A 57,671-nucleotide genomic window follows, 5' to 3' on the forward strand; every position below is an offset into this window, starting at 1 on the left:
CGCGGCGCTTTGCGCGATCACCCGGTCGACCCAGCAGGACTTAAAGGACCAGGCGACGGATGTCCGCCAACAGCTTGCCCAGATGCACGGTGAAGCGACCGGCTTGCGCGCCGTCGATCACGCGGTGATCGAAGGACAGCGACAGCGGGCACATCAGGCGCGGCAGGAATTCCTTGCCGTTCCAGACCGGCTTGATCTGGCTCTTGCAGACGCCGAGGATCGCGACTTCCGGTGCGTTGACGATAGGCGTGAAGCTGGTACCGCCAATGCCGCCGAGCGAGCTGATCGTGAAGGTCGCGCCCTGCATGTCGGTGGGCTTGAGCTTGCCTTCGCGAGCCAGCGCCGACAGATCGGTCAGTTCCTTGGTGATCTGCTTCAGACCCTTCTGGTCGACGTTCTTGATGACCGGAACGACGAGGCCGTTCGGCGTGTCTGCCGCGAAACCGATGTTGTAGTACTGCTTCAGCACCAGGTTGTCGCCGTCGAGCGAGGAATTCATTTCCGGGAAGGCTTTCAGCGCTTCGGCAGCAGCCTTGATGATGAAGGCCAGTGGCGAGAGCTTCAGGCCGGACTTTTCCCATTCCTTGCCGATGCTCTTGCGGAAGTCTTCCATCTCGGTGATGTCGCACTCGTCGTTGAACGTGACGTGCGGGATGACCACCCAGTTGCGGTGCAGGTTCGCGCCGGAAATCTTCTTGATCTTCGACAGCGGCTTGCTTTCGACCGGACCGAACTTGGCGAAATCGACCTTCGGCCACGGCAGCAGATCCAGGCCCGAGCCCGAACCGCCAGTAGCAGCGACGGGGGCCTTCGCTGCGCCAGACATCACCGACTTCACAAAGCCTTGCACATCCTCGTGCAGGATACGGCCCTTGGGGCCGGAGCCGGCAACGCGCGACAGGTCGACGCCCAGATCGCGGGCGAAGCGGCGCACCGACGGGCTGGCGTGGGCTTTCTTGAAACTCGCATCGTCGATCTTCGCGGCCGGAGCGGCAACGGCTGCAGCGGCCGGAGCCGGCGCGGCAACCGGGGCCGGTGCCGGTACTGCAGCTGCCGGGGCTGGTGCCGCAGCAGGAGCCGGTGCTGCGGTGGCCGAACCCTTGACCGTGACGATCAGCGCGCCCTGGGCGACCTTGTCACCGACCTTGATCGCGATCGATTCGACGATGCCGGCAGCGGTCGACGGGACTTCCATCGACGCTTTGTCCGATTCGAGCGTGACGAGGCTGTCTTCAAGCGCAACCGTATCGCCGACCTTGACGCTGATTTCGATCACTTCGACAGCGTCGAAGTTGCCGATATCGGGAACGCGCACTTCGATCGACTGCGCGGCGGCTGCAGGTGCAGCGGCCGGTGCCGGGGCGGCAACCGGTGCAGGCGCAGCGGCTGGTGCCGGCGCCGGAGCAGCGACCGGAGCCGGTGCGGCGGCAGCAGCGGAGACTTCGAGCAGCAGTACAACGCCGCCTTCGGAGATCTTGTCGCCGACCTTGACCTTGACTTCCTTGACGACGCCGGCGGCGGTCGCCGGGACTTCCATCGTCGCCTTGTCGGTTTCCAGTGCAATCAGCGATTGCTCGACTTCGACCGTGTCGCCGACCTTGACGAAGACTTCGATGATGTCGACGTTGTCGTGCCCACCGATATCGGGGACTTTCAGTTCAATGATGTTGCTCATTGTTGTTCCCTGTGAGGGGTTGGGGGCAGGGCGTTGGCCCTGCCTCGGGTCATGCACGTCCGGCCACAAGGGCCGGATGCCTCACTCAATCAAACCGTCCAAGGTGCCGGACGATCCGCCTCGATGCCGTACTTGGCGATCGCTTCAGCCACCTTGTCGGCGCCGATCTTGCCTTCGTCGGCCAGCGCCTTGAGAGCGGCAATGGCAACGTGGTAACGATCGACTTCGAAGAAGCTGCGCAGCGCATCGCGGCTGTCCGAACGGCCGTAGCCGTCGGTGCCGAGTACGACGAAACGATTCGGCACGTATTCGCGGACCTGGTCGGCAAAGGTGCGCTTGTAGTCGGTCGCGGCGATCACCGGACCTTCTGCACCCTTGAGACACTGGGTCACGTACGGCACTTGCTGCTCGGACGTCGGGTGCAGCAGGTTGTAACGGGTGGCGTTCACACCGTCACGACGCAGCTCGTTGAAGCTGGTGGCGGACCAGATGTCGGCATCGACGCCGAAATCGGCCTTCAGCAGATCGGCCGCGGCAATGACTTCGCGGAAGATCGTGCCCGAACCCATCAGCTGCACCTTGAGCTTGCCGGCTTCGCCCTGGCGGAACTTGTACAGACCCTTGAGGATGCCGGCTTCGGCGCCTTCCGGCATCGCCGGGTGCGCGTAGTTCTCGTTCATCACCGTCAGGTAGTAGTAGATGTTTTCCTGATCCTGATACATGCGCTTCATGCCGTCCTGAACGATCACGGCCAGCTCGTACGCGAAGGTCGGGTCGTAGGAGACGCAGTTCGGGATGTATTCGGCGAACAGCTGGGTGTGGCCATCCTGATGCTGCAGGCCTTCGCCGTTCAGCGTGGTCCGGCCGGCGGTACCGCCCAGCAGGAAGCCGCGTGCGCGCAGGTCGCCAGCAGCCCAGGCCAGGTCGCCGATACGCTGGAAGCCGAACATCGAGTAGTAGATGTAGAACGGGATCATCGTCACGCCGTGGTTGGCGTAAGCGGTGGCCGCGGCGATCCAGTCGCTCATCGCGCCGGCTTCGTTGATGCCTTCCTGCAGGATCTGACCGGTGGTCGATTCCTTGTAGAACATCAGCTGGTCAGCGTCTTCCGGCGCGTACAGCTGGCCGACGTGCGACCAGATGCCGAGCTGGCGGAACATGCCTTCCATGCCGAAGGTGCGCGATTCATCCGGCACGATAGGCACGACGCGCTTGCCGATGGTCTTGTCCTTGACCAGGATGCCAAGCAGACGCACAAAGGCCATCGTCGTCGACGATTCACGTTCGCCCGAGGATTCCAGCAGCGCCTTGAATGCATCCAGACCCGGCACTTGCAGCGGCTCGTTCACCGGATTACGCGTCGGCAGATAGCCGCCGAGTTCGGCACGGCGTTCGTGCATGTATTTCAGCTCTGGCGCGTCGGCCGGCGGCGCGTAGAACTTGCACGCCTTGGCTTCTTCGTCGGTGAGCGGAATCTTGAAACGATCGCGCAGATGCAGCAGGTCGTCTTCGGACAGCTTCTTGGTCTGGTGCGCGACGTTCTGCGATTCGCCGGCCGCGCCCATGCCGTAGCCCTTGACGGTCTTCACCAGCAGCAGCGTCGGCTGGCCCTTGTGTTCGACCGCGGATTTGTAGCCGGCGTACACCTTGTGCGGATCGTTACCGCCGCGGGTCAGGCGCCAGATGTCGTCGTCGGACATGGCCGAAACCAGTTCCTTCAGCTCCGGCGTATTGAAGAAGTGCTCGCGCACATAGGCGCCGTCCTTGGATTTGTAGGTCTGGTATTCGCCATCGACCACATCCATCATCCGGCGCTGCAGCAGGCCCTTGGTATCCTTGGCCAGCAGTGCATCCCAGCCCGAACCCCAGACGACCTTGACCACATTCCAGCCCGAGCCGCGGAAATCGCCTTCGAGCTCCTGGATGATCTTGCCGTTGCCGCGCACCGGGCCATCCAGGCGCTGCAGGTTGCAGTTGATCACGAAGATCAGGTTGTCGAGTTTTTCACGACCGGCGAGCGAGATCGCGCCCAGCGATTCCGGTTCGTCCATTTCGCCGTCGCCGCAGAAGCACCAGACCTTGCGATCGCCCTTCTGTTCGAAGCCGCGATCGTCGAGGTACTTCATGAAACGGGCCTGATAGATCGCCATGATGGGCCCGAGGCCCATCGACACGGTCGGGAACTGCCAGAAGTTCGGCATCAGCCACGGGTGCGGATACGACGACAAACCGCCGCCATCGACTTCCTTGCGGAATTTGTCGAGCTGGTCTTCGGTAATCCGGCCTTCGAGGAAGGCGCGCGAGTACATGCCCGGGGCGCAATGGCCCTGGAAGTAAACCAGGTCGCCGCCGTGCTTGTCGCTCGGTGCGTGCCAGAAGTGGTTCCAGCCCACGTCGTACAGCGTCGCTGCCGACGCGAACGAGGTGATGTGGCCACCCGGATCGCCCTTGCCCGGCTTGTTGGCCTTGACGACCATCGCTGCGGCGTTCCAGCGCGTGTACGAGCGGATACGCTCTTCCAGTGCGTGGTTGCCCGGGCTCTTGGCTTCAAGGTGTACCGGCACCGTATTGATATACGCCGTGGTGGCGGTGTAGGGAATGTTCACGCCATCCTGACGGGCGTGATCGACAAGCTGTTCAACGAGAAAATGCGCGCGTTCTGCGCCTTCGTTAGCCAGGACGCCGTCTAGCGCCGCCAGCCATTCCTGCGTTTCCTGTGGATCAAGATCGTGATGCTGCTCTGCCATTTATGTCTCTACCTATTTAACTAAAGAGGTTAGTAGTAGTGGTGAGTCGCGGTTCGGTTCTGCGCCAAAGCTCAGCGCGGAACGTTCCGCTTGTAATAGTTGATCAAACCGTTGGTCGAGGCGTCGTGGCTTGAGGTCAGGCCTGGCGTGACCAGATCGCTTTCGATCTTCTTCGCCAGCTGCTTACCCAGTTCCACGCCCCATTGGTCGTACGAGTTGACGTTCCAGATGGTGCCTTGCACGAATACCTTGTGCTCATACAGCGCAATCAGCGCGCCAAGGCGACGCGGCGTCAGCCGCTGCATCAGGATCGAGTTGGTCGGGCGGTTGCCTTCAAACACCTTGTGGGGTGCCAGTGCATCCTGTGCCTCACCGGTAATGCCGGCGGCGCTGAGTTCGGCGCGAACTTCCGCATCCGTTTTGCCGCGCATGAATGCTTCGGTCTGGGCGAAAAAGTTCGCCATCAGGATGGTGCTGTGCGGCTCCGGAATTTCCGGGTGCTCGATGCTGGCAATAAAGTCGATCGGCACCAGCTGCGAGCCCTGATGCAGCATCTGGTAATAAGCGTGCTGGCCATTGATGCCGGCATCGCCCCATACCACCGGGCCGGTGTGGTAATCGATGCGGTTGCCGTCCAGATCGACCGACTTGCCGTTCGATTCCATATCCAGTTGCTGCAGATAGGCCGGGAAGCGTTGCAGTGCCTGATTGTATGGCGAGATCAGCTGGGTGTTGGCACCGAAGAAGTTGACATACCACACGCCCAGCAGGCCCATGATCGCCGGCAGATTCTGTTCGAGTGGCTTGTTCTTGAAGTGCTCGTCCATGGTGTAGGCACCGTGGAGCAGATCCTGATAGTCGTGCTTGCCAAGGTAGATCGCGATCGGCAGGCCGATGGCGCTCCACAGGCTGTAACGGCCGCCAACCCAGTCCCAGAACTCGAACATGTTGTTGGTGTCGATGCCGAACTCGGCCACGGATTTGACGTTGGTCGATACGGCGACGAAATGCTTGGCAATGTGGCTTTCGTTGCCGACGCGATCGAGGAACCATGCCCGCGCGGTGCGCGCATTGGTCAGCGTTTCCTGCGTGGTGAAGGTCTTGGATGCGACGATGAACAGCGTTGTTTCCGGATTGAGCTTCTTCAGCGTCGAGACGATCTGGTCGCCGTCAACGGTGGAAACAAAGTGCATGGTCAGGCGCTGGTGACCAAAATCCTTCAGCGCGTTACAGACCATCACCGGGCCGAGATCCGAGCCGCCGATACCGATGTTGACGATGTCGGTGAAGGCCTTGCCGGTATAGCCGGTGCGCTCGCCCGAGCGGATCTCGTCGGAGAACTGGAACATCTTCTCCTTGACCGCGTTGACCTTGGGCATCACGTCTTCACCGTCGACGAGGATCGGCGTCTTGTCGAGATTGCGCAGCGCGATATGCAGCACGGCACGGTTTTCGGTGGTGTTGATCTTCTCGCCCGAGAACATCTTCTCGATGCGATCCTTCAAGCCTGACTGCCGGGCGAGGTCGAACAGCAGCGACATCGTCTGCTCGGTAATGCGGTTCTTCGAGTAATCGAAAAACAGGCCGCCTGATTCGAGCGAGAGTTTTTCGAAACGCTGCGGATCCGCGTCAAACAGGTCGCGCATATGCAGCGACGATACATCCTGATAATGCGCTGCGAGTGCCTGCCAGGCCGGCGATTGGGTCAACTTCGACATCGACTCTTTCCTTATCACACGTTTTTCACGGTATTGATGCCACGGTAGGCCGCGGTCTTGGCTGCCACCTTTTCAGTGGTCATGGCTGCGAACCCGTTTTTCTTTCAGGTTGCGCTTCATTTTTTCGAGCTGGTCAATCAATTCAGGGCCGCGCTTGAGCGCAACGCCGACAGCGAGGACGTCGATGATCACTAGGTGAACAATGCGGGTAATCATCGGCGTGTACAGATCCGGGTCTTCCATCGTGTCGGCGTACAGGCAGATATTGCAGCGCTTGGCGAGTGGTGACTTGGAGTGGGTAATGCCGATGACATCGGCGCCGGCATCGCGGGCGATTTCGACCGAACGGAGCAGGTCGAGGGTGCGACCCGAATTGGATACCGCGATGACGGCATCGCCGGGTTTGAGCATCGACGCGCTCATGCCATGCATGTGCGGGTCGGTATACGCGACGGTGGGCACGCCAAGGCGGAAAAATTTGTTCTGTGCGTCAATCGCCACCGCGCCGGATTGGCCCTGACCCCAGACTTCGATCTTGTGGGTGTTGGCCAGCACGCGGATCGCCCGCTCCAGTGCCTCGGTATCCAGCTCGTTACGGCAGCGCAGCAGGTGCGAAATATTGTTGTCGAACAGCTTTTTCGCGAGGTCGTGGGCCGAGTCGTCAGCCGACACCATCGAGTGCACATAAGGCACGCCCGAGACCAGACTGCGGGTCAGTCTGAGCTTGAAGTCCTGCAGACCCGAGCAATTGAGGCTGCGACAAAAGCGGATCACCGTCGGCTGCGAGACATCGGAAAGATTGGCAATTTGCGCGATGGGTGCATTGGCCACCAGATTCGGTTGTGCCAGCACCAGTTCGGCGACTTTGCGCTCGGACTTGCTCAGGGTGTCGATCACTGTCTTGATACGTTCAAGCATGGTCGGTCTCACTCAAACGGCGAAGTCTCAGGCCCGCGTTGCGATTGGCTCGGCTGGGCCGGGAATCCCCCGGGTCTCTGTCAAACATGGTTAAAGCCGCGGGGGGCTCTTGGCCCCGCACGTTGTCTTTGCTACGGCTTTATGCCGTCCAGAACACTGATTTGGTCGCGACAACGCGATCAAGCACGCGCCGGATCGGAAATTGCTGCTGTACTGGTTTGTCTTCAACCAGCGCCGCTTGCAACAAGGCTTTCTTGCCCTCGCCGGTGATATGAACGATCACCTCGCGCGCATTGGCAATGGTCGGTAGCGTGAGCGTGATGCGCTGATGCGGCGCCACTGGCGGCGTGACCGCGGCGAGCATGGCGTCCGAGCGACAGGCGGCTTCAAGTTCGACGGCATCGGGAAACAGCGACGCGGTGTGGCCATCATCGCCCATGCCCAGAATCAGTACATCGATCGGTGATGGGAAAATTGCCAAACGTGCTTCGATGGCCGGCAGTGCTTCATGCGGCGTGGCCGCGCCGTTGACCAGCGAAATGAAATTCGCCTTGGCCGCCAGCCCTTGCAACAGATGCTGACGAACACTTTTTTCGTTGCTGTCGGCGTGGTCGGGCTGAACCCAGCGCTCATCGACCAGCGTAATGTTGACCCGGCGCCAATCAAGTGGCATCTGGGAGAGTGCGGCAAACATGCCGGCGGGCGTACGACCGCCGGATACGGCCAGACTGGCCCCGCCACGCGTTTCGATCGCGGCTTTCAGTTGGCCTGCGATATGCGCGGCAAGCGCGATATCCAGTTGCGCTTTCGAAGCGAATTCATGCCATTGCAGAGACATCTACACCTCGATATTTCAGTGATTGCCGCGATGATCGCGGCAAGAAGCAGCCAGCTGGCCCTTGCGCAGAAGGGGAAGCCGGCAGGGCTGAACAGCCCGTGCCGGTATTGATCCGCGACGATGCCAGCCGTGGTGCTGGGGGTGATTAGCTCTCTTCGTGCCAGCACAGGCCGTCACGCGACAGCAGTGCGGACGATGCGGCTGGGCCCCAGGTGCCAGCGGTATACGCTTTAGGCGCGTCCGGGCTGGATTCCCAGGTGTCGATGATCGGCTCGACCCACTTCCAGGCGGCACGCTGTTCGTCGCGACGCACGAACAGCGACAGATCGCCACGGATCACATCCATCAACAGGCGCTCGTACGCTTCCGGGCTGCGGGTGGTGAAGGTTTCCTTGAAATCGAGGTCAAGGTGGACCGGACGCAAGCGGACCTGGTTGCCCGGTTCTTTGGCCATCAGGTAAAGCCGAACCGACTCATCCGGCTGCAGCTGGATCACCAGACGGTTGGGCGTGCCGGTCTTGCCAAAGATCGAATGCGGCGCTTCACGGAAATTGATGACGATCTCGGCCAGACGTTCCTGCAGGCGTTTGCCGGTGCGCAGGAAGAAGGGCACGCCGGCCCAGCGCCAGGTCTGGATTTCGGCCTTGAGCGCCACGAAGGTTTCAGTCTTGGAGCCGGCCGGGACATCCGGCTCGTCCAGATAGCCCGGCACCGGCTGGCCGTTCACCGCTCCGGCACGGTATTGACCGCGTACGACCTTGGTATGGACATCTTCGGCCGTCAACGGCTTGAGTGCGCGCAGTACCTTGAGTTTTTCGTCGCGGACCGCGTCGGCATCGTACGAAGCCGGCGGCTCCATCGCGACGATGGTCAGCAACTGCAGCAGGTGGTTCTGGATCATGTCGCGCAGCGCGCCGGTCTTGTCGTAGAAATCCGCACGGGTTTCCACGCCGACCTGCTCGGTGACGGTGATCTGTACGTCGCGAATCCATTCACGGCGCCACAGCGGTTCGAGCAGCGTATTGGCGAAGCGCAGTGCGATCAGGTTCAGCACCGGCTCTTTGCCGAGGTAGTGGTCGATCCGGTAGATCTGGTGTTCTTCGAAGTATTCGCCGACTTCGTCGTTGATCTTGTTCGACGACGCGAGGTCATGGCCCAGCGGCTTTTCCAGCACCACGCGGGCATTGCCCTTGGTCAGGCCGACGGCAGCGAGGCTCTTGGAGATCGGTGCGAACAGGTCTGGCGCGGTCGAGAGATAAAACACGCGAGCACGCTTGGAAAATTCGTTCAGCGCATCGGCCAGAACGCCGAACTCTTCCGGCTTGTTGGCATCGATCTTGAGGTACTGGATGCGCTTGGCAAACGAGGCCCAGTCGGCGTCGTTGTAATGCTTGCCGAGGTAACCCTTGGCCAAGGCATGGGCCTTGTCGAGGTAGGCCGCGGTATCGGGCACGCTACGGCCCAGACAGATGATGCGACCTTCGGCGGGCAGGTTGCCGTCCTGATTCTGGTGATACAGCGCCGGCAACAGTTTGCGCATCACGAGGTCGCCGGTGCCGCCAAACAGCACCATGTCGAACGCGTCGATCTGGGTCATAGCATCCTTCCTGAGTTATTCGTTTGAACTCGGCTGCGTGCGCGTCCTGTGGATTAGCCATGCGCCTGGTGGGCGAGGCTGGCGTACGCGCCGAGGTCTGGGCGTAGTAAGACTTCGTAATGTTACTACATGCTTAAAAATCGGCGCAAACGCTTTTGGTTGCCTGCGGGATTTCCCGCATGACGATTGCTGAGAAATCCAGCAAACCCGCGCCGTTGGTCGTGAATTGTGCGTTGCAACGAAGTCGGTTTGTGAGGAGTTATGGTTGAGTTTGGTAGGGGGTTGTAGTAAAACTACGCCGTAATCTTGCGGCATTCACTACTGCGATCCTAAAGATCCATTACAGCAGCGCGCGTCGAGGCGCGGTCAACCGGAGTACGTCATGGCTTTACATCCCCGTCTTACCGAAGTTACGGCCCGCATCGTCGAACGCAGCCGTGAATCGCGTACCCGTTATCTGCAGCGCCTCGAAGCCGCGGCCCAGAAAGAGCCGATCCGCAAGGGACTGGCCTGTACCAACCAGGCGCACGCTTGGGCGGCCGCTCCGGAAAACGACAAGATCATGATGCGCGAAATGCGCCAACCGAACATCGGCATCGTTTCGTCGTTCAATGACATGCTGTCGGCGCATCAGCCGCTGGAAACATTTCCGGCCATCATCAAGCAAGCAGTGCACGATGTCGGCGCAACGGCGCAATTCGCCGGTGGCACGCCAGCGATGTGCGACGGCGTGACCCAGGGGCAGCCGGGCATGGAGCTGAGCCTGTTCAGCCGCGACGTGATTGCCATGTCGCTGGCCGTGGCGATGTCGCACAACGTCTTTGACGGCATGCTTTGCCTCGGCGTTTGCGACAAGATCGTTCCGGGTCTGCTGATCGGTGCATTGCAGTTTGGTCATCTGCCGGCGATTTTCGTTCCGGCCGGCCCGATGACCTCGGGGATTTCCAATAAGGAAAAAGCCAAGGTTCGCCAGCTGTTTGCCGAAGGCAAATGCGGCCGCGATGAATTGCTCGCCTCCGAAGAGGGTAGCTACCACGGCCCGGGCACCTGCACCTTCTTTGGTACTGCCAACTCGAACCAGATGCTGATGGAAGTGATGGGTCTGCACCTGCCGGGCGCTGCCTTCATCAATCCGAATACACCGCTGCGTGATGCGCTGACCGCTGCGGCCGCGCGCCGCGTCGCGCAGATTACCGCGCTGGGCAATGAGTTCATTCCGGTCGGCAAGGTGATCGACGAGAAGTCGATCGTCAACGGCATCGTCGGCCTGCTGGCGACCGGTGGCTCGACCAACCACACGATTCATCTGGTTGCGATTGCCAAGGCGGCCGGGATTGAAATCAACTGGGACGACTTCCACGATTTGTCCGACGTCGTACCGCTGCTGGCTCGTGTCTACCCGAACGGCGCCGCCGACGTAAACCATTTCCACGCCGCCGGTGGCATGGGCTATCTGATTCGCGAATTGATCGATGGCGGCTTCCTGCACGACGACGTGCTGACCTGCGCCGGTCACGGTTTGCGTCGGCACTCGCAAGAGCCTTTCCTGGGCGACGACGGCAAGGCCATCTGGCGCGAGGCACCACTGCAATCGGGCGACGACGCCGTGTTGCGTCCGCACACCAACCCGTTCAGCAAGAACGGCGGTCTCAGAGTGCTCGAAGGCAATCTGGGTCGCGCCGTGATCAAGGTTTCGGCCGTGGCGGAAGAGCACCACGTGGTCGAAGCGCCGGCGATCGTATTTGATGACCAGGACGATGTACTGGCTGCGTTCCAGCGCGGTGAACTTGAAAAAGATTTCATCGTCGTGCTGCGCTTCCAGGGGCCGCGTGCCAATGGCATGCCTGAGCTGCACAAACTGACCCCGGCGCTGGGTGTGTTGCAAGATCGCGGTTTCAAGGTGGCCTTGGTGACCGATGGTCGCATGTCCGGCGCGTCGGGCAAGGTGCCAGCGGCGATTCACCTGACCCCGGAAGTGATTTCGGGTGGGCCGCTGGGCAAGGTTCGCACCGGCGATGTGCTGCGTCTGGATGCGGTTCGCGGCGAGCTGATCGCCAAGGTCGACGCCGCGGAATGGGCTGCGCGTGAATGCGTGACGGCCGATCTGAGCAAGAACGGCCATGGGATGGGCCGTGAGCTCTTTGCCGGTTTCCGTCAGCTGGCGACCGGTGCCGAGGAAGGCGCGTTGAGCCTCGGCCTCGCGCACTAATTGAGTATTACAAACTTGCCGGCCCTGGGGTCGGCATCTACTTATTGGTTAACACATTAGGAATCCTGCCATGCAAATTCGTGAAATCATGCGTTCCTGCTCGGTTATGCCGGTGCTGGTGATCGAGAAGGTCGAACATGCCGTGCCGCTGGCCAGGGCATTGGTCGAGGGCGGTATTCGCGTACTGGAAGTCACTCTGCGCACCGAAGCGGCACTGGAAGCGGTCCGCGCGATTGCCGATAACGTGCCCGATGCCATCGTTGGTGTTGGTACCGTTGTTCGCCCTGAACAATTCGCCCATGCGAAAGCCGCCGGTGCTGTCTTCGCAGTCACCCCGGGCCTGACGCCCAAGCTCGCTGCCGCCGCACGCGAAGCGGATATCCAGTTGCTGCCGGGCGTGATGACGCCGTCCGAAGCGATTGCCGCGCTGGAAGAAGGTTTTGATGCGCTCAAGCTGTTCCCGGCCGAACAGGCGGGCAGCCTGGGTATGCTCAAGGCCATGGGTGGCCCGCTGCCGCAAATCCTGTTCTGCCCGACCGGCGGCGTAACACCGGAATCGGCCGCGAAGCTGCTGGCCTTGTCGAACGTCGGTTGCGTTGGCGGCTCCTGGCTTGCCCCGAAGGACATGGTCGCCGCCGGCGACTGGGCCGGCATTACCAAGCTAGCCCGCGAAGCGGCCTCGCTGCGTCCCTGACCACAGGTCGCCGGGAGGGGGCGTGCTTGGTCTTTCCCCTTCGGCGAGTAAACTGAGGGCTTGCGCAATGATCCATTTGTTTATGACGGTCGCGTAAGTCCCTAATGTACGTACGGTGCTTGTCATGGCACAAAGGCACCTTATGCCGGTGCTTGTATGCTCTGACCGTCCAACTATTCCATCCTTCTGGAGATGATCCATGGCTATCAAAGTAGGTATCAATGGTTTCGGCCGCATCGGCCGCATGGTATTCCGTGCTGCCGTTTACAACTTCGCGGACGACATCGAGATCGTCGGTATCAACGATCTGTTGGAGCCGGACTACCTCGCCTATATGCTCAAGTTCGACTCCGTCCATGGCAAGTTCAAGGGGGACGTGAAGGTCGAAGGCGGCAACCTCGTCGTCAACGGCAAAACCATCCGCCTGACCGCCGTGAAGGATCCGGCTGAGCTGAAGTGGGGCGAAATCGGCGCCGACGTCGTCGTCGAGTCGACCGGGCTGTTCCTGACCAAGGAAACCGCCGAGAAACACATTGCGGCCGGTGCCAAGAAGGTCATCCTGTCGGCGCCGTCGAAAGACGACACCCCGATGTTCGTCTACGGCGTGAACGACAGCACCTACGCCGGCCAGAACATCATTTCCAACGCGTCGTGCACCACCAACTGCCTTGCACCGCTTGCCAAGGTCATCAACGACAACTTCGGCATCAAGCGCGGCCTGATGACCACGGTCCACGCCGCGACTGCGACGCAAAAAACGGTTGACGGCCCATCGAACAAGGACTGGCGCGGTGGTCGCGGCATTCTGGAAAACATCATCCCGTCCAGTACTGGTGCAGCCAAGGCCGTCGGCGTGGTGATTCCGGAAGTGAAGGGCAAGCTGACCGGCATGTCGTTCCGCGTGCCGACTTCCGACGTCTCCGTGGTTGACCTGACCGTCGAGTTGAACAAGGAAGCCAGCTACGAAGAAATTTGCGCCGCCGTGAAGGCCGCGTCGGAAGGCCCGATGAAGGGTGTGCTGGGTTACACCACCGAGAAGGTCGTTTCTACCGACTTCCGTGGCGAAGCCTGCACCTCGACATTCGACGCTGGCGCCGGTATCGCGCTGGACAAGACTTTCGTGAAGCTGGTCGCCTGGTACGACAACGAATGGGGCTATTCCAGCAAGGTGCTGGAGATGGTCCGCGTGATGGCCGGCAAGTAAGCCGTATTCCGCGCCCGACAAAAAACCCGCCTCGGCGGGTTTTTTGTCGCTTGAATGCTGGTAAACGTGCGGTCGTGGCATGGCTGCGGGTGGGGGGTAGCCAGATGTCCGATGGCACCAAGGCACTCCGGAGTGCCATGTAAGCTGCGTTGTTTTATTGAAAAGTCCTTTAAAAACAGCCCTTTACTGGCGGCTTTTTATTTGTTGTGTTGTATGTGGGCAACGGTTTTCCTGAGCGAGTGCAAGCGGGTTTGCCCGTAGCAAGTCGATTCTTTTATCCTGATTCCAGTAGAGCAAGGTTGCGTCAGACGTACCGCAAATCGTGCTGTTACGGCTGGTTCTTCATCTAATTAGAAAGAAACCAACTCTCGTATCTAGGAGACCTATAAATGTTCAAACGTGCTCTGGTTGCTGCTTCCCTCGCAGCTGCTTTCGCGGCTCCGGCTTTCGCCGAAGTCACCATCGGTGGTTCGATCGAAGCCGACATCTATGTTCATGGTTCCAATGCAAACGGCTTCCGTGAGGAAGTTGAACTCGACGTTGAGCCGCGTATCTTTTTCTCGGGCAGCGACAAGCTCGACAACGGCTCCAAGGTAATCTGGAAGATCTGGACTGGTGTTGAAAACTACCGTGAAGCTGGTGCCAAGGGTAGCGATACCAATACCGGTTCGTCGGATCGTGTTTGGGGCAACCGTGAAGCTTGGGGTGGCTGGCAAGGCGACTGGGGTACCGTGCGCTTTGGTAAGGTCTATAGCCCGACCTACCTGAAGCTTGACTGGCCGTACGGCAACCTCGGTGGTGCAATGCACGTTGCAGAACTGGGCCTGATTGCTTACAACCCAGAAAACTCGATCGTTTACGATTCGCCGAACTTCAGCGGTTTCTCGTTCTCGGGTATGTATTCGTTCCGTAGCCAGAACAACCAGATCGAAGGCGTGGACCAAGAATACTTTGTCGACGTGACCGCCGGTTACTCGGGCAATGGCTTCATGATCGACGCTGGCTACACCCAAGGTGAAGATACTGCCGTTAGCTCGACTGGTGTTGTGACTCACTCGGAAGATCCGAGCAAGTTCTGGTTTGTGGCCGGTGGCTACAACTTCGGCGCCTTCACCGTCAAGGCGGGTTACAAGGGCTGGGAAAATTCGTGGGCCGGCCTGTCGGGCGACCAGAACCAGTACTTCGTGCAAGGTATCTACTCGGCCGGTAAGCACACCGTTGGCCTGACGTACAACTACTTCGACGAAGTTGAGCAAAACGGCAAAAAGATCAACGATAGCGATTCGAACGTGATCTACGGTCAGTGGAACTACTCGCTGTCGAACAACACCGTTGCTTACGTTCAAGGTCGTTACTCGATGGCAGGCCAGAACGCTAACATGGGCGCAAACTACGCAACCATGGCCAAGGACAGCGACAGCTACCGTCTGCTGTTCGGTACCTGGACCGGCTTCTAATCGATTCGTTTGATTCGATTTGCTAGTTCAGAAAGGGCGACTTCGGTCGCCCTTTTTTCGTTTCAATCGGCGCCCCAGCGAGGGCGCCGATTCAATTTGTAGTCTAGGTGGTGTCGTCACAAGATGCGCGCCCAGATCGCAATGCAGCGAATCTGGACTGCCGCCAGGAATGACGCCGCATTCTTGGCATAGCGCGTGGCGATGCCTCGCCAGCGTTTGAGCTGCAAAAACGCATTTTCAACCAGATGCCGGTGGCGATACAGCGCCGCATCGTGTTCACGCGGCGCCTTACGGTTGCGGTGCGACGGAATCACCGTTCTCATGCCTTGCGCCGAGGCCTGAGCAACGATGGCGTCGCTGTCATAGCCACGATCAGCCAGCAGGTATTCCGCGCTCAAGCCGTCAATCAACGCGCCGCCCTGGGTGCAGTCCGCCGTCGTGCCCGAGGTCACCAAGACCCGCACCGGCATGCCGTGCGCGTCCACCGCCAAGTGCAGCTTACTGTTTAGCCCCCTTTGGTCACCCCCATTGCCTGATTGCCGCCGCGTGCGCCGGCGGCATGCGGATGCACCTTGGCATGCGGATGCACCTTGGCATGCGTGGCGTCGATCATCAGCCATTCGAAATCCGGATTGGTGATCAGCGCTTCAAGCAGGTGTGCCCAGACGCCCTTGTCACGCCAGCGACAAAAGCGGCGGTGGGTGTTCTTCCAGTCGCCATAATCGGGCGGCAAATCGCGCCATGGGGCGCCGGTACGCAAAATCCAGAACACGGCGTTGAGGAACAGGCGGTTATCTCTGGCCCGGCCGCCCCAGGCGCCGTGGCGACCGGGCAGGAGCGGTTCGAGCAAAAGCCACGTTTGATCAGGAAGGTCGTGGCGGCGGTGTACCAGGCGCTTGGTCGGCGGTGTGCTTGTCATGGCGGCAGCATACACACTCGCCAATCACTCGTGACGACACCATCTAGGGTGTTCGCCCTACATTTCTGCCCTGATCGGCGATCACCTGATATCAGGTGTGACTTATGTTGCCTACGCTTAGCTTGCGAGGTCGCCAAGAGGCGGCCTGTACCGAGGAGAACAGAAGAATGCGAGCTGTGCGTATGTCGATGGGAGCCCTTGCGTTGGCGATGGCGTTTTCGGCTCAGGCTGCCGAGGTCGAGGTCCTGCATTGGTGGACCTCCGGTGGCGAAGCCAAGGCCGCTGGCGAGCTGAAGAGAATGCTTGAAGCCAAAGGCGACAAGTGGAAGGATTTCGCCGTTGCCGGTGGCGCTGGCGAGAACGCGATGACAGCGCTGAAGGCGCGCGTGGTCTCGGGCAACCCGCCTGCTGCGGCGCAGATCAAGGGCCCGGCGATTCAGGAGTGGGGCGCCGAGGGCGTGCTGGCTTCGATCGACGACGTCGCCAAAAAGGACAACTGGGACAAGGTGCTGCCGCCTGCGGTTTCCAGTGTGATGAAGTACAAGGGCCAGTACGTCGCTGCGCCGGTCAATGTTCACCGGGTGAACTGGCTATGGGTGAACCCGCTGTTGTTGAAGAAGGCCAATGTCAAGGTGCCGACGACGTGGGATGAGTTCTTCAAGGCGGCGGATGCGCTGAAGAAGGCTGGTATTCAGCCGGTCGCCTACGGTGGCCAGCCGTGGCAGGATGCCACGGTGTTCGAGACCGTCGCACTGGGTGTCGGTGGTGTCGACTTCTACAAGAAAGCCTTCGTCCAGCTCGATCAGGCTACGCTGAAAGGCCCGACCATGGTCAAGGTGCTGGAAACCTACAAGCGTATCAAGCCGTATACCGACAAGGCCAGCGCCGGGCGGGAGTGGAATCTGGTGACCTCGATGGTCATCAACGGAACCGCTGCGATGCAATTTATGGGCGATTGGGCCAAGGGCGAGTTCCTCGCCGCCGGCAAGGTGCCGGGCAAGGATTTCCTCTGTGTGGCCGCGCCGGGCACCGCCAATGCCTATACGTTCAATATCGACAGTTTCGTGATGTTCAAGTTGCCGAACAAGGATGCGGTGAAGGGGCAGAAGCATCTGGCCGAAACGTTGATGAGCCCGCAGTTTCAGGAACTCTTCAACCTGAACAAGGGCTCGATTCCGGCGCGGCTGGGCATGGACATGGGCAAGTTCGACGATTGCGGCAAGAAGTCGGCCGAGGACTTCAAGATGGATGCCGCCAAGGGTACGTTGTTGCCATCGTTTGCCCACGGCATGGCGATGTACTCGTCCACCCAGGGGGCGATGTACGACGTGATTTCGCAGTTCTGGAATGACGATAGCGCCAGCGCGCAGAAGGCCGCCGAAAAACTCGCTGTCGCCGCCAAGGTGCGTTGATCGTCGAGTCCGGCGTCGCGTTGTGGCATGCCGTAAGCGACGACGGTTTTATATCCGGCCGGGCGTTGATCCGGTCGGGCATCGCCTGCCCTGGAGGTTTACATGTCCGTGATGCCGCGTCCGGCGCACTACGGTTTTGCCGAGCACTGGCTGCCCCGGCTGGTACTGGCGCCGTCCTTTCTGCTAGTACTGATTTTCCTGTACGGATTCATCGCCTGGAACGGCGCCTTGTCGTTCACGGCGTCGCGCTTGCTGCCCAATTTCGAGTGGGCCGGGCTGGCGCAATATGAGGCGCTGTTCGCCAGCGAGCGCTGGTGGGTGGCGGTACAGAACCTGTTCATTTTCGGCGTGCTGTTTATCGGTGGCGCGATGGCGGTCGGCATCGTGCTGGCGATCCTGCTCGACCAGAAAATCAGGCTAGAGGGTGCGCTGCGCACCATCTATTTGTACCCGCTGGCACTGTCATTCATCGTCACCGGTACCGCCTGGGGCTGGATGCTCAATCCGGGCTTGGGGCTGGAAAAGCTGGTGCACGATTGGGGTTATGCCGGTTTCAGTTTCGACTGGCTGGTGAATCCGGATCGCTCGATCTATACGATCGTGATTGCCGGCGTCTGGCAATCGTCCGGTTTCGTGATGGCGCTGTTTCTGGCCGGCCTGCGCGGCATCGACGATGCCATCATCAAGGCCGCGCAGATCGACGGCGCCAGTTTGCCGCGCATCTACTGGCGCATCATCCTGCCGGCGATGCGGCCGGTGTTCTTCTCGACGCTGATGATCTTGGCGCACATTGCGATCAAGAGCTTCGACCTCGTGATGGCGCTGACCGGTGGCGGCCCGGGCTTCTCGTCCGATCTGCCGGCGACCTTCATGTACCAGATGGCGTTTACTCGCGGGCAAATGGGCCTCGGCGCCGCCAGTGCAATGATGATGCTGGTGACCGTGTCGGCGATCGTGGTGCCTTATCTGTATTCCGAGCTGAGGAGGGGGCGCAATGTCTAAGCCCTGGCGTGGCGCGCTCTACGCCGCCCTGATCATCGCAGCGCTTTACTACCTGCTGCCCCTGTACGTGATGCTCACTACCTCGCTGAAGAGCATGGACGAAATCCGTGCCGGCAATCTGCTGTCGCTGCCCGGAACGATCAGTTTCGACGCCTGGCGCAAGGCGTGGGGCAGCGCGTGTACCGGGATCGAATGCTCGGGCTTGTCGGGCTACTTCTGGAACTCGGTGCGGATGGTGATCCCGGCGGTATTGATCTCGACCGCACTGGGCGCACTGAATGGCTATGTGCTGTCGAAATGGCGCTTTCGGGGCTCGGAGTGGGTGTTCGCGATGCTGCTGTTCGGGCTCTATATCCCGTTCCAGGTGCTGCTGCTGCCGATGGCGCAGACGCTCGGCTGGTTCGGGCTGGCGCGCTCGATGTTCGGCCTGGTGTTCGTGCATATCGTCTGCGGGATTGCCGGCACGACGCTGTTCTTCCGCAACTACTACGTCGGCATTCCGGACGAACTGATCAAGGCGGCACGGCTTGATGGTGCGGGCTTCTGGCGCATTTTTCTGCGCATCGTGCTGCCGATGTCCTTGCCGATCCTGATGGTGACGCTGATCTGGCAGTTCACGCAGATCTGGAACGACTTCCTGTTCGGTCTGGTGTTCTCGGCCGGCGATAGCCAGCCGATCACCGTCGGCCTGAATAACCTCGCGAATACCTCGACCTCGGTCAAGGAATACAACGTCAATATGGCGGCGGCGTTGATCGCCGCGCTGCCGACCATCGCCGTCTATGTGCTGGCGGGAAAATACTTCGTGCGCGGCCTCGCTGCCGGCGCGGTCAAGGGATAAGGGGAAAACCGATGGGTGCATTGGCCATCAAGAACGTCACCAAGCAGTTCGGTGACACGCATATTCTCAAAGGCATCGATATTCATATCGATGCGGGCCAGTTCCTGATTCTGGTCGGGCCATCGGGCTGCGGCAAGTCGACGTTGATGAACATCATCGCCGGACTGGAATCGCCGAGTAGCGGCGAAATCCATATCGCCGACCGCATCGTCAACGACGTGGCGCCGAAAGATAGAGACATTGCGATGGTGTTCCAGAGCTATGCGCTGTACCCGACGATGAACGTGCGGCAGAACATCGCCTTTGGCCTGGAAACGCGTGGTGTGCCGAAGAAGGAGCAGGAAGAAGTGATTGCCCGCGTCGCCAAAATGCTGCAGATGGATCATTTGCTCGATCGCAAACCGGCGCAGCTATCCGGTGGTCAGCGTCAGCGCGTGGCGATGGGGCGGGCGCTGGCGCGCAACCCCAAGCTGTTCCTGTTCGACGAGCCGCTCTCCAACCTCGACGCCAAGCTGCGCGTCGAAATGCGTACCGAAATCAAGCAGCTGCATCACCGGTTGAAAACCACCATCGTCTACGTCACACACGACCAGATCGAGGCGATGACGCTCGGCGACAAGATCGCGGTAATGAAGGATGGCGTGATCCAGCAGTTCGGCAGCCCGCAGGATATCTACGACACGCCGGCCAATCTGTTTGTCGCCGGTTTTATCGGTTCGCCGTCGATGAACTTCATTCCGGTGCATCTGGCCCGCGAAGGCGGCGCGATCGGCGTCAGCCTGCAAAGCGACGAAGCCGCATGCTTCGTGCCCTTGGTCGATGGCGGACGTTACGCCGAGCATGTCGGCAAACGGGTGATCGTCGGCATTCGTCCGGAGCAATGGGAGGTGTCCAGCGATGAGGTTGGGTTGGCGTGCAAGGTGCATCTGACCGAGCCGACCGGGCCGGACACCATCGTGTTTACCCAGGTCAATGGCATCGAGGTACAAGCCAGGCTGCACCCGCGCGATGCGCGTGCGCCCGGTGCGGTGCTGCATCTGCGCCCGGACATGAGCAAGGCCGTGCTGTTTGATCCGGAGACCGAAGCGCGGATCGTCTGACGTCCTGCCGGTGTTGCCTTCTGCGGCCATGGGATATCGACAGCCCCGTTTGGAGTGGGGCTGGCCGTGGTCTCAGAGCCCCCGGCGCTCGACCAGCGCTTGTGCCAGCGTGCTCGGGTCGACGTGTTCCAGCTCGCCGCCGACCGGCAGGCCACGGGCGATGCGCGACACCCTGAGGCCGCGCGCGCGCAGCGTTTCGGCCAGATAGTGCGCGGTCGCTTCGCCCTCGACGGTGAAGTTGGTCGCGAGGATGACTTCTTCGATTTCACCGTCGCAGGCGCGTTCGAGCAGACGCTCGAAAGCGATGTCCTTGGTGCCGATGCCATCGAGCGGACTCAGCCTGCCCATCAACACAAAGTACAAGCCCTGATAGGCGAGTGTTTGCTCGATCATCAACAGATCGGTCGGCATCTCGACCACGCAAAGCTGGCGTGTATTGCGCTCGTCGTCCAGGCAGATCTCGCAAACGGCCGCTTCGGTAAAGGTATTGCAATGGCGGCAATGCTTGAGCGTGGCGATCGCGTATTCGATCGCGTGCGCCAGATTGGCGGCGCCGGCCTGATCGCGCTGCAGCAGGTAGTAGGCCATGCGGCTGGCCGATTTCGGCCCGACGCCGGGCAACACCTTGAGTGCCTGGATCAGTTGCTGAAGCGAAGAGGGGACGGTGGACATAGAAGAAGGAATTGAGCAACGATGCATAGAATCTATCGCAGTAGGCGAGCGAGCCAAAGCAGTTTGTTCCCGCCCGAAGCACAGGAACCGGAATGGACATGGGTCCATGAGGATTCCGAGCATCGGACGGGGACAAAATGCGAAGGCGTAGCCGCCTAATCCGATAGATTCTTAGAACGGCAGCTTGAAGCCCGGTGGCAACGGCAGGCCGGCGGTCATGCCGGACATGCGTTCCTGGCTGGTGGCCTCGGCCTTGCGCTGTGCGTCGTTGAACGCGGCGGCGATCAGGTCTTCGAGCATGTCCTTGTCGTCGGACAGCAGTGAATCATCGATGCTCACGCGCTTGACCGTGTGGCTGCAGGTCATGACGATCTTGACCATGCCGGCGCCGGCCTGACCTTCGACTTCAACGTTGGCGAGTTCTTCCTGCGCTTGCTGCATTTTTTCCTGCATCTTCTGCGCTTGTTGCATCAGTTGGCCAATGCCACCCTTGTTGAACATGGTTGTGCTCCTGAGATGAAAATCGACAGCGGGGCTGTCAGAGTGGTTTGATCGAATCGGGCAGGACGGTGGCGTCAAAATCGCGCACCAGCGCCTGTACGAAAGGATCGTTCTGGATTTCGGTTTCGGCTTCGTTCTGGCGCTGTTCTTTCTCGCGCATCATGTGCGCCGCCGGCGTATCGCCGCTGGCTTCGCCCATGGTTACGATCAGCTGGATCGGTTTGTCGAAGTACTGGATCAGCGCTTCGCGCAGTTTGTCCTGAAAGTCACGCGTTGCCACCGCGCGGTGCACATCGGCAACCAGTAGCTCGAAGCGGTCTTCGCTCCAACTGACGAGTTGGGCATTTTGCGCCAGCATGCCGGCAGCGCCGAGTTTGAGCTGGCCGACCAGTGCGCGCCAATCGCCATCGAATGCGGCGGGTGCTTGTTCGACGACAGGTGCCGCATCCGGCTCGGGGAAGGGCTCGCGCGGTGCTGGTTCGTTCGCCGGTGCGGCGTCTTCCCACGGTGGCGTATCGCGTTGTGCCGGTACTTCAACCGGCGCAGGCTGGGCTGGAGTCGGAGTCGGAGTCGGAGTCGGAGTCGGAGTCGGAGTCGGAGTCGGAGTCGGAGTCGGAGTCGGAGTCGGAGTCGGAGTCGGAGTCGGAGTCGGAGCGGCAGGCGCTACGACTGCTACTGCCGCCGGGCGCGGAATTTGCGCCGTTTCGCCACGGCTTGGCAGCCTGGCCAGCGTGCCAGCGTCGCTTGGGGCAAAGGCCAGCATCCGCAGCAGCGTCATGGTGAAGCCGGCGTATTCGTCCGGCGCCAGCGGCAGATCGCGCCGGCCGTGCAGGGCGATCTGGTAATAGAGTTGCGCATCTTCAGGCGTCATCGCCGCAGCCAGCGCCATAATCGCGTCACGCGCAGGCAGATCGTCGGCCAGCGCGCCCGGCACCATTTGGGCGACGGCGATTTGCTGCAGCAGATGCGACAGTTCGCCAAGCGCGGCCTCGAACGACAAGCCACGGCCGGAAATCGCATCGGCGGTCGCCAGCAGTGCCGCGCCGTCACGCGCCAGCAGCGCTTGCAGCAGCTCGAACAGATAGCCCTGATCGACGGCGCCGAGCATGGCCCGAACGCCGGCTTCGTCAACGCGACCGGCCCCATAGGCAATGGCCTGATCGAGCAAGGAAAGCGCGTCGCGCATCGAGCCGTTGGCGGCGTGGCCGAGTATCGGCAGCGCGCCGGGCTCGAACGCAATCTGTTCGGCGTCGAGCACCTTGTGCAGATGGCCGGAGACCTGTTGCGGCGTCATCTGCCGCAAGGAGAACTGCAGGCAACGGCTCAGCACCGTGATCGGCACCTTCTGCGGGTCGGTGGTCGCGAGGATGAATTTGACGTGGCCCGGCGGCTCTTCCAGCGTTTTCAGCATCGCGTTGAAGGCGCTCTTGGAGAGCATGTGCACTTCATCGATGATGTACACTTTGAACCGCCCGGCGGTCGGCGCGTACTGTGCGTTGTCGAGCACTTCGCGGATGTTGTCGATGCCGGTGTTGGACGCCGCGTCGATCTCCAAGAGGTCGACAAAACGCCCCGCGTCGATCTGCGTACACGCGCCGCACACGCCACACGGCTCGGACGTGATGCCGGTCTCGCAATTGAGCGCCTTGGCCATGATTCGCGCGATGGTCGTCTTGCCGACGCCGCGCGTGCCGGTGAGCAGATAGGCGTGATGCAGGCGCCCGTTCGCGAAGGCGTTCGCGAGTGCCTTGATCACATGCTCCTGGCCCACGAGCTGGGCGAAGGTCTTGGGGCGCCACTTGCGGGCGAGAACTTGATAAGCCATGCCCGGATTCTAACAGATGCCCAACCCAGACAATCAGCTCCTGCCCGATTTCCCTCCCGACGATCCACCACCCGAGCCGCCGTTCGAGCCCGCGCTGGAAGAGTGCTGTGGCAGCGGCTGCGAGCCGTGCATTTTCGACACTTATGCCGAGGCGCTGCATGCGTATCGGCGCGCCTATGCGGCGTGGTTGCTGCGCCATCCCGAGTTCAAGGATTTACCCAGCCGATGAAACGCGCCCTGCTGTTCTTGCTGTTGTGTTCCGGCGCCGCGACCGCCGCCTTGCCGGCCGAGGTTGAATCGGCCTTGGCCAAGGCCGGCGTGCCGGCATCGGCCTTGGCGGCGGCGATTCTGCCGGTGGATGGCGGCGCGGCGGTGCTGCTGGAAAACGCCGGCCGGCCGATGAATCCGGCGTCGACGATGAAGCTGGTCACGACCTGGTCGGCGCTGAACCTGCTCGGCCCGGCATACAGCTGGAAAACCCAGCTGCTGTCCGATGCGCCGGCGGTGAATGGCGTGCTCAACGGGCCGCTGTATCTGAAAGGCAGTGGCGACCCGAAACTGACGTTCGAGCGGATGTGGCTCTTGGTGCGCGAACTGCGCGCCGCCGGCATCAGCGATCTGCGCGGTGATCTGGTGCTCGACCGCAGCGCGTTCAGGCTGCCGGCGGCGACGTCGGCGTTTGACGATGACAGCGACGAATCCGGCCAGCCCTATCTGGTGCCGCCCGATGCGCTGACCAGCAATTTCGGCAGTGTGCGCTTGATGTTGCGCAGCGACGCGAACGGCGTGCGCGCAACGCTGGAACCGGCGCTCGACCGGGTTCGGCTCGACAGCAGTATCAAGCTCGGGCCAGGCGCGAATTGCGCGGCGTGGAAGGATGGCGTCCAGCTCAAGATCAACGATGCCGGCCCGCAGGCCAGCGTCAGCATCACCGGGCGTTTTCCGTCGGACTGCGCCGGTGATCGCTACTTTGCCGTGCTTGATGCCAAGTCTTATACCGCCAGCCTGTTCCGCTCGCTATGGCAGGAGCAGGGCGGGCGCTTCAGCGGCCAGGTGCGCGATGGCGTCGCGCCGCTGCAGGCCAGGGTGCTGGCGAGCAGTGTCTCGCCGCCGCTGACCGAGATGGTTCGGGACATCAACAAGTTCAGCAACAACCTGATGGCGCGGCAGTTGTTCCTGACCCTGGGCGCCACCGCGCCGGAAGACGGGCGCGACACCGTGACCGCCGCCGACATGCGCGTGCGCGGCTGGCTGCAGCAACAGGGGCTGGCCATGCCCGAGTTGCGGCTGGAAAACGGTGCCGGTTTGTCCCGGGTCGAGCGCATCAGCGCCGAGCACCTGGGACAGATGCTGGTGTCGGCCTACCGCAGCCCGCTGGCGCCCGAGTTCATCTCATCGCTGCCCATCGTCGGCATCGACGGCACGATGAAAAAGCGCCTCAAGAATGAAGCCGGTGCCGCGCATATCAAGACCGGCACGCTGAAGGACGTGCGCGCGGTGGCCGGCTATGTGCGCGATCAGCAGGGGCGTGACTGGGTCGTGGTCGCGCTGCTGAACCACCCGAAAGCACCCGGCGCAATGCCGGTGCTCGATGCCTTGCTGCGCTGGGTGGCCGCCCGGCAATCCGCCGAGATCGCCGCACTGCGTTCCTGAGCCGCCGCCCCGCGCCTGTTGCGGGGCGGCGGCGCTTTTGGCTTGCTCACCACGCCGAATATGGAACGGGCAACGCATGCAGTCGGCTGGCGCAATCACTTCAAATATCCGGTACAGGTTCGCTGTCCCGGATTAAAGATGCTTTAAAAGCGCCAATGAGCGGCGCGGTCGAACCCCTCGCGCTGGGGGCGGCCTTGCTCGTACTTTCATCACACGCTTATCCAGTATCGATCTGTTGATCGGATCGTGATGACGCCTCTTTATGTTCTTCCAAATCAATGCCTTGTTTGCTTACTTGTCAGCCCGATTCGGTCTTGCCGACGATGGTTCTTTTTCTGTTGTTATTACGAAAATTACTGACAATAGTTCGGTGATTTTTGTTGCTGAATATTTCCAATTACTTTCTGTACGCTGCCGATTTTTTTTAGCGTTAATTGAAAGTTCATATTCGGCGCCGCGCCAGAGCTGGTGCGGCCTTTCCTGTTAATTCTAATATTAGCCAATACTGACTTATTCGTTTGTCATTGTGATGCAACAGATGGCGTGGCATTCTGCGGACCATAAAACCAATAAGCGTAATTATCAAATCAGGCGATTGTAAATTAATCAGTTACTTATATTAGGAGTTTGTCATGAAAGGCATGAAAGTTTTGGCTGCGGCCACCATGTTTTTTGCAGCAAGCCTTAGCCACGCTGCGTTCAGCAAGACCTATGCGCTGGATGCCGGTGCATTTGCGTCGAGCGATGTCTTCGCGGTCGCTGGCCCGTCGAAGCTGACCTTTGATCTGACCCCAACCAGCGCGATCGGCGAATTGGCGAATCTGTTTGCCGTGAATTTCCAGCTCTCGCCGGTTGCCGGCTTGCTGGATCTCAAGAGCGTGGTGTTTAACCCGGGTACACGCAGCTACAGCGGTAGCTTCGATCTGCCAAGCGCGGGCACTTATTCGGCGTTCTTTGCCGTCAACAAGAGCGCGAACTGGCTGGGTACTTTGAAGCTCAACGTGGCATCGGTGGCGGCGCCGGTGCCGGAGCCTGAAACCTATGCCCTGATGGGTGCTGGTTTGCTCGGCGTGCTGCTGTCGCGTCGTCGCAAGCAACGCGCCACTGGCGTTGCTGCCGCTTGATCTCGTACTGATGCAGTGCGGTGCAAGCTTGCGGCAACGCGAGCTTGCACCTTTTCCGGCCAGAAGCCGGAGCAGCTTCAGAGCTGTGTTGGCCGTGGTTTTTACGTCGGGGAGTGATGAGATTTTGCGTGTATCAAGGTTCGGACGCCGGCAACAAGACGTCGTGAACGTTCGGGCAAGCATTCTGATCCTGATCGGCGTGTTTGCGCTGGGGGGCTATGCCCGGGCCGCCGTTGATGACAGCGATTTTATTGTCGCCTACGCCGATGTCTCCACCGTGTTCGACAGCAACGTGTTTCGTTTGGCCGATGCCGTGCCGGCCTCGCAATACGGCGGTAGCAAGTCGGACACGATCATTGATCCACGTATTGGTTTTCGCATGAACTGGCCGCTGTCCCGGCAGCAGCTTGTGCTGGAAGCAGAAGTCTCCCGGCCGAGTTATTTGCAACATCAGCAGCTCGATTACGTCGGCTGGCAAGCGCTGGCCGCTTGGGATTGGCAATTGGGTAGCGATTTATCCGGGCGCCTGAGTTATGGCGACGATCGTTCGCTGTCCGAGTTCGAGGATGTGATGTTGGGCGTGAAGGATTTGGTGAGGCAGCAACGCGGTGATTTATCGGCCGCATACGCGCTGACCTCCAACTGGGCGCTGCTTGCCTCGCTGGGGCTGAGCGAACAGCAGCATGACCGGCGCGACTATCTGGATCTGCGCCAGGAGAACGCCAGTGGCGGCGTGCGTTATCGCAGTGACTTGGGCAGCGAGTTGTCGGTGTCGCTGGATTATCTGCGGGTCGACTATCTCCAGGATTTATGGCTGCTGCCGGCCGATGAGCGTGGTTATCGGCAGTGGATGGCCAAGTTGGGCGGTGTGTGGCCGCTGAGTGCCAAGACGACGCTGCGCGCCAATTATGGCGTCACCAGCTGGAAGTACCGCTTTGATAGCGAATGGCAGCGCAGCCCCACCGGCGGCCTTGGCTTGGCGTGGCAGGCGAGCGAAAAGACGCGTTTGTACGCCGATTTTCAGCGCTCGTTCGAGGCGCCGGGGCAAAACATCGGGCGCAACTTGCTGGAGAACTATCGCGTCGGCGCCAACTGGCAAGCGACTAGCCGGACCGGACTCGAGTTGTCGTGGCGGCGCGAGGATAAACAAGTGCGGCAGGTGCTGGCCTACAGCGATCAGAGCGACTTCTGGCGTCTGGGGCTGAGCTATCGGCCGGATGCGGCGCTGCAAGTGTCTTTGTATGCGCAGTACCAGGCACGTCATTCGCAGCTGCCGGGCAACGACTATCAGGCCTCGCAGCTTGGTATCGATCTCAAGCTGCAGTACTGAGCCGCAATGGTGTGGTGCAGATACAGGAAGTACGGAGTGGGAGGGGTGGGCAAATGAGCCATTTGGATCCGCAATTGCAGCAGGCCGGTTTGGCGGTGTCTGACGATGTCGCAATGCCGCCGCGCCTGTCGCTGCTGAACAACCGTTTCAGTGAGTTCGTCAACGCCGCACCGCTGGTGAGTTTTTTCAAGTCCTTCGTCGACCCGGTCGTTGTCGTTGCGGTGTTGTATCTGCTGTGCTGGCCTTTCCAGATCGCCTTTGACGGCTATACCTGCCTGCTGGCGGCGTTCGGTTTCCTGCTCTCGGCACAGGTGCTCGACGGCCTGTTCCTGTTCGTTCCCGGCCATGAGCGTCCCTGGCTCGGGATGGGGCGCTTTGCGGTGCAATGGTTGTTCATCTGCGTGTCACTGACCTTGCTCGGCTGGGTCAGCGGTTTTGCCGCGTACTTCCATCCGCCCTTCATCCTGACGTGGTTCGTGGCCGCGCCTGCGGCGCTGATTGCGGTGCATGCGCTGTTCAGACCGATTTTTTTCCTGCCGCGCGACACCATGCAGGCGCAGCGCCGGGCGGTGATCGTCGGCGCCAACCGGCCTGGCTGCGCGCTGGCCGATGCGTTGCAGACCGATCCGCTGCACCGGATCAACTGGCTCGGTTACTTCGATGATCGGGAGCTGGGCCGTCTGCCGGAGGTGAAGTCCTCGCGCCTGCTCGGCACCTTGCACGATCTGCCGCGCTACGTGCAATCGCACGGTATCCACAATATCTATATCTCGCTGCCGATGAGTTCGCAGCCGCGGGTGCTGGCCATCCTCGACGCGCTGAGCGATTCGACCGTGTCGATTTACTTCGTCCCCGATCTGTTTGTGTTTGATCTGATCCAGGCGCGCTTTGACCACATCGCCGGCATCCCGGTCGTGGCGGTGTGCGAAAGCCCGTTCATGGGACTGCGCGGCGTGCTCAAGCGCTTCTCCGATATCGTGCTGGCGCTGCTGATCCTGGTGCTGATCTGGCCGGTGATGCTCGCCGTGGCGATCGCGGTGAAGCTGACTTCACCGGGGCCGGTGCTGTTCAGGCAGCGCCGTTACGGCGCCGATGGCGACAGCATCGTCGTGTACAAATTCCGCTCGATGACCGTCATGGAAGACGGCGACAAGGTGGTGCAGGCGACCAAGCAGGATCAACGCTTCACGCCGATCGGCGGTTTTCTGCGCCGCTCCTCGCTCGATGAACTGCCGCAGTTCATCAATGTGCTGCAGGGCCGGATGAGCGTGGTGGGCCCGCGTCCGCACGCCAACGCCCACAACGAGCAATACCGGTCGCTGATCAAGGGCTACATGATGCGCCACAAGGTCAAGCCCGGCATCACCGGCTGGGCCCAGGTCAATGGCTTTCGCGGTGAAACCGACACGCTGGAAAAAATGCAGCGCCGGATCGAGTTCGATCTCGAGTACCTGCGCAACTGGTCGATTTGGCTCGATCTCAAGATCGTCGCCAAAACGGCGTTTTCGATGAGCGGCGATAAAAACGCCTACTGAATCACTGACCGACAGAGACCGATCGATGAGCAATCTATCCAGATACGGACTGGCGCTGGCCGCGCTGGCGCTGACCCTGACCGCGTGCAAGGACGAAGGCGAGAAAAAGTCGCCGAGTCAGGTGCTGGCCCGCGTTGGCGATGCCGAAATCACCGTGCATCAACTCAACTATCTGCTGGCACAGCAGCCCAATTCCGCCGACACCGCCGTCAAGCAGAAGGTGCTCGACGGTCTGGTTGATCAAGAGCTGCTGATCCAGAAGGCGACCGAGTTGAAGCTCGACCGTGATCCGGACATCGTTCAGGCGCTGGAGGCCGCGCGCCGGCAGATTCTGGCGCGTGCGGCGGCGGAGCGCGAGATTGGCAAGCCGGCCGAGCCGAGCCAAGCGCAGGTCGATGCGTTTTACCAGGCACATCCGCAGCTGTTTGCCGAGCGCAAGCTCTATGACTTCTCGATGTTGAGCATTGCCTCGACAGCGCTGAAGCCCGAGCTTGAACACGCGCTGCAACAGTCCAAAACCCCGGCCGATACGATGGAACTGCTCGAGCGGGACGGGATCGCCTACCAGCATACCGAAGTGCAAAAGGCACCAGAGCAGCTGCCGATACCGCTTCTGCCGAAGTTTGGCGCGATGAAGGCCGGCGACATCATCGCCGTGGCCGATGGCGACAAGGTGCTGCTGTTGCAATTGAAGGGAAGCAACCCGGCTGCGCTGCAGGGTGCCGAGGCACAGGCGGCGATCAAGCAGTATCTGCTCGCCAATCAGGCCGACGTGCTGACCGACAACAAGCTGAAGGCCCTGCGTACCACGGCCAAGATCGAGTACGTGCAGCGCTTCGCCGCCGCCGAGCAAGCCGGCAAGGGCACGGACGAATCGGTCAAATCGGGTCTGAAGGGGTTGAAATGATGTTGCGGGCCGTGTTGCTGTGGTGCGCCCTGTTCATCGCCGGCTCGGCGCTGGCCGAGACACGTAACGAGTACCGGCTCGGGCCGGGCGACGTGATCAAGGTATCGGTCTACGACCACGCGGATCTGCAGACCGAGATTCAGCTGACCCAGAACGGCGAACTGAACTTCCCGCTGATCGGCAAGATTCGCGTCGGGGGCAGTTCGTTCACCGAGGCCGAGCAGCTGATCGCGCGCAAGTTGAGCGAGGGCGGTTTCATCAAGAACGCCCAGGTCAATGTGCTGATCGCCCAGTACCGCAGCCAGCGGGTTTCGGTGCTCGGCGAAGTCAGCCGCCCCGGTCGCTATGCGCTCGAGAACGACGCCGACCTGATCGAGATGATCGCCACCGCCGGCGGTGTCGCGGCCAGCGGCGGCGATCGTCTGCTGCTGGTTCGTGGCGACGAGCGCCAGGAGCTGCTGCTGTCGCGGCTGCTGGCGGCGCAGCGCGCCGGCGAGCGTGCGCTCAAGGTGCAAAACGGCGATGTGATCTTCGTACCGCGGATGCAGCAGATTTACGTCTATGGCGAAGTCAACCGGCCGGGCAGCTTCCGTCTCGAAGAACGGATGACGGTGATGCAGGCGATCGCCACCGCCGGCGGCTACAACCCGCGCGCCGCGCGCCGCAGCGTTGAAATCCACCGCCGTCAGCTCGACGGCGCCATCGCCGAGGTCTCGCCGAAACTGACCGATCCGGTGCTCGATAACGACGTGATTTATGTGCAGGAAAGCCTGTTCTGAGATGAGAAACCACCCATGAAATTCGAACAGTTCTGGAATATCCTGCGCGCGCGCAAATGGATCGCGCTGGCGGTATGGCTGGTGGTGGTGGCCTCGGCGCTGGTGATCAGCCTGCTGCTGCCCAAGCAGTACACCGCCGCATCGGTGATCGCCGTCGACATCAAGGCCAACGACCCGGTGACCGGTCAGCCCGTCGCCGGCTATCTGGCGCCGAGCTTCATGGCGACGCAGATCGACATCATCGCCAGTCAGAACACCGCGCTGAAAGTTGTCGATGTGCTCGGTTTCGCCAATCTGCCCGAGGCGCGCAGTCAGTTCCTCGCCGCGACCGGCGGGCACGGCGACGTGCGGCAATGGTTCGCCGAAACGCTGCTGAAAAGCCTGGAGGTCAAGCCGAGCCGCGACAGCAATGTGATCAGCATCGACTATACGGCGACCGACCCGAAATTCGCCGCGGCGCTGGCCAATGCCTTCGTGCAGGCCTACGTCAAGACCACGGTCGAGATCAAAACCGCCGCAGCGCAGCAAAACAACCAGTTTTTCCAGGGGCAGCTCAAGGGCCTGCAGGCCAATCTGGAGAAAACCCAGCAGCGCCTGTCCGACTATCAGCAGCAGCAAGGCCTTGTCGCCGCCGATGAGCGGCTCGATATCGAAACGCAGCGGCTCAACGACATCGGCAGCCAGCTGGTCGGCGCGCAATCGCAGACCTATGACGCGCAATCGCGCGCACGCGGCGGCGCGGCGGCGCCGGACGTGCTGAACAATCCGCTGATCCAGCAGCTGAAAAACCAGCTGGCGCAGCAGGAGGCCAAGCTCAAGGAGCAGGCCGAAAAGAACGGCCCGAACCACCCGCATTACCGCCAGGCGCAGGCCGAGGTTGAAGCCTCGCGCACCCAGCTCGGCCAGCTGCTGGGGCAATACGCCACCGGTTTGTCCGGCGTCGCCGGCAACTCGGCCGCACGGCAGGGGGCGCTGCAACAGGCGCTGGCGGCGCAGAAGACCAGGGTGCTCGAACTCAAATCGCAGCGCTCACGCGCCGAGATCCTGCAGCGCGACGTCGAAAGCGCCCAGCGTGCCTATGAGCAGGCGCTGCAGCGCACCTCGCAGACGATGCTGGAGAGCCGTTCCAATCAGACCAATATCGTGGTGCTGCGCAGCGCGACCGAGCCGGCCAGTGCGTCGCAGCCACGGGTGCTGCTCAATCTGATGCTTGCGCTGCTGATGGGCGGCCTGCTGGCGGTGGTCACCGCGCTGGCGGTCGAGCTGCTCAATCGCAAGATCCGTGCGCGTGCCGATATCGAAGACGCCCTGGGCCTGGACATCCTCGCGGCCATCCCGGCAATGAAATTGCAGTGATCCTGGCGGAGCAGACTATGAACCAAGCGGTACGTTTACCCCTTTCGAACGACAAGGGCATCCAGGGCGGCCTGATCGGACAGATCCTGCTGGCGAAGCAGAAAATCGCCATCTTCGATCTGCCGCGCATCGCCGAATGCCAGCTCGAATACGGACTGCGTTTTGGCGAGGCGGCGCTCAAGCTCGGCCTGTTGACCAGCCAGGATATCCAGACCGCGCTGTCGGAGCAGTTCGATTTCCCGGTGCTGGCCGAGGCCGGGCGCATTCACCGTCAGGTGGTCTGCGCCTACGATCCCTATTCGCCGCAGGCCGAGGCGGTACGCAGCGCGCGCACGCAGCTCTTGCTGCACTGGCTCGACGGCAACCGCAAGCTGGTCGCGATCGTGCCGGCCGACGACGATACCCAGCATGGCGAGCTGTTCTCGGCCAATCTGGCGGTGACGCTGGCACAGGCGTCGCTGCAGGTGCTGGTGATCGACGCCAACCTGCGTCAGCCGACGCAGCATGCCTTGTTCGATGTCGCCCAGGGTCAGGGGCTGGCCGATTGCCTGGCGGCGCGGGCGCGCGTCCCCGAGGTGGTCCGCGCGGTCGAGGGGCTGGACAACCTGCATCTGCTGCAGGGCGGCACCATCGCGCCGAATCCGCAGGAGCTGCTGTCCAAGCCGCTGTTTGCCGAGATCCTGCAGCAGGCGAGTGCACATTACGATGCAGTGATCGTCGTCAGTGCCGCACTGAGCCAGCCGTCGGACATGCATCTGGTAGCGACGCGCGCGCGCGGCGCGATCCTGGTGGCCACGCGCAACCATACGCGGCTGAAACCCTTGCTCGGCGCCAAGGCCAAGCTTCAGTCCTCGGGTGTGCATCTGATCGGAGTCGTGCTCAATGACTGAGCTGCTACGTCGCTTGCCGGCCCGGGTGAACTGGGCGCTGGCCTTACCGCTCCTGCTGGGGGTGTTGCTGCTGTACGTGCCCCTGTACCGCGAGCTGCTGGCGGGGACCTGGCAGACCGAGGATCAGGCCCATGGCCCGTTTATCGTGCTGATCTGCGTCTGGCTGCTCGGCCGCATCGTCTGGAACGGCCCGGTGCCGACCAGCACGCCGCGGCCGTCGAGCGGCTTGCTGCTGTTCGGCACCGGCCTGCTGTTGTACGTGGTCAGCAAGTCGCAGGACATCCAGTTCCTGGCGGTGTTCTCGCAGTTCTTTGTCTTCGCCGGGCTGGCGCTGGCGCTCGGTGGCTGGCGCTGCCTGCGGGTGCTGGCCTTTCCGCTGTTTTTTTTGATGTTCAGCGCGCCGCTGCCCGGCGCGCTGGTCGATGCGCTGACCGGGCCGCTCAAGCATTTCATTTCCGGCATCGCCGAGCAGATGCTTTACGGCGCCGGCCTGCCGGTGACGCGCAGCGGTGTCATCCTCTATGTCGGGCAGTATCAGTTGCTGGTCGCCGACGCCTGCGCCGGCCTGCATTCGCTGTTCTCGCTGGCCGCGCTGACCTGCCTCTATCTCTATCTGCAGCAATACCGCAGCCGCTGGCGCAATCTGGTTCTGCTGGCGCTGGCGATCCCGTTCGCGATCACCGCGAATCTGATCCGCGTGATCATCCTGGTGCTGATCACCTATTACCTTGGCGATGCGGCCGGGCAGGGTTTCATGCACGGCCTGGCCGGCATGGTGATGTTCGGCAGCGCCTTGCTGCTGATTCTGGGCACCGACGGCGTGCTCGGCAGACTGTGGCTTTTCAAGGAGGGACGAGCATGATTCGGCGCCAACTCTGGCTGGCGTGGCTGATGGCCGCGCTGATGATCGCCGCCGCCGTCGCCGCGGCGCAGCTGCGCCCGACCCAGGCGCTGCGCTCGCTGCCGAAACAATGGCTGGCGCAGGCGGTGCCGGCGCAGTTCGGCGACTGGCAGATCGACGCCAGCATCGCACCGGTGGCGCCCGATCCCACCGTTCAGGCCGCGGTCGACAAGATCTATACCGACGTGCTCAGCCGCACCTACGTCAATAGCAGCGGCGAGCGCATGATGCTGCTGATCGCCTACGGCCAGCGGCAAAACGACAGCCTGCGCGTGCACCAGCCGGAAGGCTGCTACGGCGGCCAAGGCTTTGTGCTCGGCCCGCCGCAGTTCACTCAGGTCGACGTCGCCGGCGGCACGCTGCCGGTACGCCGGCTGGTCGCCAGTCAGGGTTTGCGCATCGAACCGATCACCTACTGGATGACCGTCGGCAACGATCTGGTGCTCACCGGCTGGGCCGCCAAGCGCGCGCAACTCAAGTCCGGGCTGCGCGGCTACCTGCCCGACGGGCTGCTGTTCCGGGTGTCGTCGATCGATGCCGACACCGACGCCGCCTACCGGGCGCAGCAGGATTTCCTGAACCAGCTGCTGCGCGCGACACCCCAATCCGCCCGGGCCATCCTTACGGGGCGCGTCGGTGCTTAGGGTCTGGCTGCCGGAGAATCCGCTGCGCGTCGCGCTCTGGTCCGGTGCCGCCGTGCTGGTCGGCTTGCTGGCGCTCTTGCTGGGCGGGGCGATCGCCATCGGCTTCTACACGGTCCCGGCCTTGCTGGTCGCGCTGCTGATCGGCGGGGTGTTTCTGCAGCTGCCAGATCGCCATGCCGTGCTGTTGCTGATGGCCGTGGTGCTGCTGCTGCAGGGGACGGTTGGCTATTACAGCGGTTTTACCAAAATATCCTGGCTGGCCTACGGCCTGGCCGGGCTGTTCGCGGTCAAATTACTTGCGCGCTTATTGGCCGCATCGTCGCAGATCAAATCAGATACGCCTGTCTGGGCCTACCCATTCTTCGCGTTCGCCGTCATCGCCTTGCTTGGTGTGCTGATCAATCGTCCGCAATTGCCGCAGCTGATTGCCGGTTTCAAAAATCAGTTGCCGTTCTGGCTGGTTGCTTTTTATCTGCCGATGGCCAGGCTCGACGATCGGGACTGGTCGAATATCTGGCGCTTTCTATTGGTCGTGCTGGTGTGCCAAGTGCCGCTGGCATTGCACCAGCATTTTTTCATCGCCGCTGCACGGGCGGTCATGGGTTGGGACGCCGTTGTCGGTTCGTTTGGCGGCAATCCGGACGCTGGCGGGCTGAATGCCGTGATGGTGCTTTACGCCGTTGTTGCCGTTCTGCTGGTGATCAGCCTTTACCTGGATAAAAAGATGTCGCTGCGCCACGCCTTGTTTTACGGCGTTTGCGCAATGATGGTTATTCTGCTCGGCGAGGTGAAGGCGGCCTTTGTATGGCTACCGGTTGGCGTGCTGCTGCTGCTGGGGAAACGTCTCGTGCGCAAACCGCTCACCTTGCTTTCGGTGCTGCTGGCGCTGGGGTTATTTGTCGCGGTCGTCGATTTAACCTACGAAAAACTGTATTGGGCCGACGTGCCGCAGAAGGGCTTTTCGGAAAATGCTGCGCACTCGGTGGACTACTTTTTCGACTCGAAACTGATCGACCCAAAAACCGGCGAGGTCAGCCGCGGCGCATCCATTGCCCTTTGGGTTAATGATCGTTCGCTGGATCCGTATGCCCGATTGCTCGGCAACGGCATCGGCTCATCGGTATCTGGCGCGATTTCGATAGGGAGCGCAGCTAAACGATATGCACCACTCGATATCGGCTCTACCGGTGTCGCCGTGCTGCTGTGGGATTATGGCGTCGTTGGTTTTATTTGCTATGTCGGTATTTTTCTGGTGGCTATCATCGGGATATGGCGCTCAAAGGATGCCGCTGTGAGTGCCAGTTCATCGCGCCTGGTCGTCGCGGTGTTATTCCTTTGTTTGTTTACCCTTATTTATAATCGTACGCTGATCGATGAACCTGCAACGCAATTGCTCGTGGCTTTGGCTTTAGGGTACACGGCGAGAAAAAAAGTTCGGGAATCGGGTAATGCTTAAACTCATAAAGCGCCTTGTTTTTAAAATTCAACGGCTCTGGGTGGAGTCCAGTAGTGATCGTTATATTGGATATCTGCGACATAAAGGAGTCAGGGTTGGTCATGGCGTGGTCGTTCATGATCCACGTCGCGTCACGATTGATTTAACCAGACCTTCTCTGGTTAGCATTGGCAATAATGTGCAAATCACGCGCGGTTTCCTGCTGCTGACCCATGGCTATGATTGGTATGTCTTGCGCAACCTGTTTGATGAGGTCTACGCGTCATCGGGGCGCGTGAGTATCGGAAATAATGTGTTCTTCGGGTTTAATGTCACCCTCCTCAAGGGGGTTGAAATCGGTGATAACTGCATTATCGGCACCGGCGCGGTGGTGACTCGAAGCATTCCCGCTAATTCGGTCGCGGCGGGCGTGCCTGCTCGGGTTATTTGCTCGATCAACGAATACCGGAATAAACGTCGGTCCGAATATGTCGCCGAAGCGAAAGATTATGCCCGCAGCCTCGTTGAGGTATACGGTCGTCGCCCCGTGCGCACCGATTTCTGGGAAGAATTTCCAATTTTCCTGAATGGGGACCAATTGGCGGATGGCGTTCCTGTTAAAGACCAGCTTGGTGCCTCATTCAACACTTATCGTCGCCTTCATCGTGCGCCTTATCAGGGCTTTGAAGATTTTTTGCAGGATTGCGATCTTCCTTCGGTGCAACATGAGTCATAGACGATCGCCGGAAGTGAATATTGTCGATTCTGTCGGGGCTGGCCCAGTACACGGCGCATCGGTACGGTTTGTGAACCGGGATCGAAACAAATGAATGACAAGCATCGAATGATCCATGGCGTGAAATGGGCGGCCGCCCGTGCTTGGGGTATGAGGCTGTCAAGCCTGCTTGTGTTTATGGTGTTGACACGCTTGCTGTCGCCTGCGGATATTGGCGCAGTGGCCATGGTCTCGGCAATTCTGGCTATCCTGCTGGCGTTGAGTGAACTGGGTCTGGCCGACTATCTGCTATATGCCGAGGATAGCGAAAAAACAAGAAACCAGATTTTTTTCTTTCAGCTGACAGTTGCTGCGGTACTGGCGTGCGTCACCTTTATTGCGGCACCTCTGATGCTGGATTTTCTTGGGCGACATGATTCGGCGAATGTGATCAAGGTGCTGTGCTGGAGCTTGCCGCTGGCCACGCTGACCATGGTGCACGATGCAGTATTGCGAAAGACGCTCGATTTCAAGACCATTGCCGTTCGTTCGTTGATATCGTCGGTTGCCGGTGCAATGACCGGTATTGCCGCCGCGTTTGCCGGCGCCGGCTTGTGGAGCATCGTTATCAAGCATCTGGTTGAGCTGACGCTGATGGCCGTGCTGATCTGGCGTGCATCGTCTTGGCGGCCTACTTGGCAGATCGATTTTTCCGGTTTCAAATCGATTATTTCTTATGGCGGGCATATTGCCGGTGCTCGAATGCTGGATGTGCTTGCCGCCAATCTGGATGACTTGATAGTCGGTGGTGCCATGGGGCAACGCGAATTGGGTATTTATTCAGTTGGGAAGCGGATCTATCAGATCTGCAATGATCTGATTGGCGCGGTGACCTCCCAAGTGGCGGGGCCGGTATTTGCCCGGGCCCAAGGGGATATCGCGCAGTTGCGTGGTATGTATCTTCAGGCGATGCGGATGTCGGCTTGGCTGGTCATGCCTTTTTATACGACTTTACTGTTGTTTTGCCCGCTGATCGTGCCATTGATATTTGGTGCGCAATGGCAAGATTCGGTCTGGGTTTTGCAGCTGTTTTGTGTGGTCGGTTTTCTGTCGCCGCTCAGCCAGTTCAATTGGGCGGTATTCATGGCTGCGGCACCATCAAGAATCAGTCTGTTCTATTCTGTCCTGCGTAACGGATTTTCGATGGCGGCCTTGCTGGTTGGTGGCCTATTCGGCATGAATGGTATTTTGTTCTCGCAAATAGGCCGGTCTATCATCCTCTTCCTGACGGGTCGCGGGTATTTGTTTCGGTATGTCCAGATTCATCTCCGTAGTTTTCCCGCCGCGCTCGTTCCCGCCCTCATGTCAACGGGCTTGATCGCGCTGGGCGTGTTGCTGGTGCGCATGATGACCACCGGCTTGGTGCCGTGGTTGAGCTGGGGGCTGCAAATGCTTTTGGGGGGGGCTCTTCTTCTGGCCTCTTGTGCATTGCTGTATCGCAGCATCCGATCGCAGCAGATCAGCGCGTAAAGAGCGTGGCGTTCAAGTAATGAACGGGTAAAAAAATTCCATTGAAGCGTGATTGATAATGAAACATATAGAGCTAATTTCCTCTTTGCAGTCCAAACTGGTGGATGTTCTGGATCCATACATCAAGCCAGGCATGCGCGTGGCATTGATCGATTTTCCGCACCATGCCAATGCCGGTGATTCGTATATATGGTTTGGGCAGATCGAGTACCTGCTGCGGAGGGGGGCGAATATCGTCTATGTTTGCTGGAATGGCGCCTATGATCCTGACTGCATCAAGCATGTGCTTGGTCCGCAAGGAGTGGTGCTTTTTCACGGTGGTGGCAATTTTGGCGATCGTTGGTCCGAGCCGCATGCGCTGCGTCTGCGAGTGCTGAATGATCTCAAGGGGCATCGGGTCATTCAATTTCCGCAAACCGTGCGCTTTGACCATGCCGAAAATATCGTGGCCACTCAGGCTGCCGTTGCCGAGCATGGCGATTTTGTTCTGTTTGTCCGCGATCAGGCATCGTATGATTTTTCCACCGCGCATTTTGGGTGCCCGGTTGAATTGAGTCCGGACATGGCTTTCTTTATCGGTGCCCGCAAGCCCGTGTCGGTACTTCGTGACGGTATTGTATTGGCGCGTACCGATATCGAATCGGCGGGTCCCAAGGCGGTGGCGCATCTCGATCTGACAATGCTGCCTGGGGTTTGGCTACGCGATGATTGGCTTGTGCCTGATTGGGCCGAGGCTAAGCTGACCAATTTTCTGTGTCGTTTCAATCGGCGCTGGAACCGGAATGCGCTGGGCCGGGCGTTGATGGTCATTCTGGCGAATCGATTGGCATCCCAACGGCTCAAGCGGGGTATACGGCAATTGTCCAGTGGCCGCTTGGTGGTCACCGATCGCTTGCATGCCCATATCCTGTGCTTGTTGCTGGGCAAGCGGCATATGGTGATGGATAACGATTATGGAAAAATTTCCACCTTCCATCAGGCTTGGACTCGTTCCGCCGAGGATGCCAAGTTTGTTCGTGTGCTCAACGATATTCCGCAACAGTTGCGTGCAATGGCGGATGCCACATGAAAGCCCGGATAGTCATCGCCACATGGTTTTACGAAGGTCAACCGGGTTTTCTGGATTTCAAATACCGGATTGAGGCGTTGGCAAGGCGCTATCAGGTGACGCTGTTGTTGCGGCATGAATGCTTTCGGAGTGAGTTTGCCGACCTTCCCCTGACGATTCAGGTCTTGCACACCAAGGGCACCAGCGTGCGAGAACAATTTGGTTTTTTGCGCCGTTGTGCCCGCACGGTGAAAAACGATAGCGCCGATTTGCTGGTTTTGCTCGGATCGCAACTGGCCCTGTGCGCCTATATGGTCAAATCGGTGCCGACCTTGCTGTACTGGAACGAGCATCCGACGCATTTCTTTTATCCGGATTACCGTAATCCGCTCAAACGGCTGGTTTATCGCAGCCTGTTGCGCGGTAATTATGCGGCTGGCAAGCGGGTGACGCGGGTGATGCCGATCGGCGAGGCGCATCGAGAGGATTTGATCGCCAATGGCGTACCCGCTGCGCGTGCCGAACTGATCTATATGGGTGTCGAAGACCGGTTTGGCTATCTGGCCAAGGTCAACAGCGGCCCGGCTTTGCGTTTGGTTTATACCGGCACCGTCATCAAGGAGCGCGGCCGTGACGTGATGCTCGAAGGCGTGGCATTGGCGCGCCGGCAGGGCCTGGATGTGCGACTGACCATTGTCGGCGCGGGCGAGGATCAGTTGGTTTATTGCCGCGATTACGCGAGTACGCTCGGGATTGCCGATGCCGTCGACATTGTCGGGCGCGTGCCGGGCAGCGCGATTCCGGCTTATCTCGCCGAGGCCGACGTGGGCATCTGCATTTGGGAGGACCGGGTCTGGTGGCGCTTCAATCCGCCGACCAAATTGTTCGAATACCTCGTCGCCGGCTTGCCGGTGATGGCAAGCCGGATCCGCACGCATACCGATTACATCCACGATGGCGCCAATGGCTGGATTTTCGACTACGACGCGGCGGCATTCGCCGAATGTCTGCAGCGGATTCAGGATCAACGCGCTGAATTACCGGCCGTATCGTTACGCGCGCACGGCTCGGGTCAGCGATACCTCTGGTCCCACATCGAACCCCAGTTTCTCGCCGTGGTTGACGACGCGCTGAACCCCGGCCAATCCAGCCGTGTCCCGGCATGAGAATGTTATGCGCATGATTCAGTTTGTCCCCGAAACGCTGCCCACCCATCGTGCCGATGTACAGGCGCTGTTTGCCCGTTATTTACCACGTCTGGGCATCACCAACGATATCGTCGGCTATGCCCGGACACAGCCGTCGTCAGTACCCCTGGAATGGGGCGGTGGCGAGATCGTTGCGGTCGGCGCGGGGCAACGCAAGCTGTTGGCGCATTTCGGTTTTGCCGCGACATTGTTTAATGCAGGCATGCGTCGTGATTATCGCTTGTTGCAGGTGCGCGATATGGTCTGGGCCGGCCTGTTGGGGCTGATTGTCGCCAAATTGACCGGTAAGCGCTTTTGCTACTGGATGTCGTTCCTGATGAGCGAAAGCCGCATGCGCCGGGCACGCGATCGCAGCGAAAGCGTCTCGGCACTGAAACGCCCGCTGCTGTTTGCCAAGGGCTGGCTGGAGTACCAACTGCTGTATCGGCTGATCTTGCCGCAGGCCGATCATGTCTTCACCCAAAGCGCTGCGATGAGCGACTACGTGGCGGGCAAGGGTATTGCGGCGGCCAGGCTGTCGGCGGTGCCGATGGGCGTCGATCTGGAACGCGTTGCCGCGATCACCCCGCAGCGCTGGCCGGCGTGGCCCGATGGCCCGGTGGTGTGCTACCTCGGCGCACTCGACCGTTTGCGCGGGCTCGAAGTGCTGATTGAAGCGATTGCGCAATTGCAGCAAACCCTTCCCGGCGTGCGCCTGCTGCTGATCGGCGATGGCTCGCATCCGCCCGAGCGGGCGTTTCTGGAGCAACGCGCCGCCGAGCTGGGTGTTGGCGACGTGGTGCAGATCACCGGTTGGTTGCCGAGCGAGCAGGCGTGGTCGCTGGTGGCCGCTTGCGATGTGGCGCTGTCCTATGTGCCGCGCGGTTTTCTGTTCGACGTGTCCTCGCCGACCAAACTTGCCGAATATCTGTCGATCGGCATGCCGTCCGTCGCCAACGATTCGCCCGATCAGGCGGTGGTGCTTGGTGACTCGGAGCGTGGCTGGCTGACCGATGGCTCGGCGGACGGGTTTGTCAAGTCAATTACAGTAGCATTACAACAACCTGCCATTGCACGATTGCGCGCAGCGGCAGGGCGTGCCTACATTGAGCAGCATCGAAGCTATGCTCGTCTCGCCGAGGGGGTAGCCGAGACTTATCTTCGACTCGCTGGAGCACAATGATGACACGCTCGTTCCTCAGGGCAGCCTGCCTGCTTGCGGTGGTGCAGTTATTCGGTTGCGGCAAGGGCCAGCCCGATTTCGGCCTGGCCGGCTCGTTCTTGCCGGCGGCGACCGCCAGCGGGCTTTCATCCGGTGCCGACGGCGTATATGGGGCGCCGCAGGACTGGCTGACGCTGACCCGGCCCGAGCTGGCGATCCAGCCCGGCAGCCCGCTGGATTTCAGTGGCCTTTTTCCCGAGCAGCGTATCGACGGGCCGATCCGTATCGATGGCGACGGGCATTTCGTCAACAACGCCGGCCGGGTGCGCTTTAGTTGCGCATCGGCGAGCTTCACGCCGGCTTATGGCGCTTATCCCGATCACGCTACGGCATTGGCTTATGCGCGGCAATTCCGCATGGCCGGCTACAACCTGGTGCGTTTTCATTTCACCGACGCCAATCTGATGAACGGCCGCAAGGTCGATTTTGACTACGATCCGGAACAGCTGGATCGGTTCTTCTTCTTCCAGAAGGCGCTCAAAGACGAGGGCATCTATTGGTTTGTCGATGGGATGACCTCGTGGAACGGCGCCAAGGGCGACGTTCAACCCGATCGCTGGGCCGGCAAGTACAACCTGAAGGTGGACGTGCATGTCGATCCGGCGGCGCGGCAACACTGGCTCTCGCTGGTGCAGACGCTGTATGGCCGGGTGAATCCGTATACGGGGAAGAGCACGCTGGCCGACGATGCCTTGGCCGGGGTGATTCAGGTCAACGAAGGCGGCTTGCACTTTTTATCGATGGTGGCGAGGAAGGTCCCGGCGGCAATCCGGCCCGGACTGCGGGCGTGGCTGACACAACGCTACCCGGATCCGGCGCGGTTCGAGGCGGTCTGGGGCCAGCCATATGGCGCGATCGCCGACGATACCCTGGTGCTGCCGGACCCGGTGAGCAGCACCGCGGCCATGACCGACGTACTTGCCTATTTCAGCGTGCTGGAGCGTGACACCGCCAGCTGGATGAGTGCGCGCCTGCGCGAACTCGGCTACCAGGGGCCGATCACCTCGTACGACAACAATCCATCGATGCAAGGCTGGCAGAGCCGGAATCAGTTCGACTGGGTCGACATGCACGCCTACAAGGGGGAGCCGAGCCAGTTCGTGAGTCCGGGCAGCGTGCTGGCCAACACCAGCTCCTTCGATGGGCGTTTGCGTTATTACCAGTTGCTGGCGCAGAACCGCATCGCCGGCAAGCCGTTCACCGTGACCGAGTACGGCCAGCCGTTCTGGAGCGAGTGGCGCCGCGAAGCCAGTCTGGTGATGCCGGCCTATGCCGCGCTGCAGGATTGGGATGCGTTCTGCCAGCATGGCAACAGCTCGGCGGAGCTGAGCTACGGTCGCAGCAGTGGTTGGCACACCGCGCTGCGGCCGTATGCCGTTGGCTACGATCCGGTCGCCGTGGTCGGCGAACGCCTGATGGCCTTGCTGTATCGGCGCGGCGATCTGCAGGCGGATAGTCCGCGCGTGCGGCTGGTGCTGGGACAGGGCGCGGCCGATGCGGCGACGTTCAAGTACTGGGGGATCACCGATAGCTATGGCGAGATCGGCTTGTTGCGCGGCATCGAATCGGCGCCGGCGCCACTGGATCAGCCGGGGGTGCTGAATGTCACCGTTGAATCGCCATCGACATTCAGCCTGGCCATGGCCGGCCTCGCCCGACGTACCGGGCTGGTACCCGAGACCCCGAAAGGGGGCATGGCCGCTCAGTTACCGGTCAGCGCCCTGAACGAATCACGCCCCGTCGACGGCTACTTCCGCAGCAAGGAGGGGCAGATCGTCGTCGATGCCCGTGCCCGGACCATGACGGTGATGACGCCGCGCACGCAGGCGCTGTTGCTGTCGCAAGCCGGCGAGGCGCAGCCGGCCGGCGTGTTCAAACAACTAACGGTAAACACCCCGATGCTGGTGGCGCTGTCATCGCTCGACCCTCAAGCCTTGTCGCAAAGCCGCAATGCCCTGCTGATGCTGGCCAGCGACGCGCTCAACAGCAATATGGGCTTTGACGATGCCGGGCGGACCACGCTGCGCCGGCTTGGCAGCTTTCCGCTGAAGATGCCGCCGTCGCAGGTCGCACTGGGGCTGGATCTCGGCGCGGTGACCAGCGCCAGCGCGACGGTGCTCAACCTCGACGGCAGCGCCGCGCGCAGCGTGCCGGTGACGCTGCAGAACGGCCTGCTGATGCTTGAACTTGATGACGCGGCGGCCGGTTCGGATCCGACCGTCTACGTGCAGTTGCAACTGACGCGATGAAAGAATGAACACATGACTGGAGAGCAAAGTGCCCACGCTGTTGGCCATCAATAACTACCACTATCGCCGCGGCGGCGCCGACGTCGTTTATCTGGAGCAGTCGCGTTTGCTGCGTGAGCAGGGTTGGCAGGTCGCCGACTTTGCCATGCAGCACCCGCGCAACGAGGCAACCGACTATGGTGAGCATTTCGCCGAGGAGATCGAGCTGGGCCATGCCTATGGCCCCCTGACCAAGGCCAGGCACGCGGCCAAGATCATCTACTCGTTCGAGTCGGCAAAGAAAATCCGCAAGCTGATCGAGCAGGTGAAGCCGGATGTGGTGCACGCGCATAACGTTTACCACCATCTGTCGCCATCGGTGCTCAAGGCCGCACACGATTGCGGCGTGCCGGTGGTGCTGACCGCGCATGATCTGAAGCTGCTCTGCCCGGCGTACAGCATGCTTTCACACGGCAAGGTGTGCGAAGACTGCAATACTCGCGGCCGCAAAGCGCTGCTGGAAAAACGCTGCATGAAAGGCTCGCTGGCGCTGAGCGGGCTGATCTATCTGGAGTCGAGCATTCACGATGCTCTGGGGCTGTATCGCAAGCACATCGACCGGCTGATCTCGCCCAGTCATTTCCTGATGAACAAATTCAGCGAATGGCGCTGGGATGGCGCGCCCTTGAGTCACGTGCCCAATTTTGCCGATGTCGATGCGCTGCAACCGCAGTACGAAGCCGGCAAGCATTTCCTCTATTTTGGCCGTCTGAGCCAGGAAAAGGGTTTGCCGACGCTGATCGATGCCGTGGCCAAGGCCGGCGTCGAATTGTGGGTGGTCGGCACCGGCCCGCTGGAGGCCGAGCTGCAACAGCAGGCCGAAAGCAGCGGCGCCAAGGTGAGATTTTGCGGTTTTCAAAAAGGCGAGGCGCTGTGGCAACTGGTTCGCACTTGCCGTGCCATCGTGCTGGCATCGGAGTGCTATGAAAACGCGCCGCTGACGATCATCGAAGCCTATGCCTGCGGTAAACCGGCCATCGGCGCCCGTATTGGCGGCATCCCCGAGCTGATTCGTCCGGGTGAAACCGGCGCCATCTTTGAAAGCGGCAATAGCGACGATCTGGCGCGTGTGCTGCGCGACTATGTGCGCATGAGCGATGCCGACGTCGCCGAGCAAGGTCGCAAGGCCAGGGCATGGGCGGAGCAGGATTTCACTGTCGAGCGGCACGTTTCCCGACTGATGCAGGTTTATCGCGATGTGGGGGTGAAGGTATGAGTGCTGAAAGCCCTGAACAAGCGCAAGGCACGGCTGGCCTCAAAGTTGCCATCGTCGGCTTGCGCGGCTTTCCCGATGTGCAGGGCGGCGTCGAGCGTCATGTTGAGTCGCTGGCACCGCTTCTGGTGCAACAGGGGGCCAGGGTCACCGTCTACGTGCGCGAACCGTATATGCGCCACTTTGCCGGCGATGTCTGGCAAGGCGTGCGTTTCTGCCGGATCTGGTCGCCGGTCGGCAAATCGTCCGAGGCGCTGGTGCACACCTTGCTCGCCGTGCTGGCGGCGGCATGGCAGCGCAACGAGGTGATCCATTTCCAGGCCATCGGCCCGTCGTTCTTCGCGCCGCTGGCCCGGCTGCTCGGCATGAAGGTGGTGATGACGCATCACAGCCAGAACTACTTGAGCCAGAAATGGGGCAAGGGCGCGCGGCTGTTCCTGCGCACCGCCGAGCGTTTCGGTGTGCTCGGCGCGCATCGCGTGGTGGTGATCTCCCGGCATCTGCAACAGTGGGTTGCGCACGCCTTTGGCAAGGACGCGGTGCTGATTCCGAACGGTGTCACCGTTTTTCCCGCCGGCAGCGGTGACGCCGACCTGCTGCCGGCGATGGGGCTGGCAGGGGCGCGCTACCTGCTCCACGTCGGCCGCCTCGTGCCGGAGAAGCGCCACCATGACCTGATCGATGCCTTTCTGCGCAGACCGCCGCCAGGCTGGAAACTCGCCTTTGCCGGCGCGGCCGATCACGCGGATGCGTACTCGGCGTCGGTGCTGGCGCGGGCCGGCGACAACGTCGTTTTTCTTGGCCGCAAGAACGCAGCCGAACTCGCCAGCCTGTATGCGCATTGCGGCATGTTCGTGCTGCCGTCCTCACTCGAAGGCCTGCCGATCTCCTTGCTCGAAGCGCTGAGCCTGGGCGCGCCGTCCATTGTCAGCGACATCGAACCGCATCTGGAAATGCAGCTGCCGGCGGAGAGCTATTTCCCGCTGGGCGACGTGGATGCACTGGCCGAGCGAATCACCCACTTTGCCCAAATCGGCGCACGCTGGGACGACTGGGCCGAACGGGTGCGTCGCGATTACGACTGGCATGCCGTGGCACGGAACACCCATGCGCTTTACGCCGCTTTGTAAGCGATCCAGCCTTGTTTGGCGGCAATAAAAAAGCCCCATGTGAAATACACATGGGGCTTTTTTGACGTTGTGGCGGAAGCGCAGAGATTCGAACTCTGGGGGGACTCACATCCCCGACGGTTTTCAAGACCGCTGCCTTAAACCACTCAGCCACGCTTCCAAGGCTGCGAATTCTACCAGAGCCCGCGCCATCTGACAGGGTCAGGCTGCGAGTTTCTCCAGTACGGCGAAACGGGCGATGGCGTTGTGCGGGGTTTGCTCGATCGTATTGCCAAGGCGGATGCGATAACGCTTGCTCTGCGCGCCAAGACGGAACTCGCGGTGGTCGGCGTAAAACCCCTGCGGTAGCACCAGAAAACGCCCCTGATTCATCGCCGGGTTTTCGGCGGCGTACAGGCCGGTAAAGCTGCGGTCGCCGAGTAGGGGCGTCAGATCGACCGCAACCGGATTGCTGGCCAGTGTTTCGATGCCCAGATCAACGATGCCATCCGGTTTGCGGGTGATGCGGCGAACGATGCCAAGGCTGAACGGCCGTTTTTCCAGCCCCTGAATGCCGAGCAGTTCACCCACCTGCAGTTTGTCGTCATTTCTGCCGCGATAGCGGATGCCGAAGCCGCTGCTGCTTGCGTCGATCAGCTCCCATTGCCCGGCTTTGCCTCTGCTCTGACCACGCAGCGCCTGGATGGCTTCGTCCAGCCCGCGCCAGATGGAGATGGCCTGTTGGGCCGGGTGGCGCTCGTGCTTGCGGATCGGTGCTGCGCTGTCTCGCGACCAGCGCTCGGCCAGCGTGGCCAGCAGCTCCAGATTGGCCGGATGTCGCGATTCATCCGGCAAACCGTGCGTTGCCGGTTCGTCGCCGGCGTTCAGGGCGCCGAGCACCATGCGGATATGCTGCAACAGCGCTTCGGTACTCCAGTAACGCCAGTTCTCACCCACCATGTCGCGGCGCAGTCGTTTGGGGGCGGTCGAGCCGGCGAGATTGGCTGCGTAGAGTTGCTGCGTGGGCCGGATTTGCGTTTCCAGATCGATCTTGCTGCTCCAGCGCTTGAGCCATTGGCCGACCAGTTCGATTTGTCCCGGCTGCAGCTTTTCCGGTGCGGCCAATGCCAGCATCAGCGCCTGCATGTACTCGCGGCTGGCGTTGGTGATGTCGTCGTTGGGGTAGGGTTGCAGCGGCGCGTGCGTACAGCCAAGGAGCTCGGCGTACTGATACAGCCGGTGCAGCTGACGCCAGCCCTGCGCGTCGACTTCCATATAACGCAGTGCCGTCCATTGGGTTTGCCGGGCGGCATACATCAGTCCGCGCAAGACGTAGTACGGCAGCTCGGGGTTTTTTTGTTGTTTGCTCTGCAGGGCCTGCTTGACGCACAGCCGGTAGGCCTCGGCCATCTCCCGCCAGAAGGCCAGGAGCGTTGGCAGTACCTGATGCGGTGCCGCGGCCTCGTCGATCAGCTTGCCTTGATAAATCTCGACCAGATGGGCTTGCAGCGCGCGGGCCTTTTCATCGAGATAGGGGACGGTTTTCAGGCGCTCTTTCAGGGGGATGCGGGCGTTGCCGTTCAATTGGTGCAGCGCGGTGACGATCTCGATCTGGGCTTGCAGGATGTCGCTCTCGGGCAACTCCTGCATCAGTACGGTCGCAGATTTGTAATCGTATACACCCTGACGCTCACGCCGGCCAAGCAATGCGCCGACCAGCGCCCTGAAATCGAATAGGCTCACCGGTGTTCTCCCTTCATCTAGCAATGCTGTTCACGTCAGTTTTACCAGTAAAGACATGAATCGCGCTAGGGCATGTGCGTGTAGTGCTTACAAAATTCAGCGATCCGGCCACAGGCTTGCGCAAGCCGATCAATAGGCTGACTGTAGGCAAAGCGCAGCATCGTCGGCGCCTGACCAAAGTCGAGCCCCGGCGTTACCGCGACCGCTTCGCTGGCAAGCAGGCGCGCGGCAAAGTCGCTGGCGTCGTGGCTAAAGCGACTGGCATCGACCCACAGGTAGAACGCACCTTCGGCGGGGGTGGCCTGGACAAAGCCAAGCTGGTTCAAACGCCCGGCCAGATAAACGCGACGCGCATCGAATTCCTGACGTCGCGCTTCCAAAATCGCCAGCGTTTGCGGCGCGAATGCCGCCAGCGCCGCGTGCTGTGCCAGCGTCGATGGCGCCAGAAACAGGTTCTGTGCCAGTTTCTCCAGATCGGCGAGCGCCCATTCCGGCGCGACCAGCCAGCCCAGTCGCCAGCCGGTCATCTGGAAGAACTTGGAGAAGCTGTTGACGATGAACACGTCATCGGCCACCGAGAGCGCGGTTTCGTGCGGCCGGCCGTACACCAGCCCTTGATAGATTTCATCGACGATCAGCGCGCCGCCGCGGGCACGGCAGGCATCGGCCAGCGCGGCAACCTCGGCGAGTTCGAGCACGGTGCCGGTTGGATTGGCCGGGCTGGCGACCAGTGCGGCAACGGTTTTCGCCGACCAGTGTGCGGCGATATGTTCGGCCAGCAACTGATAGCGCGTCCTCGGCCCGACCGGCACGTTGATCGCCTTGCCTTCAAACAGCCGCACCAGATGCCGGTTGCACGGGTAGCCCGGATCGGTCAGCAGCACTTCGTCATCGCGATCGACCAGTAGCGCCAGAATCAGTTGCAGCGCGCCTGATGCGCCGGGAGTGACGATGATGCGGCGCGGATCCACCATCACACCAAATCGGCTGGCGTAAAAGCCGGCGATGGCCTCGCGCAGCGCGGGCAGGCCGCAGGCGCCGGTGTAGAAGGTCTGGTGTTTGGAAAGCGCTTTGACGCCGGCGTCGACAATGGGCTGCGGGGTCGGGAAATCGGGTTCGCCGACTTCCAGATGGATCACGTCGCGGCCGGCGGCCTCGAGCGCCTGCGCATCGGCAAGGATGCGCATGACGTGAAAAGGCGCGATCTCGGCAAGGCGGGAAGCAGGGGTCATTTGTGCTAAAATCCGGCGAATTTCGCAAAACGATCAAGTACCTAGCGTGTGCTTGGAATCGTTTTGCCAAGCACTGAATTCTAAATCGCTTCGGCCGCCTTGCGCGCGCCTCGACGGATATTTACGCCCATGATCAGTACCGCAAACATCACCATGCAGTTCGGCGCCAAGCCGCTGTTCGAGAAAGTGAACGTCAAATTCGGCGATGGCAATCGCTATGGCTTGATCGGCGCCAACGGCTGCGGCAAGTCGACCTTCATGAAGATCCTCGGCGGCGACCTCGAGCCGACTGGCGGCAATGTGTCGCTCGAACCGGGCGTGCGCCTCGGTAAACTGAAGCAGGACCAGTTCGCCTTTGAAGACGTGCGCGTGATCGACGTGGTGATGCAAGGCCACGCCGAGCTGTGGGCGGCGATTCACGAACGCGATGCGATCTACGCCAACCTCGAAGCGACCGAGGATGATTACATGCACGCGGCCGAGCTCGAAGGCAAGGTCGCCGAGTACGACGGCTATACCGCCGAAGCACGCGCCGGCGCGCTGCTGCTGGGGGCCGGGATTCCGATCGAGCTGCACACCGGGCCGATGTCCGAGGTGGCGCCGGGCTGGAAGCTGCGGGTGCTGCTGGCGCAGGCGCTGTTCAGCAATCCGGACGTGCTGCTGCTGGATGAGCCGACCAACAACCTGGACATCAACACGATCCGCTGGCTGGAAAACACGCTGAACCAGCGCGATTCGACCATGCTGATCATTTCGCACGATCGCCACTTCCTGAACCAGGTGTGCACCCATGTGGCCGACGTCGACTACGGCGAAATCCGCATTTATCCGGGCAACTACGACGACTACATGCTGGCGAGCACGCAAGCGCGCGAACGGCTGCTGACCGACAACGCCAAGGCCAAGGACAAGGTCATCGAGCTGCAGGCGTTTGCGCAGCGCTTTGCCGCCAACAAGTCCAAGAGCCGTCAGGCCACGTCGCGACTCAAACTCGCCGACAAGATCAAAGACAATATGGTCGAGGTGAAGCCGTCGAGCCGGCAGAACCCGTACATCCGCTTCGATATCGACGACAAGCAGAAGCTGCATCGCCAGGCCTTTGAAGCGGCGAACCTGTCCAAATCGTTCGACAAGCCGCTGATCCAGAGTCTGTCGATGATTTTCGAAGCCGGCCAGAAGCTGGCGGTAATCGGCGGCAACGGCGTCGGCAAATCGACGCTGATGAAGCTCCTGGTCAATGCGCTCAAGCCCGATGCCGGCACGGTGAAGTGGGCCGAGAAGGCGACCATTGGCTACTTTGCGCAGGATCACGAGGAAGACTTCGAAGAAGACATGACCGTGTTCGACTGGCTCAAGCAATGGGGCCAGCCGGGTGACGACGACCAGGTGATCCGCGGCGTGCTCGGCAAGCTGCTGTTCGGCGGCGACGACGTGAAGAAATCGGTCAAGGTGCTCTCCGGTGGCGAGAAGGGCCGGATGCTGTACGGCAAGCTGCTGCTGGAAAAAACCAATGTGCTGGTGATGGATGAACCGACCAACCATATGGACATGGAGTCGATCGAATCCTTGAACCTGGCGCTGGATCTGTACAAGGGCACGCTGGTATTCGTGTCGCACGACCGCGTGTTCGTGTCCTCCTTGGCGACGCAGATCCTCGAACTGAATGGCGATGGCAGCTATACCCATTACCTTGGCGGTTACGAGGAGTATCTGGAAAGCCGCGGCCTGGAGTAAAACCCGCCTCGTTCGGCGGCTGCGCCTGCGCATCTCGCAGCCGTCCGATGCTCGAAATCCTCATGGACTCAATGTCCATTCCGGTTTCTGTGCTTCGGGCGTCAGCGACCTGCTTTGGCTCGCTCGCCGACCGAGACAGGTTTCGCCGCGTTCGCGCCCCACCGACGCCGTTTGCCCAAGGGCGAACGGCGTTTTTTCTGGTCATTCGAGCCTGCGAGCCTGCGGCTTTCCCGACTTGTCCTTTTGAATTTCCCGGTTTAGCGTTTAATCATGCAACGACAAAGCCAGCTGCAATTGCCGGTCTACCGCGCGCCACGATGGCTGCCGGGCGGGCACGCGCAAACGATCTATCCGGCGACGCTGCTGTGGCAGCGGCCGCCGGTTTATCGTCGTGAGACCTGGGTCACGCCCGATCTGGACAGCATCGTCGTCGACTGGGTCGACGGCCGCGCCGGCACGCCGATTCTGGTGTTGTTCCACGGGCTGGAGGGCGGCTCGCGCAGCCATTACGCCATCTCACTGTTCCAGCATTTTTATCCCAAGGGCTGGCGCGGCGTGGTGCCGCATTTCCGTTCCTGCGGCAATGTCACCAACCGGCTGCCGCGTGCCTATCACGCCGGCGATGCCAACGAAATCGACTGGGTGCTACGGCGGATCCGCGCCCGCCATCCGGATGCGCCGATCTATGCGGTGGGTGTGTCACTCGGCGGCAATGCCTTGCTGAAATGGCTGGGCGAGCAGGGCCACGCCGCCAATGATGTGCTGATGTCGGCGGCGGCGGTCTGCGCACCGCTGGATCTGGCCGCCTGTGGCGAGGCGCTGGATAACGGCTTCAACCGGCGCGTCTACACGCGTAATTTCCTGCGCACGCTCAAGAGAAAAACCCTCGCCAAGCTCAAGCTCATCGAGAACCCGTTTATCGACGGCGCCAAGGTGCGCGCGGCGACGACGCTGCGCGAGTTTGACGATCTGGTCACCGCGCCGCTGCACGGTTATCGTAGCGTCAATGACTACTGGACGCGTGCGAGCAGCAAGCCGGGGCTCGTCAATGTGTGTGTGCCGACGCTGGTGATCAATGCCAAGAACGATCCTTTCGTTCCCGCCGCGGCCTTGCCCGGCGAGCAGGATGTCTCGCGCTGGGTGACACTGCTGCAGCCGGACGAAGGCGGCCATGTCGGCTTTCTTTCCGGCCCGCCGCCGGGCCGGCTCGATTGGCTGCCAAACACATTGATGCGTTACTTTCAGTTCTACGCGCAAGACGCGTACTGAGCGAGGTTCTCCATGGCAAGCATCCCCGCCGAGATTTTCAAAGCCTACGATGTGCGTGCGTGCACCGATCTGCTGACACCCGATGCGGCGTATCTGATTGGCCGTGCCCTGGGTGCCGAAGCGCGCGCGCAAGGCCAGAGCCGGATCGTGGTCGGCCGTGATGGCCGTCTATCCAGCCCGGCGCTGGCCGCTGCGCTGATCCGCGGGCTGCGAGCGAGTGGGCTGGACGTGCTCGAGCTTGGCCTTGTCGCGACGCCGATGATGTACTTCGCGGCGATCCGTCACGCCGGCGGTTGTGGCGCGGTGGTCACCGGCAGCCACAGCCCGGCCGATTACAATGGCATCAAAATCATGCTGGCCGGTGTGACCATCGGCGACCGCAAGCTCAAGGGTTTGTACGAGCGCATCGTTGGCGAGGATTTTGTCGCAGGCAAAGGCACGGTGACGCCGCTGGAAATCGACGCGGAATATCGCGATGAGATCGTCCGGACCCAAGCGCTGGCACGACCGCTGAAGGTGGTGATCGATTGCGGCAATGGCGCACCGGGCGCGTTTGCGCCGGCGCTGTATCGTGCGCTGGGCTGCGAAGTGATCGCGCTGTTTTGCGACGTGAACGGGCATTTCCCCAATCATCACCCTGATCCGCAAGTCGAAAAAAACGTCGCCGAACTCAAGCGCGTGGTGCTCGACACCGGTGCCGATGCCGGGCTGGCGTTCGATGGCGACGGCGATCGTGTCGCCGCGATTACGCCTGCTGGCCACTATATCGCCGGCGACAAGATGCTGATGCTGTTTGCCACCGCCGAGCTGGCCAAGCACCCCGGCGGCCACGTGTTGTGCGACGTCAAATCGACGGGCGCACTGGCGAGTTGGGTCAGGGAGCACGGCGGCACGAGCGAGATCATCGCGACCGGCCATACGCATATGAAACGGCGGATGAAGGAAACCGGCGCCGTGGTCGCCGGCGAGTTGTCCGGGCATTTTGCCTTTGGCGCTTGGGGGCTGGACGATGGCCTGTTCGCCGGCGTGAAGCTGCTGCAAATGATTGCCGACGGCCAGAATCTCGACGATGCGTTGTCTAGCCTGCCGACGCGTTTGTCGACCCCGGAGCTGCAACTGCCGATCGCCGGTGATGGCCATGCGGCCGTTGCCCGTATTGTCGCGGCCGCGCGCTTTCCGAGCGCGCTGGACGTCATTTCGGTTGATGGTCTGCGCATCGAATACGCCGACGGTTTCGGCTTGATCCGAGCCTCCAACACCACGCCGGTACTGACCTTGCGGATCGAGGCCGACAACCGTGAGGGCGTCCTGCGGATTCGCGATGAACTGGCCGCCGCGCTGGCACCACTGCCATTCCCGGATTTCACGCTCTGAGCGTGGCTTGAATCGGGGCGCCCGGGTGGCGCCGCCCCGGTTTGCATCGGTACACTGCGGCCAGGGCTGATCCCTTGGCCGCTTGCACGTCTTCCATTTCATTCCATCCATTGCCGCAGGTTTTTCAGCATGCCGATTTCTCCTCCGCCGCTCGACATTATCGCCACCAACGTGAGCACCGCTCTGGCCGAGGATATCGGCGCTTGCGACTGGACCGCGCAACTGATCGCCGCCGAAGCGCCCGGTCGCGCCACGGTGCTGGCGCGCGAGGATGCGGTCGTCTGCGGCATTCCCTGGTTCGATGAAGTGTTCCGCCAGCTTGATCCAAGCGTGAGGGTGAGCTGGCGCGTGGCCGAGGGCGATCGCGTCAGCGCCGATACCTTGCTGTGCGAGCTTGAAGGCCCGGCGCGCAGCCTGCTGACCGGCGAGCGTTCGGCGCTGAACTTCCTGCAGCTGCTGTCGGCCGTGGCGAGCGAGACGCGCCGCTACGCCGATGTGGTCGAAGGCACCACCGCCCGGGTGCTCGATACCCGCAAGACCTTGCCGGGGCTGCGCCGGGCGCAGAAGTACGCGGTACTGGTCGGTGGCGGCGCCAATCAGCGCATCGGCCTGTACGACGGCATCCTGATCAAGGAGAACCACATCATGGCCGCCGGCGGCATTGCCGAGGCCTTGGCTGCGGCGCAGGCGCTGGCGCCGGTCGGCGTGTCGATCCAGATCGAGGTCGAGAGCCTGCTCGAGCTCGACGCGGCACTCGCCGCCGGCGCGGCCAGCGTGCTGCTCGACAACTTCACCCTGCCGCACCTCGCCGATGCGGTCGCGCTCAACGACGGCCGGGCGCTGCTCGAGGCATCGGGCGGCGTCGATTTTGGCACGCTGCGCGCTATCGCCGAAACCGGCGTCGACCGGATCTCGGTCGGCAAGCTGACCAAGGACGTGCGGGCGATCGACTTGTCGATGCGCTTCGTGCTCTGAACCGATGAACCGCTACGCGCTGTGCCTGATCGCGGCGATGCTGATGGTTGGCAGCAATGTCGGCATCGGCAAGGGCATTGTCGCGATCATGCCGGTGCTGCTGTTCGCGCTGCTGCGTTTTGTCGTCGGCGTGACGGTGCTGGCGCCGTTCTACCGGCCGGCACAGATACGCCGGGTCAGTCGGGCCGAGTGGCGCAATCTGTTCCTGCAGGCGCTGTTCGGCACCTTTCTGTTCACGCTGCTGATGCTGTACGGCGTGCAGCGCACCAGCGCGCTCGCCGCCGGGGTGATCACCAGTACGATACCGGCGGTGGTGATTCTGCTGGCGTGGCTGCTGCTGCGCGAGCGACCCAGCCGGCGCGCCTTGCTGGCGGTGGCGCTGGCGATGGGCGGGGTGTTGATCGTCAACGTCGCCCGCAGCAGCGGTGACGATGGTGGTTCGCTGTTCGGCAACCTGCTGGTGCTCGGGGCGGTCTGCTGCGAATCACTGTACGTGATCCTGTCGCGCCGGCTGACGCAGACGCTGCCGGCGATCGAGATCTGCGCCTACACCCATGCGATCGGCTTGCTGCTGATGCTGCCGCTGGGCTTGGGCGCGGCGTGGTCGTTTGATTTTGCCGTGATCGACGCCAAGACCTGGGCGCTGACCGTCTGGTATGGGCTGGCGGCGAGCGTGTTTTCGTTCTGGCTGTGGATGAAGGGCATCCGCCATGTGCCGGGGTCACTGGCCGGGGTGTTTACCGCAGTGCTGCCGATTGCCGCTGCGGCTTACGGTATCGTTTTTCTCGGCGAACGCCCGACGCTGGCGCACGGCATTGCGCTGGCTTGCGTGCTGGCCGGCATCGTCATCGCCAGCATGCAGGCGCCGGCCAAGCCGCTGTTGCCCGAGCGCTGAGCGCGGCGCTCAGGCCGTGGCTTGCGACGTCGCGGCCTGGGCGAACTCCGCGGCTGGCACCGGCCGGCCGAGCAGATAGCCCTGTAGCGAATCGCAGCCGAGCCGGGTCAGGAATTCCTGCTGCGCCTGCGTCTCGACGCCCTCGGCAACGATATTGAGCTTGAGCGTCTGGCCGAGCGCGACGATGGCCGAGACGATGGCGGCGTCGTCGCTGTCGTGCGTCAGTTCGTTGACGAAGCCGCGATCGATCTTCAGTTCGTTCGCCGGCAGCCGCTTCAGATACAGCAGGCTCGAATAGCCGGTGCCGAAATCGTCGATCGAGATATTCACGCCCATATCGGCGAGCTGCCGCAGGATCACCAGGCTGGCCTCGGCATCGCGCATCGCGGTGGTCTCGGTGATTTCCAGCGTCAAGTGCCGCGGCGCCAGGCCGTGGCGCTTCAAGGTGTCACTCACCGTTTGCGGCAAACTGGCGTGCGCGAACTGTTGTGCCGACAGATTGACGGCAACCGACCAGTCGCGGTGGCCTTGATCGTGCCATGCGCGCATTTGCCGGCAAGCCTCGTCGAGCACCCATTCGCCGATCTGCAGCACCAGCCCGCTGCGCTCGGCCAGTTCGAGGAAGGTGTCGGGGCCGATCAGCCCGCGACTCGGGTGCATCCAGCGCAAGAGGGCTTCGGCACCGATGATGGGGCCGTGCGGCGCGCAGAACTTGGGCTGGTAATGCAGCAGCAGTTCGTTCCGGCCCAAGGCCAGCCGCAGGTCCTGCAAGAGCTGCAATTGTTCCTGGGCGTTGGCGTTCATCGACGCCTTGAAGAAGCAATAGCCGTTTCGCCCCGCATCCTTGGCGTGATACATCGCCGCGTCGGCATTGGCCATCAGTTCGCGCGACTCGGCGCCGTCGTCGGGGTAGATCGCGATGCCGATGCTGACCGACACGCCCAAGGCGTGCCGCTGGATGCTGAACGGCTCGTCGATGGCCTTGACCAGCTTGTCGGCAATCGCCGCCGCGTCCTGCGGTTTGGCGAGTTCGAGGATCAGAACGAACTCGTCGCCACCGAGCCGGGCGATCGTGTCCTGCGCCCGGACGCTCTGCTTGATCCGCGCGGCGACGTCGATCAGCAAGTCGTCGCCGACGTGATGCCCGAACGCGTCGTTGACGGCCTTGAAGCCGTCCAGGTCCATGAACATCAGCGCGAAGCGGCTATGATCGCGCTCCGCCTTGTGGACGGCCTGCTCCAGCCGGTCTTCGAGCAGCAAACGGTTCGGCAGCTTGGTCAGGTTGTCGTGCAGCGCCAGATGCATCAGCTCGTGGTTGGCCTCGGCCAGCGATGTGGCAAGCACAGCGGTGCGCGCCGCCATGCGGCTATCGAGTACCGACACGATCAGCGCGATCGCCAGTACCGCCAGCGTGACCACGATCACCAGCAGCGCCAGCCAGTTGGTGGCGATGCCGCTATTGGCCGCGCCGCAGAAGCTGCCGAGCGGAAACTGCGACGCCGCCATGCCGGTGTAGTGCATGCCGACGATGGCGATACCCATGACCACCGCCGCGCCGCTGCGGATCAGCTTGACGCGCGGCGAGCCGAAGCGCAGCCGGAACGCCATCCACAGCGCCGCGCCCGATGCGCCGACGGCGATGAGGATCGACAGCGCGAACAGCGAGGGGATGTAGTGGATGCCCGGCAGCATGCGCATCGCCGCCATGCCGCTGTAATGCATGGAGGCGATGCCGGCGCCCATCAATAAGGCGCCGAGTATCAGCCGGGCCCACGGCAGCGTGTTCTGGCACACCAGCCACAGCGCGAAGGCCGACGCAGCGACCGCGATCAGCAGCGAGAGGAAGGTGATGACCGGATCGTAGCCAAGCGGAATCGGCAGGCTGAAGGCGAGCATGCCGATGAAATGCATCGACCAGATGCCCAGACCCATGGCGAATGCACCGCCGGCCAGCCAGCAGCGTTTGGCTTTGCCTTGAGACGTGGCGACCCGCCCGGCCATGTCCAGCGCGGTATACGACGCCAGGATGGCGACCAATAAGGAAAAAAGAACAAGAACGTGGTTGTAACTGTTGCTTAGCACCGACATTCCCTTGTATGCGACGGACAGTTTTTGTAAGGCATATTCTTACTGCATAAAACGTAATTATTCACAGATCAGGCGAAGGAGACGATATTTATCCGGCATGGTTCCCCGGGGACGCCAATTTGGCGGGCCGACGGGGAGAGTGCAAGCAACCCCGGCCAGCCGCTTG

46 protein-coding genes and 1 tRNA gene are annotated in these 57,671 nt (G+C 61.4%); 33 read left to right on the forward strand and 14 right to left on the reverse strand.

Translation table 11 applies throughout. The features are described from left to right. Positions 1 to 40: 40 nt before the first annotated feature. From aceF to zwf, 6 genes are all read right to left on the reverse strand, one after another. The gene (gene aceF / locus JLC71_RS01950) at positions 41 to 1,675 is read right to left on the reverse strand and encodes a dihydrolipoyllysine-residue acetyltransferase (RefSeq protein WP_200917006.1); all 1,635 of its coding nucleotides are present in this window, start codon (positions 1,673 to 1,675) and stop codon (positions 41 to 43) included. Between the two features lie 89 nt (positions 1,676 to 1,764). Then, on the reverse strand, positions 1,765 to 4,422 hold the full coding sequence (gene aceE / locus JLC71_RS01955) for a pyruvate dehydrogenase (acetyl-transferring), homodimeric type (RefSeq protein ID WP_200917007.1): 2,658 nt from the start codon (positions 4,420 to 4,422) through the stop codon (positions 1,765 to 1,767). 71 nt (positions 4,423 to 4,493) lie between these two features. Continuing rightward, positions 4,494 to 6,140 (reverse strand): glucose-6-phosphate isomerase, encoded by a 1,647-nt coding sequence (pgi, locus tag JLC71_RS01960; RefSeq protein ID WP_200917008.1) that lies wholly within the window; start codon positions 6,138 to 6,140, stop codon positions 4,494 to 4,496. A gap of 72 nt (positions 6,141 to 6,212) precedes the next feature. Beyond that, positions 6,213 to 7,058: a transcriptional regulator HexR gene (hexR, locus tag JLC71_RS01965; RefSeq protein ID WP_200917009.1), complete on the reverse strand. Its 846-nt coding sequence runs from the start codon at positions 7,056 to 7,058 to the stop codon at positions 6,213 to 6,215. 139 nt (positions 7,059 to 7,197) lie between these two features. Next, positions 7,198 to 7,896: a 6-phosphogluconolactonase gene (gene pgl / locus JLC71_RS01970; protein WP_200917010.1), complete on the reverse strand. Its 699-nt coding sequence runs from the start codon at positions 7,894 to 7,896 to the stop codon at positions 7,198 to 7,200. A 145-nt stretch (positions 7,897 to 8,041) separates the two neighbouring features. Beyond that, on the reverse strand, positions 8,042 to 9,493 hold the full coding sequence (gene zwf / locus JLC71_RS01975) for a glucose-6-phosphate dehydrogenase (RefSeq protein WP_200917011.1): 1,452 nt from the start codon (positions 9,491 to 9,493) through the stop codon (positions 8,042 to 8,044). A gap of 382 nt (positions 9,494 to 9,875) precedes the next feature. On the opposite strand from zwf, the gene edd reads away from it, so the two are divergent. From edd to JLC71_RS01995, 4 genes are all read left to right on the forward strand, one after another. Further along, positions 9,876 to 11,702 (forward strand): phosphogluconate dehydratase, encoded by a 1,827-nt coding sequence (gene edd, locus JLC71_RS01980; protein ID WP_200917012.1) that lies wholly within the window; start codon positions 9,876 to 9,878, stop codon positions 11,700 to 11,702. A gap of 70 nt (positions 11,703 to 11,772) precedes the next feature. After that, positions 11,773 to 12,396, forward strand: a complete 624-nt coding sequence (locus tag JLC71_RS01985) for a bifunctional 4-hydroxy-2-oxoglutarate aldolase/2-dehydro-3-deoxy-phosphogluconate aldolase (RefSeq protein ID WP_200917013.1) — start codon at positions 11,773 to 11,775, stop codon at positions 12,394 to 12,396. A gap of 199 nt (positions 12,397 to 12,595) precedes the next feature. Beyond that, positions 12,596 to 13,600 carry a type I glyceraldehyde-3-phosphate dehydrogenase gene (gene gap / locus JLC71_RS01990; RefSeq protein WP_200917014.1) on the forward strand — a complete coding sequence of 335 codons (1,005 nt, stop codon included), beginning with the start codon at positions 12,596 to 12,598 and terminating at the stop codon, positions 13,598 to 13,600. A gap of 389 nt (positions 13,601 to 13,989) precedes the next feature. Then, the gene (locus JLC71_RS01995) at positions 13,990 to 15,057 is read left to right on the forward strand and encodes a porin (RefSeq protein WP_200917015.1); all 1,068 of its coding nucleotides are present in this window, start codon (positions 13,990 to 13,992) and stop codon (positions 15,055 to 15,057) included. A 116-nt stretch (positions 15,058 to 15,173) separates the two neighbouring features. Here the strand turns inward: JLC71_RS01995 and JLC71_RS16690 are convergent. Then, positions 15,174 to 15,976 (reverse strand): IS5 family transposase gene (locus tag JLC71_RS16690; RefSeq protein ID WP_374757613.1). Its coding sequence is split into 2 segments (ribosomal slippage): positions 15,174 to 15,574 and positions 15,574 to 15,976, totalling 804 coding nucleotides; the frame shifts between segments, so codons are not numbered across the junction. 182 nt (positions 15,977 to 16,158) lie between these two features. On the opposite strand from JLC71_RS16690, the gene JLC71_RS02005 reads away from it, so the two are divergent. The 4 genes from JLC71_RS02005 to JLC71_RS02020 all read left to right on the forward strand — a co-directional run bounded on the left by JLC71_RS02005 (position 16,159) and on the right by JLC71_RS02020 (position 20,331). Beyond that, complete coding sequence (locus JLC71_RS02005) at positions 16,159 to 17,388, forward strand: ABC transporter substrate-binding protein (protein ID WP_236250947.1); 1,230 nt, start codon at positions 16,159 to 16,161, stop codon at positions 17,386 to 17,388. A gap of 102 nt (positions 17,389 to 17,490) precedes the next feature. Further along, entirely contained in the window at positions 17,491 to 18,390 is a 900-nt protein-coding gene (locus tag JLC71_RS02010; protein WP_200917018.1) for a carbohydrate ABC transporter permease, read from the forward strand. Further along, a complete protein-coding gene (locus JLC71_RS02015) occupies positions 18,383 to 19,231 on the forward strand; it encodes a carbohydrate ABC transporter permease (protein WP_200917019.1) in 849 nt (282 codons plus the stop codon). The genes JLC71_RS02010 and JLC71_RS02015 overlap by 8 nt, the downstream gene beginning before the upstream one ends. Positions 19,232 to 19,242: 11 nt before the next feature. Then, on the forward strand, positions 19,243 to 20,331 hold the full coding sequence (locus JLC71_RS02020) for an ABC transporter ATP-binding protein (protein WP_200917020.1): 1,089 nt from the start codon (positions 19,243 to 19,245) through the stop codon (positions 20,329 to 20,331). Between the two features lie 72 nt (positions 20,332 to 20,403). Here the strand turns inward: JLC71_RS02020 and recR are convergent, their stop codons facing one another. From recR to dnaX, 3 genes are all read right to left on the reverse strand, one after another. Continuing rightward, positions 20,404 to 21,003, reverse strand: a complete 600-nt coding sequence (gene recR / locus JLC71_RS02025; protein WP_200917021.1) for a recombination mediator RecR — start codon at positions 21,001 to 21,003, stop codon at positions 20,404 to 20,406. Positions 21,004 to 21,174: 171 nt separating this feature from the next. Beyond that, complete coding sequence (locus JLC71_RS02030; RefSeq protein WP_200917022.1) at positions 21,175 to 21,504, reverse strand: YbaB/EbfC family nucleoid-associated protein; 330 nt, start codon at positions 21,502 to 21,504, stop codon at positions 21,175 to 21,177. Positions 21,505 to 21,541: 37 nt separating this feature from the next. Next, on the reverse strand, positions 21,542 to 23,329 hold the full coding sequence (gene dnaX, locus JLC71_RS02035; RefSeq protein ID WP_200917023.1) for a DNA polymerase III subunit gamma/tau: 1,788 nt from the start codon (positions 23,327 to 23,329) through the stop codon (positions 21,542 to 21,544). A gap of 16 nt (positions 23,330 to 23,345) precedes the next feature. On the opposite strand from dnaX, the gene JLC71_RS02040 reads away from it, so the two are divergent. The 20 genes from JLC71_RS02040 (at position 23,346) to JLC71_RS02135 (ending at position 46,216) form a co-directional block, all read left to right on the forward strand. Further along, positions 23,346 to 23,558 carry an oxidoreductase-like domain-containing protein gene (locus tag JLC71_RS02040; protein ID WP_200917024.1) on the forward strand — a complete coding sequence of 71 codons (213 nt, stop codon included), beginning with the start codon at positions 23,346 to 23,348 and terminating at the stop codon, positions 23,556 to 23,558. After that, entirely contained in the window at positions 23,555 to 24,982 is a 1,428-nt protein-coding gene (gene dacB, locus JLC71_RS02045) for a D-alanyl-D-alanine carboxypeptidase/D-alanyl-D-alanine endopeptidase (protein WP_200917025.1), read from the forward strand. Before JLC71_RS02040 ends, dacB begins: the two co-directional genes overlap by 4 nt. Positions 24,983 to 25,614: 632 nt before the next feature. Continuing rightward, positions 25,615 to 26,106 carry a PEP-CTERM sorting domain-containing protein gene (locus JLC71_RS02050; RefSeq protein ID WP_200917026.1) on the forward strand — a complete coding sequence of 164 codons (492 nt, stop codon included), beginning with the start codon at positions 25,615 to 25,617 and terminating at the stop codon, positions 26,104 to 26,106. Positions 26,107 to 26,269: 163 nt separating this feature from the next. Then, positions 26,270 to 27,436, forward strand: coding sequence for a porin family protein (locus tag JLC71_RS02055; protein WP_200917027.1), 1,167 nt, complete (start codon positions 26,270 to 26,272; stop codon positions 27,434 to 27,436). Positions 27,437 to 27,489: 53 nt separating this feature from the next. Beyond that, on the forward strand, positions 27,490 to 28,971 hold the full coding sequence (locus tag JLC71_RS02060; RefSeq protein ID WP_236250948.1) for an undecaprenyl-phosphate glucose phosphotransferase: 1,482 nt from the start codon (positions 27,490 to 27,492) through the stop codon (positions 28,969 to 28,971). Between the two features lie 25 nt (positions 28,972 to 28,996). Next, positions 28,997 to 29,878, forward strand: a complete 882-nt coding sequence (locus JLC71_RS02065; protein WP_200917028.1) for an EpsD family peptidyl-prolyl cis-trans isomerase — start codon at positions 28,997 to 28,999, stop codon at positions 29,876 to 29,878. Beyond that, entirely contained in the window at positions 29,875 to 30,657 is a 783-nt protein-coding gene (locus JLC71_RS02070; protein ID WP_200917029.1) for an SLBB domain-containing protein, read from the forward strand. The genes JLC71_RS02065 and JLC71_RS02070 overlap by 4 nt, the downstream gene beginning before the upstream one ends. Before the next feature lie 15 nt (positions 30,658 to 30,672). Then, positions 30,673 to 32,013 (forward strand): chain length determinant protein EpsF, encoded by a 1,341-nt coding sequence (epsF, locus tag JLC71_RS02075; protein ID WP_200917030.1) that lies wholly within the window; start codon positions 30,673 to 30,675, stop codon positions 32,011 to 32,013. 17 nt (positions 32,014 to 32,030) lie between these two features. Further along, on the forward strand, positions 32,031 to 32,903 hold the full coding sequence (locus JLC71_RS02080; RefSeq protein WP_200917031.1) for a CpsD/CapB family tyrosine-protein kinase: 873 nt from the start codon (positions 32,031 to 32,033) through the stop codon (positions 32,901 to 32,903). Next, entirely contained in the window at positions 32,896 to 33,765 is an 870-nt protein-coding gene (xrtB, locus tag JLC71_RS02085) for an exosortase B (RefSeq protein ID WP_200917032.1), read from the forward strand. Before JLC71_RS02080 ends, xrtB begins: the two co-directional genes overlap by 8 nt. Next, positions 33,762 to 34,448, forward strand: a complete 687-nt coding sequence (gene epsI, locus JLC71_RS02090) for an exosortase-associated protein EpsI, B-type (protein ID WP_200917033.1) — start codon at positions 33,762 to 33,764, stop codon at positions 34,446 to 34,448. Before xrtB ends, epsI begins: the two co-directional genes overlap by 4 nt. Continuing rightward, the gene (locus JLC71_RS02095; RefSeq protein ID WP_200917034.1) at positions 34,441 to 35,904 is read left to right on the forward strand and encodes a hypothetical protein; all 1,464 of its coding nucleotides are present in this window, start codon (positions 34,441 to 34,443) and stop codon (positions 35,902 to 35,904) included. The genes epsI and JLC71_RS02095 overlap by 8 nt, the downstream gene beginning before the upstream one ends. Continuing rightward, a complete protein-coding gene (locus JLC71_RS16605) occupies positions 35,897 to 36,619 on the forward strand; it encodes an acyltransferase (protein ID WP_200917035.1) in 723 nt (240 codons plus the stop codon). Before JLC71_RS02095 ends, JLC71_RS16605 begins: the two co-directional genes overlap by 8 nt. Positions 36,620 to 36,709: 90 nt before the next feature. After that, positions 36,710 to 38,128, forward strand: coding sequence for a lipopolysaccharide biosynthesis protein (locus tag JLC71_RS02105; RefSeq protein ID WP_200917036.1), 1,419 nt, complete (start codon positions 36,710 to 36,712; stop codon positions 38,126 to 38,128). Positions 38,129 to 38,186: 58 nt separating this feature from the next. Then, on the forward strand, positions 38,187 to 39,197 hold the full coding sequence (locus JLC71_RS02110) for a polysaccharide pyruvyl transferase family protein (protein WP_200917037.1): 1,011 nt from the start codon (positions 38,187 to 38,189) through the stop codon (positions 39,195 to 39,197). Next, positions 39,194 to 40,342, forward strand: coding sequence for a glycosyltransferase family 4 protein (locus tag JLC71_RS02115; RefSeq protein WP_200917038.1), 1,149 nt, complete (start codon positions 39,194 to 39,196; stop codon positions 40,340 to 40,342). Before JLC71_RS02110 ends, JLC71_RS02115 begins: the two co-directional genes overlap by 4 nt. A 7-nt stretch (positions 40,343 to 40,349) precedes the next feature. Further along, positions 40,350 to 41,546, forward strand: a complete 1,197-nt coding sequence (locus JLC71_RS02120) for a glycosyltransferase (RefSeq protein WP_200917039.1) — start codon at positions 40,350 to 40,352, stop codon at positions 41,544 to 41,546. Beyond that, positions 41,546 to 43,834, forward strand: coding sequence for a hypothetical protein (locus tag JLC71_RS02125; protein ID WP_200917040.1), 2,289 nt, complete (start codon positions 41,546 to 41,548; stop codon positions 43,832 to 43,834). Before JLC71_RS02120 ends, JLC71_RS02125 begins: the two co-directional genes overlap by 1 nt. Positions 43,835 to 43,862: 28 nt before the next feature. Next, positions 43,863 to 45,089, forward strand: a complete 1,227-nt coding sequence (locus JLC71_RS02130; protein WP_200917041.1) for a glycosyltransferase family 4 protein — start codon at positions 43,863 to 43,865, stop codon at positions 45,087 to 45,089. Beyond that, a complete protein-coding gene (locus JLC71_RS02135; RefSeq protein ID WP_200917042.1) occupies positions 45,086 to 46,216 on the forward strand; it encodes a glycosyltransferase family 4 protein in 1,131 nt (376 codons plus the stop codon). The genes JLC71_RS02130 and JLC71_RS02135 overlap by 4 nt, the downstream gene beginning before the upstream one ends. Before the next feature lie 70 nt (positions 46,217 to 46,286). Here the strand turns inward: JLC71_RS02135 and JLC71_RS02140 are convergent. The 3 genes from JLC71_RS02140 to JLC71_RS02150 form a co-directional block, all read right to left on the reverse strand. Further along, a tRNA-Ser gene (locus tag JLC71_RS02140) sits at positions 46,287 to 46,376 on the reverse strand. 41 nt (positions 46,377 to 46,417) lie between these two features. Continuing rightward, on the reverse strand, positions 46,418 to 47,938 hold the full coding sequence (locus JLC71_RS02145) for a cyclic-di-GMP receptor FimW-related protein (protein ID WP_200917043.1): 1,521 nt from the start codon (positions 47,936 to 47,938) through the stop codon (positions 46,418 to 46,420). A gap of 65 nt (positions 47,939 to 48,003) precedes the next feature. Beyond that, entirely contained in the window at positions 48,004 to 49,170 is a 1,167-nt protein-coding gene (locus tag JLC71_RS02150; RefSeq protein ID WP_200917044.1) for a pyridoxal phosphate-dependent aminotransferase, read from the reverse strand. 129 nt (positions 49,171 to 49,299) lie between these two features. On the opposite strand from JLC71_RS02150, the gene JLC71_RS02155 reads away from it, so the two are divergent. The 5 genes from JLC71_RS02155 to JLC71_RS02175 all read left to right on the forward strand — a co-directional run bounded on the left by JLC71_RS02155 (position 49,300) and on the right by JLC71_RS02175 (position 55,417). After that, a complete protein-coding gene (locus JLC71_RS02155) occupies positions 49,300 to 50,904 on the forward strand; it encodes an ABC-F family ATPase (RefSeq protein ID WP_200917045.1) in 1,605 nt (534 codons plus the stop codon). 270 nt (positions 50,905 to 51,174) lie between these two features. Next, positions 51,175 to 52,173 carry a YheT family hydrolase gene (locus JLC71_RS02160; protein WP_200917046.1) on the forward strand — a complete coding sequence of 333 codons (999 nt, stop codon included), beginning with the start codon at positions 51,175 to 51,177 and terminating at the stop codon, positions 52,171 to 52,173. Between the two features lie 12 nt (positions 52,174 to 52,185). Beyond that, on the forward strand, positions 52,186 to 53,547 hold the full coding sequence (locus JLC71_RS02165) for a phosphomannomutase/phosphoglucomutase (protein WP_200917047.1): 1,362 nt from the start codon (positions 52,186 to 52,188) through the stop codon (positions 53,545 to 53,547). 129 nt (positions 53,548 to 53,676) lie between these two features. Further along, positions 53,677 to 54,522: a carboxylating nicotinate-nucleotide diphosphorylase gene (gene nadC / locus JLC71_RS02170; RefSeq protein WP_200917048.1), complete on the forward strand. Its 846-nt coding sequence runs from the start codon at positions 53,677 to 53,679 to the stop codon at positions 54,520 to 54,522. Positions 54,523 to 54,526: 4 nt separating this feature from the next. Beyond that, positions 54,527 to 55,417 carry a DMT family transporter gene (locus JLC71_RS02175; RefSeq protein WP_200917049.1) on the forward strand — a complete coding sequence of 297 codons (891 nt, stop codon included), beginning with the start codon at positions 54,527 to 54,529 and terminating at the stop codon, positions 55,415 to 55,417. A 9-nt stretch (positions 55,418 to 55,426) separates the two neighbouring features. Here the strand turns inward: JLC71_RS02175 and JLC71_RS02180 are convergent, their stop codons facing one another. Then, positions 55,427 to 57,499, reverse strand: coding sequence for a putative bifunctional diguanylate cyclase/phosphodiesterase (locus JLC71_RS02180; RefSeq protein ID WP_200917050.1), 2,073 nt, complete (start codon positions 57,497 to 57,499; stop codon positions 55,427 to 55,429). Positions 57,500 to 57,671: the final 172 nt, after the last annotated feature.

This window comes from Jeongeupia sp. HS-3 (assembly GCF_015140455.1).
Classification (GTDB): domain Bacteria; phylum Pseudomonadota; class Gammaproteobacteria; order Burkholderiales; family Chitinibacteraceae; genus Jeongeupia.

Coding starts and splice junctions, on each gene's coding strand:
- aceF (WP_200917006.1), bottom strand. CDS start 1,675: ATGAGCAACATCATTGAACTGAAAGTCCCCGATATCGGTGGGCACGAC.
- aceE (WP_200917007.1), bottom strand. CDS start 4,422: ATGGCAGAGCAGCATCACGATCTTGATCCACAGGAAACGCAGGAATGG.
- pgi (WP_200917008.1), bottom strand. CDS start 6,140: ATGTCGAAGTTGACCCAATCGCCGGCCTGGCAGGCACTCGCAGCGCAT.
- hexR (WP_200917009.1), bottom strand. CDS start 7,058: ATGCTTGAACGTATCAAGACAGTGATCGACACCCTGAGCAAGTCCGAG.
- pgl (WP_200917010.1), bottom strand. CDS start 7,896: ATGTCTCTGCAATGGCATGAATTCGCTTCGAAAGCGCAACTGGATATC.
- zwf (WP_200917011.1), bottom strand. CDS start 9,493: ATGACCCAGATCGACGCGTTCGACATGGTGCTGTTTGGCGGCACCGGC.
- edd (WP_200917012.1), top strand. CDS start 9,876: ATGGCTTTACATCCCCGTCTTACCGAAGTTACGGCCCGCATCGTCGAA.
- JLC71_RS01985 (WP_200917013.1), top strand. CDS start 11,773: ATGCAAATTCGTGAAATCATGCGTTCCTGCTCGGTTATGCCGGTGCTG.
- gap (WP_200917014.1), top strand. CDS start 12,596: ATGGCTATCAAAGTAGGTATCAATGGTTTCGGCCGCATCGGCCGCATG.
- JLC71_RS01995 (WP_200917015.1), top strand. CDS start 13,990: ATGTTCAAACGTGCTCTGGTTGCTGCTTCCCTCGCAGCTGCTTTCGCG.
- JLC71_RS02005 (WP_236250947.1), top strand. CDS start 16,159: ATGTCGATGGGAGCCCTTGCGTTGGCGATGGCGTTTTCGGCTCAGGCT.
- JLC71_RS02010 (WP_200917018.1), top strand. CDS start 17,491: ATGTCCGTGATGCCGCGTCCGGCGCACTACGGTTTTGCCGAGCACTGG.
- JLC71_RS02015 (WP_200917019.1), top strand. CDS start 18,383: ATGTCTAAGCCCTGGCGTGGCGCGCTCTACGCCGCCCTGATCATCGCA.
- JLC71_RS02020 (WP_200917020.1), top strand. CDS start 19,243: ATGGGTGCATTGGCCATCAAGAACGTCACCAAGCAGTTCGGTGACACG.
- recR (WP_200917021.1), bottom strand. CDS start 21,003: ATGTCCACCGTCCCCTCTTCGCTTCAGCAACTGATCCAGGCACTCAAG.
- JLC71_RS02030 (WP_200917022.1), bottom strand. CDS start 21,504: ATGTTCAACAAGGGTGGCATTGGCCAACTGATGCAACAAGCGCAGAAG.
- dnaX (WP_200917023.1), bottom strand. CDS start 23,329: ATGGCTTATCAAGTTCTCGCCCGCAAGTGGCGCCCCAAGACCTTCGCC.
- JLC71_RS02040 (WP_200917024.1), top strand. CDS start 23,346: ATGCCCAACCCAGACAATCAGCTCCTGCCCGATTTCCCTCCCGACGAT.
- dacB (WP_200917025.1), top strand. CDS start 23,555: ATGAAACGCGCCCTGCTGTTCTTGCTGTTGTGTTCCGGCGCCGCGACC.
- JLC71_RS02050 (WP_200917026.1), top strand. CDS start 25,615: ATGAAAGGCATGAAAGTTTTGGCTGCGGCCACCATGTTTTTTGCAGCA.
- JLC71_RS02060 (WP_236250948.1), top strand. CDS start 27,490: ATGAGCCATTTGGATCCGCAATTGCAGCAGGCCGGTTTGGCGGTGTCT.
- JLC71_RS02065 (WP_200917028.1), top strand. CDS start 28,997: ATGAGCAATCTATCCAGATACGGACTGGCGCTGGCCGCGCTGGCGCTG.
- JLC71_RS02070 (WP_200917029.1), top strand. CDS start 29,875: ATGATGTTGCGGGCCGTGTTGCTGTGGTGCGCCCTGTTCATCGCCGGC.
- epsF (WP_200917030.1), top strand. CDS start 30,673: ATGAAATTCGAACAGTTCTGGAATATCCTGCGCGCGCGCAAATGGATC.
- JLC71_RS02080 (WP_200917031.1), top strand. CDS start 32,031: ATGAACCAAGCGGTACGTTTACCCCTTTCGAACGACAAGGGCATCCAG.
- xrtB (WP_200917032.1), top strand. CDS start 32,896: ATGACTGAGCTGCTACGTCGCTTGCCGGCCCGGGTGAACTGGGCGCTG.
- epsI (WP_200917033.1), top strand. CDS start 33,762: ATGATTCGGCGCCAACTCTGGCTGGCGTGGCTGATGGCCGCGCTGATG.
- JLC71_RS16605 (WP_200917035.1), top strand. CDS start 35,897: ATGCTTAAACTCATAAAGCGCCTTGTTTTTAAAATTCAACGGCTCTGG.
- JLC71_RS02105 (WP_200917036.1), top strand. CDS start 36,710: ATGAATGACAAGCATCGAATGATCCATGGCGTGAAATGGGCGGCCGCC.
- JLC71_RS02110 (WP_200917037.1), top strand. CDS start 38,187: ATGAAACATATAGAGCTAATTTCCTCTTTGCAGTCCAAACTGGTGGAT.
- JLC71_RS02115 (WP_200917038.1), top strand. CDS start 39,194: ATGAAAGCCCGGATAGTCATCGCCACATGGTTTTACGAAGGTCAACCG.
- JLC71_RS02120 (WP_200917039.1), top strand. CDS start 40,350: ATGCGCATGATTCAGTTTGTCCCCGAAACGCTGCCCACCCATCGTGCC.
- JLC71_RS02125 (WP_200917040.1), top strand. CDS start 41,546: ATGACACGCTCGTTCCTCAGGGCAGCCTGCCTGCTTGCGGTGGTGCAG.
- JLC71_RS02135 (WP_200917042.1), top strand. CDS start 45,086: ATGAGTGCTGAAAGCCCTGAACAAGCGCAAGGCACGGCTGGCCTCAAA.
- JLC71_RS02150 (WP_200917044.1), bottom strand. CDS start 49,170: ATGACCCCTGCTTCCCGCCTTGCCGAGATCGCGCCTTTTCACGTCATG.
- JLC71_RS02155 (WP_200917045.1), top strand. CDS start 49,300: ATGATCAGTACCGCAAACATCACCATGCAGTTCGGCGCCAAGCCGCTG.
- JLC71_RS02160 (WP_200917046.1), top strand. CDS start 51,175: ATGCAACGACAAAGCCAGCTGCAATTGCCGGTCTACCGCGCGCCACGA.
- JLC71_RS02165 (WP_200917047.1), top strand. CDS start 52,186: ATGGCAAGCATCCCCGCCGAGATTTTCAAAGCCTACGATGTGCGTGCG.
- nadC (WP_200917048.1), top strand. CDS start 53,677: ATGCCGATTTCTCCTCCGCCGCTCGACATTATCGCCACCAACGTGAGC.
- JLC71_RS02175 (WP_200917049.1), top strand. CDS start 54,527: ATGAACCGCTACGCGCTGTGCCTGATCGCGGCGATGCTGATGGTTGGC.